Origin of the sequence: Flavobacterium salilacus subsp. salilacus, assembly GCF_004634195.1 — a bacterium.
Taxonomy (GTDB): Bacteria; Bacteroidota; Bacteroidia; order Flavobacteriales; family Flavobacteriaceae; genus Flavobacterium; species Flavobacterium salilacus.
In genome coordinates this window covers 1-57,671 of the sequence record NZ_SKBP01000013.1, presented here as the reverse complement: position 1 = coordinate 57,671, position 57,671 = coordinate 1, and the positions used below count along the sequence as shown (strand labels likewise).

Annotated in this window: 35 protein-coding genes and 1 tRNA gene (1 of these 36 running past the window's edge); 24 read left to right on the top strand and 12 right to left on the bottom strand. The window is 37.7% G+C overall.

What is annotated here, in order from left to right; all coding sequences use genetic code 11:
* From E0W68_RS13070 to E0W68_RS13050, 5 genes are all read left to right on the top strand, one after another.
* On the top strand, positions 1 to 1,522 hold the 3' portion of the coding sequence (locus E0W68_RS13070; protein ID WP_135219887.1) for an OmpA family protein. Its footprint begins 353 nt before the window's first position; the window shows 1,522 of its 1,875 coding nt (coding positions 354-1,875); its start codon lies off the left edge, out of view; the stop codon is at positions 1,520 to 1,522.
* A 260-nt stretch (positions 1,523 to 1,782) separates the two neighbouring features.
* On the top strand, positions 1,783 to 2,271 hold the full coding sequence (locus E0W68_RS13065; RefSeq protein WP_135219886.1) for a regulatory protein RecX: 489 nt from the start codon (positions 1,783 to 1,785) through the stop codon (positions 2,269 to 2,271).
* A gap of 84 nt (positions 2,272 to 2,355) precedes the next feature.
* On the top strand, positions 2,356 to 4,197 hold the full coding sequence (locus tag E0W68_RS13060; protein ID WP_135219885.1) for a tetratricopeptide repeat protein: 1,842 nt from the start codon (positions 2,356 to 2,358) through the stop codon (positions 4,195 to 4,197).
* 706 nt (positions 4,198 to 4,903) lie between these two features.
* On the top strand, positions 4,904 to 9,043 hold the full coding sequence (locus E0W68_RS13055) for an Ig-like domain-containing protein (RefSeq protein WP_135219884.1): 4,140 nt from the start codon (positions 4,904 to 4,906) through the stop codon (positions 9,041 to 9,043).
* A 330-nt stretch (positions 9,044 to 9,373) separates the two neighbouring features.
* Entirely contained in the window at positions 9,374 to 12,466 is a 3,093-nt protein-coding gene (locus tag E0W68_RS13050) for a T9SS sorting signal type C domain-containing protein (protein WP_135219883.1), read from the top strand.
* Between the two features lie 359 nt (positions 12,467 to 12,825).
* On the opposite strand, the gene E0W68_RS13045 is transcribed toward E0W68_RS13050, so the two are convergent.
* Both E0W68_RS13045 and metG read right to left on the bottom strand, forming a co-directional pair.
* Positions 12,826 to 13,458, bottom strand: coding sequence for a chloramphenicol acetyltransferase (locus tag E0W68_RS13045; protein WP_135219882.1), 633 nt, complete (start codon positions 13,456 to 13,458; stop codon positions 12,826 to 12,828).
* A gap of 122 nt (positions 13,459 to 13,580) precedes the next feature.
* Positions 13,581 to 15,641, bottom strand: a complete 2,061-nt coding sequence (metG, locus tag E0W68_RS13040) for a methionine--tRNA ligase (RefSeq protein ID WP_135219881.1) — start codon at positions 15,639 to 15,641, stop codon at positions 13,581 to 13,583.
* 240 nt (positions 15,642 to 15,881) lie between these two features.
* On the opposite strand from metG, the gene E0W68_RS13035 reads away from it, so the two are divergent.
* The 5 genes from E0W68_RS13035 (at position 15,882) to E0W68_RS13015 (ending at position 19,391) form a co-directional block, all read left to right on the top strand.
* Positions 15,882 to 16,181 (top strand): hypothetical protein, encoded by a 300-nt coding sequence (locus tag E0W68_RS13035; RefSeq protein WP_135219880.1) that lies wholly within the window; start codon positions 15,882 to 15,884, stop codon positions 16,179 to 16,181.
* A gap of 69 nt (positions 16,182 to 16,250) precedes the next feature.
* Positions 16,251 to 16,949, top strand: coding sequence for a GLPGLI family protein (locus tag E0W68_RS13030; RefSeq protein ID WP_135219879.1), 699 nt, complete (start codon positions 16,251 to 16,253; stop codon positions 16,947 to 16,949).
* Between the two features lie 234 nt (positions 16,950 to 17,183).
* Positions 17,184 to 18,083 carry a S66 peptidase family protein gene (locus tag E0W68_RS13025; protein WP_135219889.1) on the top strand — a complete coding sequence of 300 codons (900 nt, stop codon included), beginning with the start codon at positions 17,184 to 17,186 and terminating at the stop codon, positions 18,081 to 18,083.
* Positions 18,083 to 18,442 (top strand): YraN family protein, encoded by a 360-nt coding sequence (locus E0W68_RS13020; RefSeq protein ID WP_135219878.1) that lies wholly within the window; start codon positions 18,083 to 18,085, stop codon positions 18,440 to 18,442. The genes E0W68_RS13025 and E0W68_RS13020 overlap by 1 nt, the downstream gene beginning before the upstream one ends.
* 289 nt (positions 18,443 to 18,731) lie before the next feature.
* Positions 18,732 to 19,391: an aspartate kinase gene (locus E0W68_RS13015; protein WP_135219877.1), complete on the top strand. Its 660-nt coding sequence runs from the start codon at positions 18,732 to 18,734 to the stop codon at positions 19,389 to 19,391.
* 51 nt (positions 19,392 to 19,442) lie between these two features.
* Here the strand turns inward: E0W68_RS13015 and mfd are convergent, their stop codons facing one another.
* Together mfd and E0W68_RS13005 are read right to left on the bottom strand one after the other, a co-directional pair.
* A complete protein-coding gene (gene mfd / locus E0W68_RS13010) occupies positions 19,443 to 22,808 on the bottom strand; it encodes a transcription-repair coupling factor (protein WP_135219876.1) in 3,366 nt (1,121 codons plus the stop codon).
* Entirely contained in the window at positions 22,805 to 23,494 is a 690-nt protein-coding gene (locus E0W68_RS13005) for a hypothetical protein (RefSeq protein ID WP_135219875.1), read from the bottom strand. The genes mfd and E0W68_RS13005 overlap by 4 nt, the downstream gene beginning before the upstream one ends.
* A gap of 231 nt (positions 23,495 to 23,725) precedes the next feature.
* On the opposite strand from E0W68_RS13005, the gene E0W68_RS13000 reads away from it, so the two are divergent.
* The 3 genes from E0W68_RS13000 (at position 23,726) to E0W68_RS12990 (ending at position 28,176) form a co-directional block, all read left to right on the top strand.
* Complete coding sequence (locus E0W68_RS13000; protein ID WP_135219874.1) at positions 23,726 to 24,673, top strand: L-threonine 3-dehydrogenase; 948 nt, start codon at positions 23,726 to 23,728, stop codon at positions 24,671 to 24,673.
* A gap of 71 nt (positions 24,674 to 24,744) precedes the next feature.
* Positions 24,745 to 24,816, top strand: a tRNA-Arg gene (locus E0W68_RS12995).
* A 351-nt stretch (positions 24,817 to 25,167) separates the two neighbouring features.
* Positions 25,168 to 28,176: a sensor histidine kinase gene (locus E0W68_RS12990; protein WP_135219873.1), complete on the top strand. Its 3,009-nt coding sequence runs from the start codon at positions 25,168 to 25,170 to the stop codon at positions 28,174 to 28,176.
* Positions 28,177 to 28,180: 4 nt separating this feature from the next.
* Here the strand turns inward: E0W68_RS12990 and E0W68_RS12985 are convergent, their stop codons facing one another.
* From E0W68_RS12985 to E0W68_RS12970, 4 genes are all read right to left on the bottom strand, one after another.
* Positions 28,181 to 28,813 carry a response regulator gene (locus E0W68_RS12985; RefSeq protein ID WP_135219872.1) on the bottom strand — a complete coding sequence of 211 codons (633 nt, stop codon included), beginning with the start codon at positions 28,811 to 28,813 and terminating at the stop codon, positions 28,181 to 28,183.
* Between the two features lie 79 nt (positions 28,814 to 28,892).
* Positions 28,893 to 29,942, bottom strand: coding sequence for a glycosyltransferase family 9 protein (locus tag E0W68_RS12980; protein WP_225990377.1), 1,050 nt, complete (start codon positions 29,940 to 29,942; stop codon positions 28,893 to 28,895).
* Between the two features lie 253 nt (positions 29,943 to 30,195).
* Complete coding sequence (locus E0W68_RS12975; RefSeq protein ID WP_135219870.1) at positions 30,196 to 30,705, bottom strand: DinB family protein; 510 nt, start codon at positions 30,703 to 30,705, stop codon at positions 30,196 to 30,198.
* Between the two features lie 100 nt (positions 30,706 to 30,805).
* Positions 30,806 to 32,236, bottom strand: a complete 1,431-nt coding sequence (locus E0W68_RS12970; protein ID WP_135219869.1) for a dicarboxylate/amino acid:cation symporter — start codon at positions 32,234 to 32,236, stop codon at positions 30,806 to 30,808.
* 217 nt (positions 32,237 to 32,453) lie between these two features.
* Between E0W68_RS12970 and E0W68_RS12965 the strand changes: the two genes are divergently transcribed.
* From E0W68_RS12965 to E0W68_RS12940, 6 genes are all read left to right on the top strand, one after another.
* A complete protein-coding gene (locus E0W68_RS12965; protein ID WP_225990376.1) occupies positions 32,454 to 32,729 on the top strand; it encodes a helix-turn-helix domain-containing protein in 276 nt (91 codons plus the stop codon).
* Positions 32,726 to 33,979, top strand: coding sequence for a DNA cytosine methyltransferase (locus tag E0W68_RS12960; protein WP_135219868.1), 1,254 nt, complete (start codon positions 32,726 to 32,728; stop codon positions 33,977 to 33,979). Before E0W68_RS12965 ends, E0W68_RS12960 begins: the two co-directional genes overlap by 4 nt.
* On the top strand, positions 33,976 to 34,605 hold the full coding sequence (locus E0W68_RS12955) for a PDDEXK family nuclease (RefSeq protein ID WP_135219867.1): 630 nt from the start codon (positions 33,976 to 33,978) through the stop codon (positions 34,603 to 34,605). Before E0W68_RS12960 ends, E0W68_RS12955 begins: the two co-directional genes overlap by 4 nt.
* A complete protein-coding gene (locus E0W68_RS12950; RefSeq protein ID WP_135219866.1) occupies positions 34,605 to 35,015 on the top strand; it encodes a very short patch repair endonuclease in 411 nt (136 codons plus the stop codon). Before E0W68_RS12955 ends, E0W68_RS12950 begins: the two co-directional genes overlap by 1 nt.
* 66 nt (positions 35,016 to 35,081) lie before the next feature.
* Positions 35,082 to 36,428 carry an ammonium transporter gene (locus E0W68_RS12945; protein ID WP_135219865.1) on the top strand — a complete coding sequence of 449 codons (1,347 nt, stop codon included), beginning with the start codon at positions 35,082 to 35,084 and terminating at the stop codon, positions 36,426 to 36,428.
* Positions 36,429 to 36,499: 71 nt separating this feature from the next.
* The gene (locus tag E0W68_RS12940; protein WP_135219864.1) at positions 36,500 to 37,015 is read left to right on the top strand and encodes a nuclear transport factor 2 family protein; all 516 of its coding nucleotides are present in this window, start codon (positions 36,500 to 36,502) and stop codon (positions 37,013 to 37,015) included.
* Positions 37,016 to 37,183: 168 nt separating this feature from the next.
* On the opposite strand, the gene E0W68_RS12935 is transcribed toward E0W68_RS12940, so the two are convergent.
* The 4 genes from E0W68_RS12935 to E0W68_RS12920 form a co-directional block, all read right to left on the bottom strand.
* Positions 37,184 to 38,017 (bottom strand): DUF4249 domain-containing protein, encoded by an 834-nt coding sequence (locus E0W68_RS12935; protein ID WP_135219863.1) that lies wholly within the window; start codon positions 38,015 to 38,017, stop codon positions 37,184 to 37,186.
* A gap of 5 nt (positions 38,018 to 38,022) precedes the next feature.
* Entirely contained in the window at positions 38,023 to 40,638 is a 2,616-nt protein-coding gene (locus tag E0W68_RS12930) for a TonB-dependent receptor (protein WP_135219862.1), read from the bottom strand.
* A 95-nt stretch (positions 40,639 to 40,733) separates the two neighbouring features.
* Positions 40,734 to 41,570: a FecR family protein gene (locus E0W68_RS12925; RefSeq protein ID WP_135219861.1), complete on the bottom strand. Its 837-nt coding sequence runs from the start codon at positions 41,568 to 41,570 to the stop codon at positions 40,734 to 40,736.
* 275 nt (positions 41,571 to 41,845) lie between these two features.
* Positions 41,846 to 42,373 carry an RNA polymerase sigma factor gene (locus E0W68_RS12920; protein ID WP_135219860.1) on the bottom strand — a complete coding sequence of 176 codons (528 nt, stop codon included), beginning with the start codon at positions 42,371 to 42,373 and terminating at the stop codon, positions 41,846 to 41,848.
* Between the two features lie 279 nt (positions 42,374 to 42,652).
* Here E0W68_RS12920 and E0W68_RS12915 point away from each other — a divergent pair, with 279 nt between their 5' ends.
* From E0W68_RS12915 to E0W68_RS12895, 5 genes are all read left to right on the top strand, one after another.
* A complete protein-coding gene (locus E0W68_RS12915; protein WP_135219859.1) occupies positions 42,653 to 46,618 on the top strand; it encodes an ATP-binding protein in 3,966 nt (1,321 codons plus the stop codon).
* Positions 46,619 to 46,714: 96 nt separating this feature from the next.
* A complete protein-coding gene (locus E0W68_RS12910; protein ID WP_135219858.1) occupies positions 46,715 to 48,103 on the top strand; it encodes a peptide-N-glycosidase F-related protein in 1,389 nt (462 codons plus the stop codon).
* An 88-nt stretch (positions 48,104 to 48,191) separates the two neighbouring features.
* Positions 48,192 to 52,535, top strand: a complete 4,344-nt coding sequence (locus E0W68_RS12905; RefSeq protein ID WP_135219857.1) for an Ig-like domain-containing protein — start codon at positions 48,192 to 48,194, stop codon at positions 52,533 to 52,535.
* A 106-nt stretch (positions 52,536 to 52,641) separates the two neighbouring features.
* Positions 52,642 to 55,641, top strand: coding sequence for an Ig-like domain-containing protein (locus E0W68_RS12900; protein ID WP_135219856.1), 3,000 nt, complete (start codon positions 52,642 to 52,644; stop codon positions 55,639 to 55,641).
* A 128-nt stretch (positions 55,642 to 55,769) separates the two neighbouring features.
* The coding region (locus E0W68_RS12895) for an immunoglobulin domain-containing protein (RefSeq protein ID WP_205435341.1) at positions 55,770 to 57,671 on the top strand (1,902 nt) is incomplete at its 3' end.

Below are 57,671 nucleotides of genomic sequence, written 5' to 3'. Positions count from 1 at the left end.
TAAAGACCAAAGGGCTATTATTTTTAATCAAGATCCTAACTATCTTCCTAAACTGAGGAATCAAACGAAACTGTTTGATGAAAGGATATTGGATATTAATGATGATAAGAACTCTGACTTTGGTGCTGTACTTGCTAACGATAATACGGTATATTTTACCAGTGCCCGTAATACGGCAAGAAGAAAATATGGCAGAAATGAAGAGCCTTATCTGGATATATATACCGCTACCTATAATGAAAAAACAGGCAGAATAAGCGAACCTGAACCATTAACCGATATTAACACCAAGTGGCATGACGGTCCTGTGGCAGTTACTGCCGATGGTAAAACGATGTATTTTGCCAGTGAGAGTTTTGTAAAAGGAGATTTTGATAAAGAAAGTACCATGAAACAACGTACGGGGCTTATTTATCTTTTTGTGGCTACAAAACAGGATGGGAAATGGGGCAATGTAAAACCGGTATCATTTAACAGTAATAACTGGAGCACGGGTAATCCTGCTATTAGTAAAGACGGTAAAACGTTATATTTTACCTCGAACAGAGAAGGCTCTGTAGGGGATACTGATATATGGAAAGTAGCGGTAAAAGGATATAACAGCTTTGGCGAACCGGTGAACCTGGGTACAAAAGTAAATACAGAGGGTAAAGAAACATTCCCTTATATTACGGATGATGACAAGCTGTATTTTTCGTCAAACGGTCATAAAGGCTTTGGCGGTCTTGATATTTTTATGATAGACCTGGCTCATGACAGCGAGGTTATGAATATAGGCGCGCCTATAAACTCGCCACAGGATGACTTTTCGTTCAGCTTTAATAATTCTAAAAATATCGGGTTCTTTTCCAGTAACCGTAAAGAGAAAGACAATATGTATCTTGCCATACCGCTATGCGGTGTAGAGGCTGTTGTAACGGTAAAAGATATTAATACAGGCAGCCCTATACCATCGGCTAAAGTAGCCATACTGGACGACAAGCAAAATGTTATAGAAACACGTACTGCTGACGAGAACGGTCAGTTGGTTTACAGTGTAGATTGCGATAGGATATACTCATTAAAAGCATCAGCTATTGGTTATGAAACCAGCATGTTCCGCATTGAAAAAACACGTGAAAACAAAGTGGATGTTGTTGCCAACCTGAAACCTATCAGGAGTCTTATTATAGATGGCAAAGTGGTACTTAATGATATTTATTTTGAATATAATAAAAGTAACATGACTCCTGAGGCTGCTTTTGAGCTGGACAAACTTGTCGAGGCTATGAAAGCAGACCCTAAAATGGTTATTATGATAAAAGCCCATACGGATAACAGGGGGAGCGAAGAGTATAACATGAACTTATCTGACCAAAGGGCAAAGGCTACGGTACAGTATGTAATGTCTAAGGGTATAGATAAAAGCCGTATTTCCGGCAAAGGTTATGGAGAGAGTGAACTAAAAATTAATTGCGGCGAAAACTGTACTGAGGAGCAACATGCTATAAACCGCAGGACAGAGTTTATCATTGTACCATAAAATTTTGATGATAATTGTAAAAAAAGCAGCTTGTATAAGCTGCTTTTTTATGCCTCATAATACTATGCTATTATAAAAGACTTTTATAATGTTTTTTATAATGAGTTAGTTTGATAAATTTATGCCTCCTTGTAAGTACGGGCTTGTACAGATTATAAAAAGAAAAAAGCCACAATATAGAAAAGAATAAAATACTAAACTTACCTGTTTAGGCAGGATGCATAAAAAGTATTGGCAGTATTGTAACCTGAAAGAAATAAATGTTGTATAAATCATACACTGTAGCCGAAGCACAAAAAAAACTGGAACAGTACTGCGCTTACCAGGAGCGTTGCCATGAAGAAGTGATTCAAAAACTAAAGAGCCTCAACATGATACCTCAAGCTATAGACAGTATTGTGGGGCACTTGCTGGAACATAATTTTCTTAACGAAGAACGTTTTGCACGCAGTTTTGCACGAGGTAAGTTTCGCATAAAGCACTGGGGCAGGATACGAATAATAAGAGAGCTTAAAGCCAGACAGATATCACGTTATACTATTGATGCTGCTCTTAAAGAAATTGATGAGCAAGAATACATTACTGCATTTAACGAGCTTGCCTTAAAGCAATGGGATTTTGTAACGGAGAGTAATATGCTTAAAAAAAAGAAAAAAGTTTCTGACTTTTTAATGCGCAAAGGCTATGAAAATCAATTAGTATACGAAAAAATAGCTGAGCTGTGCGGGAGTAATTCAACTTATTATTAAAATGTTAAAACTTCACTAATTTTTTCTTAAATTGCACTATACTCCCGGTTACTAAAAATCATTTACGAAAAGTATCATTTTACCATGGTTAAAATACTGCTATCCTTATTGCTTTTTACAAGCACTTTAGGCTATTCTCAAAAACAACCTTATGATTTTAAAGGGGCAGAAAGTAATGCCCGTACAATTATTTACAAGTCGCCCGACAGCGCCCTTACAATAATAAAGAAAACCCTTGCACAAAAACCGCCTCATGACACCATTTGGGGTAATACCTACAACCTTTACGGTATGTATTATGGTATGACAGGTAATACCGACTCTTGTATATACTATTTCAAAAAATCATTAACATACCTTGATAAATACCCCACAAACCGTCTTAGAAGCCTGATGAACCTGTGTATAGGATATCGAAATAAGGGTGAATATAAAAAATCATTAAAATATCTTGATGAGGCACTTATTATAAGTAAAAAACTAAAAGACAATATAGCTACGGGAAAGGTATATGGCGAAATGGCATCGAATTATAACTATATGCTGGAGTATGATAAATCGGTTGATTATCTGCTAAAATCCCTGAAAATATTAACGGAGGAGAAGAGTACCGGCAATGTAGTAGCCATTAAACAAAAACTTGCCAATACTTATTTGGCAATGGAAAATTTTGAGTTTGCTGTCGATTTGTATAAAGAAACGCTGATTGGTTTTAAAGAAATAGGAGCAGAAAAAAATTATTACCTGACGCTCGTTAACCTTGCCGAAGCCTATATAAGACTGGAGCGTTATGACGAAGCTAAAAAAGCATTGCAGGATGCAGCGGGAGGGCTTGAAAAATTTGGCGATAAAGAACTCATTGGTATTGCTTACAGCAAAATAGGTAATATAGAATATAAAGAGGGACACAATGCAAAGGCTTTAATAGCCTATAAAAAGGCATTTGATAACCTTACAGAAAACAAATCGACACGTATATTAAGAATAGCGGGCGAATATGTTAATGTACTGAATGCCGAAAAAAAATACAAAGAAGCGCTTGACGTCATTGCGCGTGCAGAGCCGTATAGAGAAGTCATATATTCGAATATTCAGGATAGAATGGTATATGTAGAGGCTATTGCAGATACATACAGTTATACCGGAAATGCACAAAAAGCACTTATTGAATATAAAAACACGATTGCCATAAAGGATTCTATAGCCTCTTCTGATACAGAGGAAGCGGTTAAAGAAATACAAGCTAAATTTCAAACTGAACTGCAACGGGAGAAAAACCTTGCGCTGGAAGCAAGTAATAAAGCACTCCAGGAAAAGGTTGAAGCTGAACAAACCCTTATGTTACTCTATATTTTTGGGAGTATTATTATCATTATAATGATACTGGCCTTTTTGAGAAGCTACTGGCTAAAAACAAAATTACAGAAAGAACAACTAAAAAGTATTGAAGCCGAAAATAAACTAATAAAACAACAGCATAAGTATGAGCAAGAGCTTACGAATGCCCAAAAAGAGATAATAGAAGAGAAACAAAGAGAGTTAACTGCCACAACACTGCAAATGGCTAACTATCAGGATAGTATAAACATTATACTTAGCAAGTGCAATACTGAAGAAATGAATATGGCAGGACTTAAAAAAGAGCTGCAACAACTGCTTAAACAAAAAGATTATTGGAAACAGTTTGAAACCCGTTTTAACAGCCTGCACCCTGATTTTGAGAGAACATTGAGTAATAAATTCTCAAAACTTACTAAAAACGACATTGAATTTTGTTCGCTCTTAAAACTGAATCTTACCAATAAAGAAATTGCCTCTTTATTACAAATATCACACGAAAGTGCGATTACCAAAAAGTATCGGATTAAGAAAAAAATGGAGATTAATGACGATACTGAATTTGAAAAATTATTACTGGAAATATAATTTTTTAAATTCACAATGCACTTTCTAAGCCTAAATTAAGAGTATGTGTTACTACTTTTTTTTATAGTAACAAACCACACTAATTATCGTTGAATGGTTAACAATATCCGTTCAATAACAAACACACATTTATACTACATATAGAATTAAAATTCTTGAACAACCTAAATTTCAAAGTCATAAATCAAAAAAAGGGCGAAAAAACCCGGTTTTGTCTATGGTTTGTCTATAAGCATGTTAATGATTTACAGATAATATCTACTTTATTTTGTAAAATATTAAAATAGTTATCGACCCTATAAATCAAGATAGCTTAGGAGAAATAAAAAAAATCTATACAGCTATTTTTTAATAATATAGAAAAAGTAAAAACATCACATATCCACGATATATATTTGCAGCAGGATATAGAAATATTTGGTAACAAATAAATCAGGATTAAGAAGATTTTAGGTATCTGTAATTTTCATTATTACATTACACTATTGCCAAAAATCCGGAAGGAAAAAATAAAACAAGTAACAATTAAATTTTATCACTATAAATAGTCGTGTATCAACTTTTTTAAGTTATTATACGAATAATACAAAGACAGAAAAATAATCTTTAAAAAATTTTTTTATTTAAAAATATAATATAATTTTGCACCCGCAACCAAAAATAGTTATGCCCCCCATAACTACCTAAATTAAAATTAATTACTAGAATGAAAAAGTCACTACTTTTACTCATGCTATTGCCTTTTATTGGCTTTACGCAAACAAACCTCGTGCGTTGGAACAACACGTCAACTCCAGCACCAGATGCAACAGGCATCACAGCTACCACACTGACTACAAACGGTACCATTTCTTTACAAAATGACAATTGGTCAGGATTTAGATTTCAAAGCTCTCCTAACAACAACAACAATCTGGACTACAATGAATACACGGAATTCACTGTAACTGTTGGATCTGGTTATGCTTTAAATCCTTCTGGGTTTAGTTTAACATACAATTCTCCTAATGGTAATGAAGGACCTAAAAATTTACAGGTAAGGTATTCAACTTCACCTTCGTTTACCTCTAATGGAACATTATTACAATCTACGCAGACATTAAATCGAGGAAGTAGCAACAACCAAATAAGTCTTAGTTTTCCCACGGGCTACTCTGTGTTAGAGAACACAACATTGTATATAAGAATATATACTTATGGGCAACCAAACAAATACTACAAAGATTTCTACATCAGAAATACAACTTACAATGGTTCTACTCAAGGCCCTACATTAACCGGTACAGTTAGCCCGTACAGCACCGTGCTTAATGCTGTTGATGATGCTTATACAATAAACATTAATAACAGTGGTAATTTTAGCGTATTGGCTAATGATATTGCAGGAAGTTCAGCCATTAACTATATGACTTTAGGTACTCCTGCATCGCACGGTACGGCTGTTGTGAATGGCAATAATACAATTACTTACACTCCTTCTTCAGGATATTCTGGCACTGATTCTTTTACCTATACTATTGGTAACGGGGTTGATCCTAATGATACTGCCACAGTAAACATAATAGTGGAAGGAACAACACCTACCGGCAGCCTAAATGGCACTTATTATGTAGGTACAAACGGACACTTTACAACGATTACAGCGGCAGTAAACCACCTTAACAGCAATGGTGTTTCAGGTCCGGTAACTTTTATTCTGAAAAACGTATTATACAATAACGCTTCCGGTGAAATATTCCCTATAACTATTAACAACTTTACAGGTAGTTCTGCCGTTAACACAGTTACTTTTAAACCAAACAAGAGTGTAAATGTAAGGATAGAAGCTACTAACGTTAACCACTACACAGGAGTTCCTGCTGTATTTAAACTTAATGGTGCAGACTACATTGTTTTTGACGGAAGTAACGACGTTAATGACAGTACCAGAAACCTTATCATTAAAAATAATAGCGATATAGACTACACACACCGTTCAGTAATATGGATTGCTTCAAACGGTTCAAACGGAGCGACTAACAATACTATAAAATACTGTAAATTAAGACAGGAATATAAAAACGATGGTGGCAATTTTTGTGTAGGTGTATATTCAGGAAGTAATCAATCAGGTAACAATAATGCCTTTAGTGCTGCTACGGCAGACAACGCTAACCTAAAAGTAATAGGTAACGACTTTATGAACGTAAAGCAGGGTGTTTATATTGAAGGTAATGCAACTACACGCACAACTAATGTGGTGATACACCAAAATGATTTGGGTTCTGAAAACAATACGGAAACTATCATTCAGCCTGCGTACCTATCTAACGTCAACGGTTTTGAATATAATGATAATTATGTATATAACTTATATCGTGACACGAATTCGGGCGATCTAAGATCGGCAGGTATCCACGTTGCCAACAACACGACTGATGGTTCTATCCTTAGAAACAACATGCGCGACCTTACCAGAACCACAACAGATTCACACACATTTGCAGGTATAACATTAGCTTCTACAAACAACAGTTCAAACATACTTGTAGCAAATAACTTTATCCTTAACGTTATAGCTCAGGGTAACAGTACTGCTGATGAAAACGGACATGGTATAAATATAAATTCAGGTGGTGGTTACAAAATATATCACAATACTGTTGTGCTTAACACAAATCAACCAAGCAATGGATACTCATCAGCTTTATATGTACACTCAAGTGTAAATGGTTCTTTAGATGTAAGAAATAATATATTCATTAATAATCAAACTACAGGAACAAGAAGAACAGCAATACTTGTAAACAAATCGCTAAGCAGTATAAACAGCCTTTTCAGCCACTTGGATTATAACAACTATTATTCAAATGATAAAATAGGGTTTATTTCAAGTGCAGGTTCTGCTGACTGGCCAGCTAACCCTGATTACCAAACAACGCTTTCAGGATGGCAGTCATTCACAGGAAAAGATACCAACTCAATAAGTGAGTTGCCAGTATTTGTTTCAGCCAACGATTTACACTTAGCCGGTAACGACAACGATGCTATTAATAACTTGGGTACACCTATAGCTACCATTACTAAAGATATAGATGGCCAAATAAGAAACACAGATGCTCCTGATATGGGTGCTGATGAATTTGGCCCGATACAAATGCCGGCGCCGGGCTCAGGAGATGGCGTTTATTGCGACAACAGTGTAACATGGGATGGTGCAGCATGGATAGGTGGTGAGCCTACTGCAAATACGGATGTTATTTTCGCAGGAGATTTTACTCAAAATGGCGGTACACTATATGCTTGTTCGGTATTTGTTATTGACGGTGCTAACGTACTTTTCGAGAACGAGTCTAATGCAATAGTAACACACAGCGTAAATGTTGAAGACGGTTCTGCATTAACCTTTGAAAACAGTTGTAACCTTATACAAATTGAGGACACAGCTAACGAAGGTACTGTTACCATTAAACGAAACAGCTCCATGATAAAACGTCTTGACTATACAATATGGTCATCTCCGGTAACAGGGACACAAACGTTGCTTGACTTTTCGCCACAAACATTAACTAATCGTTTCTATGACTTTAATACTGCAGAGAATTTGTTCTTTTCGATAGCAGACCCTGCGAGTACACTTTTTGAGAAAGCACACGGATATCTTATACGCGTAGCTAATAACCATTCATCTAGTGTGCCAAGCGTATATCACGGAGAGTTTGTTGGAACTCCTAACAACGGTACTGTAAGAGTTGCAATGGAATATACTAACGGTGATGAAAGCTACAAGATGGTAGGTAATCCTTACTCATCGCCAATAAATGTTAAAAAATTTATTGATGCTAACATTGACAATATAGAAGGAACACTATGGGTATGGAGAAAAACTAACGACCCTACAAAAACCACTTACTGCACAATAAACAAAATAGGCTGGGTTGCCAATAATGCCCCGGGCGGTGGCGGTGAAAACGGAGACGGAGGAAACCAACTGATAGAAAATCCATTTAATATTATAGAAGATGGAGTATTAAACACAGGGCAAGGTTTCTTTGTAAGAGCTTTAAATGACAACGAGATAGTGTTTAGAAACAACATGCGTGAAACAGTAAATTACAACAACTTCTTCCGTAGCGAAAACAACGCAAGTGAAGCACAGCAAGATATTGATAACCAAACTAACCGTTACTGGCTAAACGTAGTTACTGAAGATGAAACGGTATTCTCTCAAACACTTATTGCTCACTCAGCATTAGCTACAGAAGGATATGATAACGGATATGACGGCAGAGCTTTCCTTGATGGAGATGTTAGCCTATATACAATATTAGATGGCGCTACTGAAGAAGAAAGTTTAAAACTGTCTATACAATCAAGAGGTACCTTTGCAGTAACTGATACTGTAAAAATAGGATTTGAAACAGAAATAGCAGGTACTTTTAGTTTTACTATAGACCATATGGACGGACTTTTTGCAGATGGACAAGCTTTATACCTTGTAGATAAGTTAACTAACACAACCTATAACCTTGCGGAAGGCGACTATACTTTTAACTCTGAAATAGGGACATTTGATAACAGGTTTCAAATTATCTACTCTATAGAAGGAACACTGGATACAAATAATCCACAGTTCAATGATAGTGAAGTAGTGGTTTACCAAAACAATAACGAGCTTTCTATAAATGCACCTCAAAATATAGAATCTGTAGTGGTTTACGATTTACTTGGAAAAGTATTATACCAAAACCAAAAAGTAGATAACAGCAAGTTTACTGCAACACTAAACATACAGCAGCAAGTAGCTATTGTAATGATAACGCTTGAAAACAATCAGGTTGTTTCTAAAAAAGTAATGATAAACTAAGGTTTATCTACCTAAAATAATAAAATAGAAATCTCCGGCTTTTTAAAGCCGGAGATTAAAAAAAATAACTTCAACAGTCGCTTATTAATGATTAAGGACTCGTACGATTATTATAATGATTCAGGTCATTATATGTTTTAGTAATTTTTTAGTTGGATGTAAGGTTCCCCACTAGTTCGCTAGTGGGGGATTTTCCATTATAAAGAAGTACGACATTTTATTATAGATTATTTTCTTACACTTTTCAAATTCCTTTATATAAAATACCCCGCTCAAAGTACATAAAATAATAAAAGAGTTCTATAAAACCCCTTAATACTCATCCCCAAAATGAAAAATTTTATACTCTCAAAGTTTACTTACAGCATCTTGCTGGCTGCTATATTTTATTCTGCTTCAAGCAGAGCACAATGCACATTTGGCGACCAATCTACTTACGGTGCAGGACAATGGATAGGCTACGTATATTCCGGATTAGACAGTGGAAATCCGCCTGCAATGCCCACTACCTATAACGGATATGTAACCCAACCGGAAATATTCGATCAAAACCTTGGCGCCGGAGCACTTAGCAGCCCCACAATGTGCGGAAGCTTTGACACGAACTTCATGGTAATTTATAAAATGCAGAAAACATTTGCGGAAGGTTTTTATACCTTTACCGTAGGTGGAGATGACGGCTACAGACTAAGTTTTGATGGCGGAAACACCTTTGCTGATAATCTTAGCGATTGGGCTGACCATGGTTACCAAACAAAAACAGCCACCTATTTTTTAAGTGGACCTGTTGATTTAGTTTATGAATACTTTGAACATGGCGGAGATTCACGGGTATCTTTTACCTATGAATCAGCTTCTTGTAACGCTACCGCACCAACAGCTATAAGCGGCACAACCGAAATACCATGTAACAGCAGCACAACACTTACTGCAAGCGGCGGTACAGCAGGCACAGGGTCAACTTATGAATGGGGAACAGGCACAATAGGCGAAAATATTATAGCCGGACAAACCTCTGCATCTATAACAGTATATCCTGCTTCAGATACTTATTATTGGGTTCGCCGCGTAAACGGATCCCCTTGTTCAGGATACACAGACGGAGTATCTGTACTTGTAACCATTACAAATCCTCCGGGGGGTGACCCTGACATTTTTGGAGATAATGTTTGGAATGTTTACAGCTACAATGGCACTGATTTAGATTTAACAGGTAGCACCTATTTAGGTTTCTATACACAATCAACACTTGGTTTTAATACACAAAACATTTGGCCTAAGGCAGAGTCTCCTTCAAGCTATTCCGGTTGGGAAGGTTGCATTGTACCTGTAAACGACTTTACATTTGTACATAAAAGACAAGGCTTTCCTTGTGGAAGATATATTGTTACTATGACAAACTGGGACGACTCCAGCAGGTTATATATAAATGGTGAAGTTGTATGGAGCGCCGTGGGTTGGAGCGGCGGCGTAGGCAGTCAGGTAATAGGCACGTATGACCTTGATGAAAACAGTACTATGGAATTAAGAACCGAAGAGAGCGGGGGCGATGCCAATGCCGAATTGACATTAACCCCAACAGAAGCAGCAACAGCTCCTTCTTCTGTTTCAGGAAATTCAGTATTTTGTACCGGAGGCACTATGACTATTACTGCCAACGGTGGGGAATTAGGTATAAACGGTGCTTACCAGTGGGGTACCGGCGATACCGCAGGAAATAATATTATAGAAGGTGAAACAGGAAGCAGCATCACGATAGCTCCTGCCGAAACAACAACTTATTGGGTGCGTATTGTAAATACAGTATGTAACACCTATACAGCCGAAGCGACTTTTCAAGTTACTGTACCAACTCCGGTAGTGTATAATGGCGTTTGGAGCGATACACCCACTATTGACACTCCTGTTATTATAGAAAATGATCTTACTATTGATGAAGATATAGAAATGTGCTCCTGCCGGGTAGTAAATAATGCTGTAATGACTGTTGCCGAAGAAGTAAACATTACAGTAAAAGGAAAGTTGACAGTAGCACCAACCGCCTCAATGACGCTTGAGAATAAAGCATCGTTATTGCAAACAGATGATATTGATAACGAAGGCAGCATAAATGTTGTAAGAAACAGTTCTAAGATTATGAGACTCGATTATACCCTGTGGTCATCTCCTGTTGAAGGGCAGCAGTTACTTGAATTTTCACCTATGACGCTGGAAAACAGGTTTTATGCTTTCAATACCCCTGAAAACCTTTATTATCATATTTCTCCCGAAGAAGATTTTGAATTGGCGGAAGGTTACCTTATTCGGGCACCAAATAACCACCCTACAACTCCCGCTGTATTTACAGGTATGTTTGCAGGAACACCTCATAACGGAACAATAACCAAACTGTTAGAATATACAGGAACCGAATCATCATACAGTGCTATAGGAAACCCCTACCCTTCACCAATAAGTGCTACAGAATTTATAAATACAAACAGTAGTGTAATAGAAGGAACATTATGGTTTTGGAGGAAAACAAATAATCCTGACGAAACAACATACTGCACACTTACCACACTTGGTTTTACAGCCAATAAAGCTCCGGGCGGTACTAATGAATATTCGTATGACCCTATTGACAAGTTAAATACTGGACAAGGATTTTTTGTAAACACCATAGCCGAAGGCAATATCACTTTTACAAACGATATGCGTTTAGGAGACAGTAGTAACCAGTTTTTCCGCATGGAAAATCAGGATAGTGATGTATCCAGATTATGGCTTAACCTTAGCGATACAGGAAACAATAGTTTTTCGCAAATAATGATAGGATATACCCCACAGGCAACTACCGGTTATGATAACACTATTGATGGCCGCAGCATAGCCGATGGCCCTTTAAAATTATATTCACTTGTAAATGATGATATAAAACTGGCAATTCAAGGGCGACCATCTTTTGAAAATACTGATAGTGTGATTCTTGGATATTCCGCGGCTACAGCAGGTGAAATGAAATTTGAGATAGACCGTAGGGATGGGATATTTGCTCAGGGACAAAAAATATATTTAATAGATAATTTTTTGAATATTACATGCAACATATCCGAAAATAGTTATATCTTTGTCACGGAAGAAGGTACGTTTAATGATCGATTTGAAATTATATATACAATTGAAGCGCTTGGCACAGATTTTGTAAGTATATCTAATAAAGAGGTTGTATTCTGCGAAGATAATAAAGTGAAAGTATATACTTCACAACAAATACAATCAGTTACCTTATATGACCTTACAGGTAGGGTTTTATATGAAAGTGACAACATTAATAACAACGAATTCTCGAGTACTTATTTAAATATAGCACAACAGGTAATTATAGCGCGTGTTACTTTACAGAACCGCCAAATAATTTCGAAGAAAATTATGGTGGATTAGTCTATCGTAATTGTTTAGTAATTTTTTAGTTGGATGGATCCCCGGCGCAAGCCGGGGTTCTTACTTTTATATCTTTCGTAAATTACAAAATGTTAACTATATTTGTTATATACTAATTTATAGTATTATAAAACTGTTCTTTAGAAAAATCAAGGTTAGTTATCGAATTAATAAAATCGAACTCTCAGGTTCTGATTCATATATACAGCACAATACGTAATTATTATAAAGCCAACGGTAAGCTTTTAATAATTTCGAAGAAAGTTATGGTGGATTAGTCTATCGTAATTGTTTAGTAATTTTTTAGTTAGATAGGTTCCCGGCTCACGCCGGGAATCTTACTTTTAAGGAGTCTGTATTTACACATTACTATTCAGTTCCTGTTGCAGTAAATCAAAAAATAACCCTACATGGTAGCCATCCATCAAACCATGATGCACATGCACAGATACCGGCATTAGTTTATGCCCATTCTCTTCAACTATTTTTCCAACTGATATCTTCGGGCAACTGTCAGGGAAAACAAAACTGCGCGCATGTGACAGCGAAGTGAAGTTAACCCAGGGTATTGCGGAAAAATGGATAATATTATCCATTTCAAACGCTCTGGTAAACAACCCCGGAGTGTTACGCACCCGTTCAATTTCTTTTTGGGCGCTTAGCTCAAATACATTGAAGTCCTCGTGAAATTCCATGAACGAAAAACCAAAGGTGTTATCCTCTCGCGTTAATGTTGCCGAAACATCAACGCTGTCATATACAAACACCTCATCGCCTGCAATTCGGTAACGAAATGCTTCAACCCCGTTAACAGCAGCAGCAACTTTATGCAGATAATACAAAAAGAACGAGGCATTACTGCTTTTTGCAACAGCATAGGCTTTGGTAACATCTACATTGGCAACAAGCCCAAAAAAGGGCTCTTCAAATTTTTTGAAAAATTCAAAATGCTCACGTCGTGACCAATCTTCTAAATTAAGTTTCTTTTTCATGGCTATTATATCAAAGCAAAAACAGCCATTCTAAGAAAGTCTTAGTTTGACTGTTTTTATAATTTATTTTCAAATCTAATAATTCAACTACAACGTTGCTCCTTATCAACAAGGTATTAGTATTAGCTAATCATTTCGCCGTTCCCTACACCATCGGTATCCGGATTTACAAAAACCAGCTTTCCTTCTGTATTTTGTGTCATCAATATCATCCCCTGGCTTTCTACACCGCGCAGTGCTCGCGGAGCAAGGTTTACTAACACGGTAACGCGCTTACCAACTATATCTTCGGGTTTAAAGCTTTCGGCTATACCGCTCACAATGGTGCGCACATCAATACCCGTATCTACTTTAAGCACTAACAGTTTGTTTGCTTTCGGCATTTTCTCTGCCTCCAGAATTGTTCCGGTACGAATGTCCATTTTAGCAAAATCCTCAAAAGTGATAAGCTCTTTTTGCGGTTCTGCCTTTTTATTCTCGGCAGCATTGGCTGTTTTTGTAGCTTCCAGTTTATCCACTTGTTTTTGTATTTCTTCGTCCTCTATTTTAGCAAACAACAGTTCGGCTTCCCCTATTTGATGATTTGCAGCAATAAGGTTTGATTTAACCGTAACATCATTCCAAGACAACTCGCTGTCCAGATTAAGGATGCGTTTCAGCTTCCCCGCTGTAAATGGTAGGAATGGCTCACTCAATACTGCTAATGCCGCGGCAATTTGCAATGCCACATACATTTGCGTTTGTACCCTTTCAGGGTTTTCTTTAATTACTTTCCAGGGCTCTTCGTCCGCCAGATATTTATTCCCTAAACGGGCAAGGTTCATTAGCTCAGTAAGGGCTTCCCTAAAGCGGTAGCGTTCTATACTGCTGGCTATAACCGCAGGATAAGCATGCATTTCGGCAAGTGTAGCCTCATCTACCTCGCTGTACTCGTTGGGTTGTGGTACTACTCCGTTATAATACTTATTGGTGAGCACCACTACCCTATTAATGAAATTACCAAATATTGCCACCAGCTCGTTATTATTACGAGCCTGAAAATCTTTCCAGGTAAAATCGTTATCTTTTGTTTCAGGGGCATTAGAGGTCAAGGCATAACGCAATACATCTTGCTTACCCGGGAAATCTTCTAAATATTCATGCAGCCACACCGCCCAGTTTTTAGACGTAGATAGTTTGTTTCCTTCCAAATTCAAAAATTCATTGGCAGGTACATTATCCGGCAATATATAACTGCCCTCTGCCTTTAGCATCGCAGGAAATATAATGCAGTGGAACACTATATTGTCTTTACCTATAAAGTGTACCAGCTTGGTATCATCACTCTTCCAGTACGGCTCCCAGTCTTTCCCTTCGCGCGCTGCCCACTCTTTAGTGGAAGATATATAACCAATAGGCGCATCAAACCATACATAAAGCACTTTACCCTCTGCTCCCTCTACCGGTACAGGAATACCCCAATCAAGGTCGCGGGTTACGGCACGGGGTTTCAGCCCGTCATCCAGCCACGATTTTACCTGACCGAATACATTGGGTTTCCAATCATTTTTATGACCTTCCAGCACCCACTCGCGTAAAAAAGCATCATATTGGTCAAGCGGTAAAAACCAGTGCTTTGTGCTTTTTGTTATTGGCGTAGTTCCGGTAATAGTCGATTTCGGATTAATCAAATCAGTCGCATTAAGTGATGAACCGCACTTTTCGCACTGGTCGCCATACGCCTCTTCATTACCGCACTTGGGGCAGGTGCCTACCACAAACCTATCGGCAAGAAATTGCCCTGCTTGTTCATCATACAGTTGCTCGGTAACTTCTTCTATAAATTTACCATCATCATATAGTTTTTTAAAAAACTCCGATGCGGTATCGTGGTGTATTTTTGAGGAGGTACGGGAATAGTTATCGAATGATATTCCGAAATCTTCAAACGACTGTTTGATGATACTATTATATTTGTCAATTACCTCCTGTGGGGTAATGCCTTCTTTCTTGGCTTTCATAGATATTGCCACACCATGTTCGTCGCTTCCGCAAATGAATGCCACATCTTTTTGCTGCAATCTCAGGAAACGGGAATATATATCGGCAGGGACATATACCCCTGCAAGGTGACCTATATGTATGGGACCGTTAGTATAAGGCAATGCTGCCGTAACGGTATATCGTTTTGGATTTTGTATCATCGGGAAAATTTGAAATTTAAACACAAATGTACAACATAGTTAGAAAGCCGTAAAGTTGAAAGTTAGAAAGTTTGTGTACAAGTGTATATGTAATGTTTTTTAAACAATAAGCAATGTAGAAAGATGAAAATTTAGTGACTAGTAACGAAAAAACATCTGTTTAACATTAAAAAAATGCTTTGATTCGATATTTTATATATATTTACAATTATTATTAATCCAGTTAAATAATTCTAAATTATGAAAAATTTTATTTGTTCTTTCGTATTGTTTTTAGGTTTCGTTACCTTATCATCCGCTCAATCCAGTTTCCCTCCTGAAGAGGAAGCTAGGATTGAAACAGCTTTATTAGAGGAGTACTCACCAAGTTTCCCTATTGATTCGCCAGATTATGAAACCCATAAAGCTGATTGCAAAAAAATTGCCACATATGTTTACTTAGTATTGAGAAATAACGGATATAGTGTTCACGATTCTGGATTTTTCGCTAGATTTGTTTATGATGCCTGTGTTGAAATATTTAATGGAGGATCAAAATAAACGATTTAAAAAATAAAAAAAAGAGAGGGGTTAGGGTTACACCCCCCTTTCTTAATTAAATTGAAGTATATGAGATCCATCTATATTATAGCATTTTTAATATTATTCGGTAACCTTTTTTATGGGCAGACCGGTACAATTACATATTCAGCAACTCTTGATAAAAACTCAGGGCTTGCTACTAATGAAATAACCAAAAAATATTATCAGGCTGCTACCGAAAATATAAAGGATTTAAAATTTGAGTTACTGTTTAATAAGGATAAATCCATCTTCATAATGGATGAAACAGCCAAACTGGACACAAGAAGTTATGACGCTATAAAATCATTTATAGGCTATTATGGCTCATACTATCAGGAGAAAATGAATCTTTATAAATTAATAAAGAAAATGCTCCCCGAAGACTATCTTGTTAAAACCGACATTATAACAAACTGGGATATCACAAAAACATCAAAAGTTATAAAGGGTTATAAGTGTTTTAAAGCAACAACACCTCATATCGTAGATGGTAAACAAACAGGACCGCCCATTGTTGCATGGTATTGCCCTGAATTGCCCTATAATTTTGGACCTAATGGCATATCAGGGTTACCGGGGCTTATTCTGGAAGTACAAAAAAGTAACCAATATCTATTAACTGTATCTGATATTAAAATAGGTACTGTCGAAACTCAAAAAGTCAAAAAACCAATCGCTTTTAAAGAAGTCAGCGAAACTGAATTTAATAAACAGTTTGATGAACACTATATGAGGTTTGATTAAATGCTATTTAATCAAGTATCATCATAAAAAGGTTGCTTTATCGAGCAGCCTTTTTATATGCACCCAGTACCAAAACCAATAAAACAAAGTATCATTAAGGATAACCGTAAACAATATTTATACTTTTTCGTTAAGTTTGTTATACCAAAACAGGAACGAATGCTACGGACTGAACGATTATTGATATTACTGTTTATTATATTTTTTTCAAACCTGCTACACGCACAAAACACCATGAGAACACCACCCTACCTGCAAAAAGGAGATACTGTGGCAATACTTGCCACTGCCCGAAAAATAGACCTTGCGCCCCTGCAACCCGCCATAAAACTGTTGGAAAGCTGGGGTCTTCATGTAGTTACAGGTAAAACTATAGGGCTGGATAACAACAACCAACTGGCGGGAGCGGACTGGCAGCGTGCTACTGACTTACAGAACATGATAGACGACCCAAGTGTAAAAGCAATATGGTGCGCCAAAGGCGGCTACGGTACGGTACGGATGATAGACAGGATAGATTTTACAAACTTTAAGAAAAACCCGAAGTGGTTTATAGGCTTTAGCGATGCTACCGTGCTGCACAGCCATATTAATAACATGAATATTGCCACGCTGCACGCTATTATGTGCGTAAGTGTGTCGCATGCGACACCCGAAGCTATTGAGAGTTTCCGCAAAGCGCTGTTTGGCGAAAAAATAAGCTACAGCATAGAGTCACATCCTTTTAACAAAATGGGTAAAACACATGGCGAGCTCATTGGCGGTAATCTTTCTGTACTGTATAGTATTATTGGGTCGCGCTCGGAAGTAGATTATAAAGGCAAAATACTTTTTATAGAAGACCTTGACGAATACCTGTACCATATAGACCGTATGATGATGAACCTGAAACGCAATGGTTATTTTGAAAACGTAAAAGGGATTATAATAGGCGGTATGACCAGTATGAACGATAACGACATCCCCTGGGGGCATGATGCACTGGAAATTATTCAGGATATTACTAAAGACTACAATATACCCATTTGCTTTAATTTTCCTGCCGGACATCTAAAAGATAACCGCGCCTTAGTGCTGGGGCAGGAAATTACGCTGGAGGTAAATGCCAACGGCACAAAAGTAACCTTTGACTAATGGCTGAACATAATGAGCTGGGAAAACTGGGCGAGGAAATGGCAGCCGAATATCTGCAAAAAAACGGCTATGATATATTGGAAACCAACTGGGTTTTCCAAAAAGCAGAAATTGATATTCTTGCACGTAAAAACGACATCCTTGCGGTTATAGAAGTAAAAACACGATCAACGCTCGATTTTGGATTACCGCAAGATTTTGTAAAGCCCAAAAAGATACAACTGCTGGTAAAGGCGGTGAATGAATATGTAACCCAAAACGACCTTGATGTCGAGGTGCGTTTTGATATTATTGCCATACATAAAAATAAAGATACGTTTGAAACGGAACATCTTGAAAATGCTTTTTTTCATTTTTAGTAAAAGAAAAAAGTTTACTATGCACTATATGACTAAATAGTGAACTTCAACATTAATATTGTTTTTAAGGGCTATATTAAAATTATTGTTTAACACCCAAAACACTATTAATAACAAAAAAAGCTCCATATTTGAGTTTAAAAAGTAAGCATTCTTAATATTTCGATTACAACATTAAATTAAAAACAAAATTATTTTTATCATTTTTAGTTTGTTAAATATTTAACAGAATGTTTTAGTTTGTATATTTGTTTTGCCGAACAACAACTACAACAACAACCTTTAGTCTATGAAAACAATATCTTCTGTGGTAGAACACTACATAAAAACCAAGCCCTTTTTGCTAAGTGCGTTGTCGCAGGGCATTATTAACCTTACATCGCTTGCGCGAAACATGATGCCCGAGCTGGAACTGGAGCTGGGTAAAGATGTAAAACAAGGTGCGGTAGTTATGTCGCTTAAAAGGTTATCAGAAGATCTTGACTTCCGTCTTAATCATAAAATAGTTAAAGTATTAAAATCTATCGGCGAAATTACGGTACGCTCTTCGCTAACGGATTACACTTTTGCAGTATCCGACACTATGCTGAATAAGCATGTTGAACTGATAAATCAAATTACCTCCAATCCGGAAGTGTTTTATACCTCATCACGCGGTGTAAATGAAACCAGTATTGTAGTAAGCTCCTCTGTTAATGATATTGTAGATAAGTTATTTGCTGATGAAAAAATGGTAGAACGCACGGATAATCTGGCGTCTATTACCGTAAAACTGCCTAAAGACAATATATCTACTCCCGGAGTATATTATTACATATTTCAAAGGCTGGCATGGGAAGGCATCATCATCAGCGAGGTAATATCCACATCCTATGAGTTTACCATACTGGTAAGCGAAGAAGAAGTAGATGTTGCCTTTAAAGTTATAAAAGACCTTAAAAACTTATAATATAAAGTTTATACATACTAAAAACGCACTGATTTTTCAGTGCGCTTTTATTTATTCTTCAAAAACCATTTCCAATAAATGTAATGCTTTAGGTAGTGTTTTTACATTATCAAAAGTAAGTAACAGCCTAAGTCCATTTTTAGTTTGCTTTTCCTTCATACGGGTAAGCGTAGGGTTCTTTTGTACAAACTGTAATACCTTGTGAAAAGCACCGCTCTGGTAATACTCGCTCTGCTGGTCGCTTACAAAATAGCCTATCATTTTACCCTGTTTCAGCAACAGTTTTTCAATACCCATTTTGGTGGCAAGCCACTTAATGCGCATACTGGTAAGTAATGCCAGTGCGGGCTTTGGCAAAGCCCCAAAACGGTCAATCAGTTTTTGTTCAAACTTTAGTAAGTCTTCCTCTGTTTTTATCGTGCTAAGCTCGTTATACAGGTTAAGCCTTTCGGTAATGTTGTTTATATATTCATCCGGGAACAACAACTCAAAATCCGTATCTATTTGTATCTCTTTTACATATTCCTTTTGTACAGCTTTTTCAGTATCTTCTTCATATAAGTCTTTAAACTCATTTTCTTTCAGCTCTTCAATAGCTTCATTCATTATCTTTTGATAGGTTTCAAAACCTATCTCGTTAATAAAACCGCTTTGCTCACCACCCAATAAATCGCCTGCTCCGCGTATCTCAAGGTCTTTCATAGCAATATTAAAACCACTGCCCAATTCGCTAAACTGCTCCAGTGCCTGTATGCGTTTGCGGGCATCTTCAGTCATGGCACTATAGGGCGGTGCTATAAAATAACAAAAGGCTTTTTTGTTGCTCCTGCCCACACGACCGCGCATTTGGTGCAGGTCACTTAGCCCGAAGTTATTGGCATTATTTATAAAAATAGTATTGGCATTGGGCACATCCAGCCCGCTCTCTATAATGGTGGTGGCTACCAGTACATCAAACTCGCCATCCATAAAGGCAAGCATCAGTTCTTCCAGCTTCTTGCCATCCATTTGCCCGTGCCCTACTCCCACCTTTGCACCGGGCACCAAGCGTTGTATCATCCCGGCAACTTCCTTGATGTTTTCAATTCGGTTATTTACAAAAAACACCTGCCCGCCACGCTGTATCTCATACGATATGGCATCGCGAATAATTTCTTCGTTAAAGCCCACTACGTGGCTCTCTATCGGGTAACGGTTGGGCGGTGGCGTGGTTATTACCGATAGGTCGCGTGCTGCCATAAGCGAAAACTGTAATGTTCTGGGTATGGGCGTGGCGGTAAGCGTAAGCGTATCTACATTTGCTGCTATAGTTTTCAGTTTGTCTTTTACGTTTACGCCAAATTTTTGTTCTTCATCAACTATCAGCAGTCCTAAATTTTTAAATACTACATTTTTACTGGTAAGTTGGTGTGTACCAATAATAATGTCAAGTTTACCTTCGGCAAGGTCTTTCAGGGTTTCTGCTTTTTGCTTTGCCGTACGGAAACGGTTAAGGTAATTAATCGTTACCGGCATATCTTTAAGCCGTTCGCTAAACGTTTTATAATGCTGAAATGCCAGTATGGTAGTTGGCACAAGTATGGCTACCTGCTTGCCGTTATCTACCGCCTTAAAGGCTGCACGAATGGCAACTTCGGTTTTACCAAAGCCCACATCGCCACATACCAGCCTGTCCATAGGGCGTTCGCTTTCCATATCGGCTTTTACATCGCGGGTTGCCGTAACCTGGTCGGGCGTATCTTCATATATAAAAGATGATTCCAGCTCTGCCTGCATGTAGCTGTCCGGCGCATATTTATATCCTTTTTCGAGCCTGCGCTTAGCATAAAGCTGAATGAGGTTAAAGGCTATGTTTTTAACCCTTGCCTTTGTTTTTTGCTTTAAGGTTTTCCATGCACTGCTGCCCAGTTTGTATATCTTGGGTGGCGTACCGTCTTTACCGTTATATTTTGATATTTTGTGCAGCGAATGTATGCTTACATATACAATATCATTATCGGCATATACCAGTTTTATGGCTTCCTGTTTTTTACCTTCTACTTCTATTTTTTGTAATCCGCCGAATTTACCAATACCATGATCAATATGCGTAACATAATCGCCTACTGATAATGAGTTGAGCTCCTTTAGTGTAATGGTCTGCTTTTTAGAGTAACCGTTCTTGATGTTAAAGCGGTGGTAGCGTTCAAAAATTTGGTGGTCGGTATAACAGGCTATTTGATTTTCCTCATCTATAAAACCTTCATAAATAGGGAAAACAATAGTTTTATACTGCTTACGGATGTCTTCATGATTTTCTTCGTCAATGCTTTCAAAAATATCATGAAAACGGGCTGCCTGTGCTTCGTTCGAGCAAAATATATAGTTCTTATAACCGTTAGCATGGTTATCGTTCAGGTTGTTGAGCAGCAAATCGAATTGCTTGTTGAATGAAGGCTGTGGCTGTATATGAAACTCGAAAGTAGTATCGGTTTTAAAAAGCGGCTTTGTGGCAAGCTCTACTATGGTAAAGTCTGATGCTTTTTTCAGGAACGATGCCTGATTAAGAAATAACTCTTCCGGAGCTGCGTGTTTTATATCTTCAGAGAGCTTTCCAAAAGCCTCTACAGCCTTGCCATACAAAAGGTCGAGCTGCTCCAGCATAACTTCGGTATTTTGAATAAAAAGAACGGTTCTTTCATTAATGTACTCTAAAAAACTCTGCCTGTTTTCCTGCAAAAATTTGTTCTCTACATTCGGGATAACGGTTATTTTTTTATTCTTTTCCAGCGACAACTGGGTTTCTACATCAAACGTACGGATACTATCTACCTCGTTACCAAAAAACTCGATACGATAAGGGTTATCGTTACTAAAGGAGAATACATCCACAATACCGCCTCGCACGGAAAACTCTCCGGGTTCGGTAACAAAATCGACACGGCGAAATTCGTATTCAAACAACACTTCGTTAATAAAATCGATACTCACCCGGTCGCCTACCGCTACTTTCAGGGTGTTCTTGTCAAGTTCCTTTCGGGTTACTACTTTTTCAAAAAGCGCTTCGGTGTACGATACTATAATGGCGGGCTTTTTGCGCGAGTTGATACGGTTAAGTACTTCGGCACGCAATAACACGTTGGCATTATCGGTTTCTTCTATTTGATAGGGACGGCGATAGGAACCGGGATAAAACAGTACATCCTGCTCACCTATCAGTTTTTCGAGGTCGTTAAGGTAGTAAGCAGCTTCTTCTTTATCTTTAAAAACAAGCAGGAACGGAAGTTCCGCTTCCTGAAAAAGAGGGTTGATAATAAATGATAATGACGAGCCTATAAGCCCCTTAATATGCAACTTGTTTTCGCGCTTTTGAAGCGCAGCAGCAATTTGTTTTACTTTAGCCGACTCTTGGTATATCGTTGTTACTTCGGGTTTCAATTTGCAGGTTTCAGTTTGTTGGTTTTAATTGGTTGCCTCTGCCTGTTAGGCACATCGGTACTGGCGGGCGGGGCATCTTTTACCGGGGGTGTTATTGATGGTTGCGGAATATTTTCCGGATTTGCCATTCGTGCAGTATCACGGGCACGAAGCATTTCCTCTTCACCCATTTCTTTTGGTATTTCGCTAATGCGTACTATTTCGTCAAACTGCTTTTGCAGTGCAATGGTTTCTTCGGTTATCTCATCAATTAATGGTAATACTTTATCGCATTGCACTATATCGAGGGTTATATAGGTATATAATGATTTGACCTTAGTGTCGAGTACCGCAAGACGACCGCGCACCTGAGGTTTATTAAAAAGCGGCGGAATGGTTGTTTGTACCTCTGTAACCTTATTAATAAGATTTTCCGCCTTTTGTCTGTAAGCCGTTAAAGTTCCTGTTGGTTTTTGCGAAAGCTCGTGCATAAAACGCTCCCATTCGTTCCAGTCTTTAATGCGCTCCTTTACTTTTTGTGTGGGTGGTGGTACATCAAACTTCCAGTTACTGCTTACTACTTTTAGTATAGAGTCATTCCGTTGTTCGGCTTTACGTGTTTCGGCAATTCTTTGTTTTTCATCATCCTCACATGATATGATGGTAAAACTCAAAAGAGCAGTTATAATAAAAAAGGTATATTTCATATTACTGTATTGAGCCACAAATTTACAAATGTTAGACCAATGTGCTGTTTATTAAAAATTAAAATATACTGAGTGTCTGCTTATCAGATATCCTAAACGCTGTTATTTTAAGAATACGCTACCAACCCGAACCTAAAAATCACAATATGATAAATTTTTGTTACAATGAAGGTGTTAAACAATATATTTCATAATCTTAAAATAGTATCTTTGCATCATAAACAACAAACAATGAGTACCATTTTAATTATCGGGGCTTGTGGTCAGATAGGCACTGAACTAACCAAAAAGTTAAGAAACCTTTATGGTAAAGATAATGTTATTGCATCGGACATAGCGGAATGTGATACTGAGTTTATACAGTCAGGACCCTTTGAAGTGGTAAATGCTCTTGATTTTGACCAAATAGCCAACGTGGTTGAAAAGTATAATGTTGAAGAAATTTACCTGATGGCAGCGTTGTTATCGGCAACTGCCGAGAAAAACCCCGCCTTTGCTTGGGATTTGAATATGAATTCGCTTTTTCATGTGCTTAATCTTGCTAAAGAAGGAAAGATTAAAAAAATATTCTGGCCTTCGAGTATTGCAGTTTTCGGATCTACCACGCCTAAGCAAAACACACCGCAATATACGGTTATGGAACCTTCTACGGTATATGGTATCTCTAAACAATCGGGCGAAAGATGGTGTGAATATTACCACAATAAATATGGTGTAGATGTTCGCAGCATTCGCTATCCGGGTCTTATAAGCTGGTCAACCCTGCCGGGAGGTGGTACTACCGATTATGCTGTGGATATTTATCACAAGGCGCTTCAGGACGGTACTTATACCTGTTTCCTGTCGGAAGATACCCGCCTGCCCATGATGTATATGGATGATGCTATACGCGCTACTATCGAAATTATGCAAGCTCCATCAGAGCAGATAAAAATACGTTCGTCCTACAACCTTTCGGCTATGGATTTTACTCCTAAGGAAATTGCCGAAACCATACAACAACATATCCCTGATTTTACCATAAACTATGAGCCTGATTTCAGACAGAAAATAGCGGATAGCTGGCCGCAAAGTATAGACGACAGCTATGCACGAAAAGATTGGAACTGGAAACATTATTTTGACCTGAAAAGCATGACTTCGGATATGCTGGAACATCTTGAAAGTATGGCGCAATAGATACCAAACGAGTGCTTGTTATTAATTTGCGAAGAACTAAAAAAGCAGTATCTTTGCATCTCTAAAATTACAGCCTCGTAGTTCAACGGATAGAATGGGAGTTTCCTAAACTTTTGATCCAAGTTCGATTCTTGGCGAGGCTACAAAACCCGCTATACATTTAGTATAGCGGGTTTTTATTTGAATGTTATAGGGGTAACAAATTTAAGAGTAGGTCTAAAAAAGGAAAGATGTGTAACGATTACGTACACATCTTTTCCGGTTTCTAAACCTCTAAATAACAATAAGGCTAATTGGGGGGCAAAAAATTATTGTTTTTTTGGTATAAAAAGATCTAAAACGTTTTACCTCTCTTTATACAATGCAAATATAATTACTGAATTTATATTTAAGGCATGAAAAGCAATCCTGTTTTTGTAGAATTAATTCTACAAAAACAGGATTGTTGGCTTTATTTTATATATTTTAGGTAAATGTTTTATAGCCTATAACAAATGCAGATTGTAAAAAAAATAGTGTTGATAGTATATCTTCTCGGCATAAGTAAATGCTACACTCAAGATACTTCTTATTTTGTTACATGGTATTCTGCCGATAACAATCATTTACCGCAAAATACAGTAAAGAGTATCGTTAAGGATATGTATGGCTTTATATGGCTTTCTACCGAAAGCGGGCTGGTACGTTTTGACGGAGAGAATTTTAAAATTTATGACTCCTCTACCATACCGGGTATAAAATCTGACAGGATGTACATGTTTGGCGGTAATGTAAAAAAGGACAGTCTGGTAATCAGAAACGAGCTGCATCAATACTTTTTGATTCGGAAACGAATGGTGGTGAAAGACAACTCGACCTATAATTTTTTAAGAAAGACAAAAAAAGATTATATCAAAGACAACCTGCAAATTATACCGTCGTTACACCACGCTATGCCAAGAGAAATTTTCACAGTATCTTCAGGAGGCAACAGGTATGTTATAGACAACGACAGTATAAGGCTGTTTACCGATAATAATAAACTTAAGAAACAGTTTGCCTATACTGTAAAAGACTCATCGCAATTTTTTACCCTTTCGGGAAAGTTATACCTTATCGAAAACGACAATGGTTATATTGAGTTTACGGGAAGTAAAACAGTGCATAAAAAATTTGATTCTCATATTACCGGAAAATACAGCATTTATACAAATGAGCCGGTAGAACAGGTTTTCTTGGTATCGGGTAAAAACGTGTATCTGATAGAAGTTAAAAATGATAAACTAACCACTACCCTTTTATATGATAATTTTGATGCTAAAAACAATATCAAAGCTATTTACTTCGATGCGAAAAACAATGCACTGTATTTAGGCAGCCATAACAAGGGCTTAATGGTGGTAAAAAAGCAGGATTTTAAACAAATGACATCACCCCTGAAACATAAAAGAGGCCTGGATGGTGTGTATTATGGAATTACCGACTATCATAAAAACAAAATACTGTCGAGTAGTGGAGATATTTTTGAAAACGGCAAGCACACAGGCAATGTGGATATTGGTAACGGAAGTGATAAATATGCAATAGTTACGGATAATAATGGCGATATATGGGTAAAAATGTATATTTACTTATACCGGTATAAAAAAGAATCGGGTTATAAAAACTATGATACCTGGACACTGGGAAACAGGATAGCAACGCTTACCAAAGCAAAAGACGGGAAAATATGGATAGGCACTGCCTACCCTTATGAAGGGGAAGAACCCGGAGCGCTGTATGTTGCCGATCCTGATGCTCCAAACTGTAGTCCAAAGCTATACATGGAGTTTAGCAATGGTCCTAAATGTATATATAGCATGACTGAGGATGAGCTTTGGGTAGGCTCTCGCGGTACCCTGCTGAAAATAAACATTAAGAAAAAAGAGGTTACCGAAATTCCCGAATTTAAAAACGCATATATCAGAAACATGTATAGTACATCCATACATGAGCTATGGATTGCTACCTACAAAAAAGGGCTTTTTCTTTACAAAAACGGAAAGATTGTTAATTTTCCTACCGATAAAAATAACTATATACTTACTGCACACTGTATTATTGAAGACAAAAAAGGCTTTTTTTGGGTTACAACCAACAGGGGCTTGTTCTGTATAAATAAACAGGATTTGTATGATTATGCTTCGGGTAAAAAAGATGGTATTTATTACTATCACTATAATAAAGATAACGGCTTTACTACCAACGAATTTAATGGTGGGTGCGAGCCTTGCGGTGTGTACCTTAACAATCAAACCGTCTATTTTCCTTCGATGGAAGGAATAGTATATTTTGACCCTGACAACATTATACTAAACCACCCTGATAATACTATTTTTATTGATGAAGCACAGGTTGACGGTACAACCTATAGTACCGATAACCTGATGCTGAACAGAAATTTTGAGCGTATAAATTTTTTTATATCAAGCCCCTATTACGGTAATAAAGACAACCAGTATATTGAGGTGAAACTAATCGGACCCGTAACGCAGGACTGGACAGGAATAACAGAAAACTATGTTTCTTTCTCTACATTACCTCCCGGGAAATACCAACTTAAAGCACGAAAGTTATCGGGGTTTCAATCAGAATATTTATACAAAAACATCTCTTTTTCAATACAGCCTGCCTTTTGGCAAACTACGTGGTTTACTGTTATAGTTGTCATAGCTTCAGTATTGGCTGTAATCTTGTTTTTTAAAATCCGTTTGGGTTATATACGATATAAAAACCGACTGTTGGAGCAACAAATAGCCGTGCGCACAACACAACTGAGCACCACCATAAAAACCCTGAGAGAAACTAAGGAAACGTTGAGTCGGCAAAATGAAAATCACAAAAAGCTGATAAAAAACATTACGCACGATATTAAAAGCCCTTTAAAGTATATGGCTATAACAGGGCGTTATGTATATAACAACTTAAGTGATAGCGACAGCGCGATTAAAGAAGATGTTGAATCGATATATACATCATCTTCACAATTGTATCATTTTGTCGATAATTTTTTAGAATATACTAAAACTGCTGATAACAATACTAATGCAGAACCTTACCACTTGCATAAACTTGTGAGGGAAAAAATAACCTTCTTTAAAAACATTGCCAAATCGCATAATACGGTAGTAATAAATACTATTGATGAAACAATAACGGTTACACCAAACAGGCATCTGCTTGCTATAGTGCTGCACAACCTGTTGGACAATGCTCTTAAAAACACTACCGGAGGTACAATAACATTTGCAGTAACCAAAACAGAAAACACTGTTGCACTATCTATTAAAGATACCGGAAAAGGAATGTCGGCAGTACAGCTTGACCACTATAACAAACTCATAAGCGGAAATGGTGATGATAAGGAAAAAAGCGGTATGGGCTTACTTATCATTGCGGAACTAATTGTTATAATGGGCATAACAATGAAAATAAAATCTGTTAAAGGAAAAGGAACAGAGGTTATCCTTACAATTACATCCTAACCGTTTAACTGTAAATTTTATACTGCTCTACCAGCGAAACAATATTATTTACGCCCAGCTTATCAAAAATACGGTTTTTATATGTGCTTACTGTGGACGTTTGTATATTGAGTTTATTGGCAATCTCAAGGTTGCCTTCGCCCTGAGCATAAAGGGTTACTATTTCTAACTCCCTGTTAGATAGTTTTTCCAAAGGATTTTCAGGAGTCCTTCCATAAATGTTTTCGAGCATCTTCTCCTTAATTTTTTCACTTATATAACGCTCGCCCTGCAATATGGATGTAGCGGCAGTCATGATCTTATCTTCAGATGTTAACTTGTTCAGGTAACCGTCTGCACCGGAATTCAGGTAGCGCAATGCATACTGCTCCTCGTCGAAAGCCGAAAAAATAAGTATTCCGAGTGACGGCTGTATCATTTTTGCCTTTTTTACCATAGCAGGAGTATTGCCCCCCGGAAGGTTAATATCCAGTATGAGCAAATCGATTTGCTGATTTGTTAATACCGACAGGACGGCATCGAAGCTATCGGCATGGATAATCTCAGTATGTATAAAAATTTCTTTTAATATAAGCCCGGTACCCCGACGAACAACGCTGTGATCATCAGCAAGTAGTATTTTTTTATCGCTAAACATTTTCAAGGTATGATTACCTTTTAAATTTAACGAAAAAAAATAACCTTTCCCATAAAAAAGACCTGTTTTTTAAAAACAATTAATTACTTCTCACAATTTTATCCAATACAATCATACAGCGGTTTGTACATAATTTATTGGTATTAATCGATGTACTGCTTTCATTATAAGGAGTATATACATTTGCTTTGGTAATTGAAAACAACCCTACCGTAGGAGTTTGCGATGCACTTGCCAAATGCATCATGCCACTATCTGCGCCTATAAAAAAAGCCGTATTGGCTATAACCGCCGCAATTTCCCGAATATCTTTACTGTAAAACGAAGGTGCTTTAAAATCTATCTGAGAAACATTCTCTACAGGTAAAATCTCGACAATATTATACTCATCTGCATAGCGTTCTTGCAGTGTTGTATAAAAATCTTCCCACCACTCTTTAGAGTAACATTTATTTCCCGTAGCATAAGTAAAAATACTGATGGTTTTCCGGTCATCTTTTACCAGTTCGGCTAATGTCCGTTTCCCTTCAAACAGTTCCGTTTCACTCAGTTTAAGATTAAGTATGGGGATTTCGGCATTTTCACGCTCTGTTATACCCAGTATTGACAGGTAGTACCTAAAATTATACACCGGGTACTTAGCGATATGGCAATAATCAGAGTATTTGGCAGTATAACTTTCCTCAACATCTCCAAAAAACTTATAATATCCTCGGGCTGCTTTGGTAGAAAGCCTTCCTGATGAGGAATTTTTGTTCACATTAATTACAATATCATACCTCGTTTTTTTAATGGCTATCCATTCGCCAATATATCGAAACAATTCCTTAAAATGTTTTTTAGGCAGTTTTATAATGCGATCTATGCTGGTATAGTTGCTGAATATAATGGGTGCTAAATTTCCCTTTACAAACAAATCGATTTTACAATCAGGAAAAGTACGCTCTACCTCCTGTACAAGCGGTGTTATCAGTAGCATGTTGCCCAATCGGTGGTTAGGTCGGCATATTAAAACACGCTTTACCTCATCCTTATTAAGCATCTTTTTGCCTTCAAAGCCACTGTTACCCACATTTTTGGTAAGTCCGCACATAACGATCTTCCTAAACTTGTTTATTGTTTTTAGCATAGTAATAGAAAATGTTGTCTGTGTCGGCTTGTTTACAATAAAACAGCCAACAAAGACAAAAAGTAAATAGTTTCTTCAATTATGTTTCTTGTTTACAAATATAAAGAAGCTATCACCATACATTTCTTAAGATATACTAAAATTTTTCCTGTCTTTATAACAATTCAATAATTATATGTTAAAAAAATATCGTTATTTTTAAAAAATATGAGAAAATAATCAAAATTTTAAATTCAAATATGTAATATGTTTCTTATCGCTCCCAGAAAAACGGAGGCTCTATATCCAGAGCGCGTAAATATACATAGCCCTGCCCTCGGTGGTGTATTTCATTATCTATAAAGTAGAGTAAGGTACTGTAAACAGGGCTTTCATACTGCCCGAAAGCCACTACCGTTTCAGCAAAACGTTGGGGCGTGAGCTCAGCCCACAAGCTGTCTATCACGCGGGTAATTTCGTCCCAAAGTGCCAATAAGTCGGCTTTCGTTTCAGGCATACCCTCGCCCGTGTGGTGGGGCAACTCTTCAATTTTTTCCCATTCGTTCGTTACAAAACCCTGCATGCCCGGTCCTGCCAAATCAATCATTTCCATAGCAAGCTGTGCAAAAGGACGCATCCCCCCTACAGAGTAATTAAACAATTCTTTTTCGGGAAAAGCATCTATCACCCTGCGGGTAAGCGCACGATGCCCCTGCCAGTGTTTTAATAAAATTTCGGGAGTAATTACCGTAACTGTACTTGATGTTGCTACATTGTTTTCCATGATATAAATAATTTTAGTGGTTTATATTTCTACACCAAAATTATTTACGGGCAATGACAACAGTATGTCAGCAGGATTTATAAATTTTAAAAAATATGATTTACGATTTCTGAGGTTCAGCTTCAAACACCTCTTCGCCACCCTCTTTATTAGGGTCAAACTCGCCTTCCCACTTAGCAATAAATGCCGAAGCAAGACAGTTACCAATAACGTTTATAGAGGTACGTGCCATATCCATAAGCTCATCTATACCCAATATTGCCATAATAGGCCACACAGGCAGGTTAAACGATGCCGCCGTACCCATAAGTATTACCAGCGATGCACGCGGAATACCCGCCACACCTTTACTGGTTACCATAAGCGTAAATACCATAATAAGCTGTTCGCCAAGGCTGAGATCTATCCCCGCTGCCTGCGCCACAAAAATACTGGCAAGCGAAAGGTATAACGTAGTACCGTCGAGGTTAAAGCTGTAGCCCATAGGCATTACAAACGATACTACTTTACGCGGAACTCCTATGCTTTCCATAGCCTCCATAGCACGTGGCAGTGCCGCCTCCGAGCTTGTTGTAGCAAAAGCAATAGATACCGGTTGTTTTATAGCTCTTATAAACGGCATAAGCGGAATACGCGCAATAAGCGCAATAGGCAACAGCACCAAAAGTGTAAATGCTATTAATGCCCCATAAAGTAAAAATAATAATCCGAAAAGATTCTGCAGTATGCCCAGCCCCATATGCCCCACGGTATATGCCATAGCAGCCCCCACACCAATAGGTGCAAAGTACATTACAATATTGGTAAACTTAAACATAACCTCCGATAAACTCTGGGTAAAATCAACCATTGGTTTACGTTTCTTTTCGGGAACCATAATAAGACCTATGCCAAATATTACACTAAATACCACTATTTGCAGTACTTCGCCCTCAGCCATCGACTTGGCTATGTTTTCAGGAAATATATGCAGTATAATGTCCTGCCATGTTTGTGGTTTGGCAGCCGTAATTTGCTCGTGCATTGCTGCCGGAGCCTCTATGCCCATACCTACAGGAAACAGGTTAATAGCTGCAACACCTATAAATAAAGCTATTGTGGTTACTACCTCAAAGTACAGTAACGATTTCCAGCCCATACGCCCCACCTGCTTAATATCCGAGTGTCCTGCAATACCATATACCAGTGTAGCAAAAATAAGCGGACCTACTATGGTTTTAATCATTTTAAGGAATATCTTGCTCAGTACACGCAGGTTAACCGCCACATCAGGAAAATCATACCCTACGGTAGCACCTATAACAAGGCAGACTAATATCCAGGTGGTAAGACTCCTCTTTTTAATACCATACAGTATCAACCCAAAAACCGATGCCCAACGGAAAAAAGTTAATACTCCCTCAGGTATTGTGTGGTTTTCTACTATACCGCTTTCTGATTTTACATCAAAAACAAAATTTATTAAATATAAAACTGCCGTAACGGAAATGATGATAAATGCAAAAAAGTTGATGTAGCGGGATTTAAACATAGGGCTTCTCTTTTTTTTGGTATTGTGTTTTTTTAACGTGTTTTTACAGAAAATGTATTTCTGCGCGGTAAAAATAAAGGAAAAATAGTTTTTAGACTAAAAAAGTATCAAAATCATTAACCATTGTCTTTATATACAATAGAAGTAAATTTTTTTGAAGATTTCAAAACAAAGAACTGCCCTAACGTAAAAAATAAATGTTGAAAAATAAATTTTTATGCTGTCAATTGTAGGCGGGTCAATTGTAGGCACAACGATAATTTTAAAAAATATGGATATCAAAGAAAAATTTGGATTAAAAGTTAAAGCGCTTCGCGAAGAAAAAGGCTATTCCATTGAACATCTGGCTAATATATCTAATGTAGACAGAAACTATATCTCAGATATAGAAAAGGGAAAAAGAAATGTATCAATCAAGATAATAGAAAAAATCATTATAAATCTTGATATAGATTTTCCAACTTTTTTTAACGACAAGATTTTTAAACGATGAAAGAGGAACTATCAATAACTGAGCTTGACGGAAAAAAGTTTAAGATAAGATTTGTTGAATCCGAAGATAACAGCAAAGCTGTAACGACACATTACCTGCACAATATAAAAAATGGTGCAGCCAAGCATTATAAAAAAGATGCGGAAAAACATATAAATAGACTTGTTACTTATAAAAATGAAGAAGAAGGACTAAATCTGGTTCGTGAGGCTGCAATACAAAAACTTTTGTTTGAGGTGGAAAATGTGCCTTTCCCCACACCGGAAAACTATACTTTTAAATTCATTGATTTATTTGCAGGGATAGGAGGATTTAGGCTTGCTCTTCAAAATTTGGGTGGTAAATGTGTATTTACATCCGAATGGGATATTAATGCGCAAAAGACATACAGAGCAAATTTTGGCGAAGTGCCCTTTGGAGATATAACTAAAGAAGAAACAAAAAGTTATATTCCTGATGATTTTGATGTATTATGTGCAGGGTTTCCATGTCAGGCTTTTTCTATTGCAGGAAAGCGTGGAGGATTTGAAGACACCAGAGGAACTTTGTTTTTTGACGTTGCTGAAATTATAAAGAGAAAAAAACCAAAAGCTGTTTTCCTTGAAAATGTAAAAGGATTAAGAAATCATAATGGAGGCAAAACATTAGCAACCATTCTTAACGTGCTGAGAAATGATTTAGGATATTATGTTCCTGAACCTAAAATTTTGAATGCTAAAGATTTTGGTGTACCACAAAATCGTGAGAGAATTTTTATTGTCGGTTTCAGAAACGATTTAGACATAAATGAATTTAAATACCCTGAACCAACAGGCGAAAAGGTTTCTTTTTCCAAAATAAAAGAGGAAAAAGCTGTTCCTACTAAATATTACCTTTCAACACAATACCTTCAAACATTATATAACCATAAAGCAAGGCATGAGAGTAAAGGCAATGGTTTTGGTTATACTATTATTCCTGATAATGGTATCGCAAATGCTATTGTTGTAGGAGGAATGGGCAGAGAAAGAAATTTAGTTCTTGACCATCGAATTACAGACTTTACACCAACAACCCACATAAAAGGTGAAGTAAACAGAGAAGGGATAAGAAAAATGACACCCCGTGAGTGGGCGAGACTTCAAGGTTTCCCTGACAGCTTTATTATTCCCGTTGCAGATGCATCGGCTTACAAACAGTTTGGAAACTCAGTTGCAGTTCCGGCAATACAAGCGACTGCAAAAGAAATAATAAAAAAACTTGAAATATGAGTGTGTTAAATCAATTAGGAATAACCGTAGGTCTGGGAAATAAAACCGGACAAATATTTGAAAGTTTATTTCCAGACTTTTTAAGCATAAAATATAATACTCCTTCAGAATATATATCTCATTGTTGGAATATATATAAAGAGTCCGGTAACTTATCTAATAACCAAAATGGAAAAATATTTGAATATATATTAGCAACCCTGTTTATACGTGAAAAAATGTTGCCTGTTTACATTAGTGCAAAAGTAGCATTTGTACCAAATGTAATATATGACTTAATGTTTTATACAGACGAAAGAGGACCAATATGTATTTCTGCAAAAACAAGTTTAAGAGAAAGATATAAACAAGCAGATTTAGAAGCTATCGCATTAAAATATGTCCACAGAAAAGCTCTAAGCTATTTAATAACTTTAGAACCCTCAGAAGCCCTAAGTGTAAAAGCAAAAATAAAATCGGGAGACGTAATAGGACTTGACAATGTTATTGTAGCAACAAGTGATGAATTTAATGATTTAATCAAGAGTTTAAAAGAATATAAATTTTCAGAACCTCCCACAGTAAAAGTCATAAAAAGTAATCAAGTGATTACATTAGATAAAGCAAAAAAAGTATTAAATTTTTAATGGATCGCCACACTCCCGAACAACGCTCTAAAAATATGGCTGCCGTAAAAAGCACAGGTAGTAAAGAGGAGATTGCTCTGGGCAAAGCCATGTGGAAGGTGGGATTACGGTATAGAAAAAATGACAAAACAGTTTTTGGTAAACCTGATTTTACTTTTAAAAAATATAAAGTTGCGGTATTTGTAGATAGCGAATTTTTTCATGGCAAAGATTGGGAAACACGAAAAAAACCTGTTACAAATGCTGAGTTTTGGGAAAAGAAAATAACTCGTAATATACAGAGAGATAAAGAGGTAAATGAGCACCTTTTAGTTAACGGCTGGAAGGTGCTTCGTTTTTGGAGCAATGACATAAAGAAAAACTTAAGCGAATGCGTTGAAGAAGTTATCAAAAACACAATCAACCCCTAAATTTTAAACACAAACAATCACATATAAATATAATTTTATATTTTTACCCCTATAAAAATAGGGGTTATGAGTAAAAAAATAGAAAAACGCTGGATAATAGCCTTTATTATTACAGCTGCCGTTTGCTTAACAGGGTTATTTTGGGAGCATACCTCCGTAACTGCTTCTAACGAGTTTAACAGTACCGACACTATTGTACCCGCCGATGTAGCGTGGTTACTTACTGCTTCGTGCCTTGTACTGCTCATGACCCCTGGTCTTTCGTTTTTTTACGGCGGTATGGTAGGTAAAAAAAATGTTATTTCTACCATGCTAAAGAGTTTTATCTGCCTTGGGGTAATCAGTATGCTGTGGGTAACCGTTGGTTTCAGTTTGTCATTTGGCAGTCCCATAGGCATTACTATCGACGGTACATATTACGGCATTATAGGCAACCCTCTCGATTTTGCTTTTTTCGATTCTGTAGATGAGCACCCGCATGCACAAATGGCAAGCACCATTCCGTTTATACTCTTCGCCCTTTTCCAAATGAAGTTTGCCGTAATTACACCCGCCATTATTACGGGTGCACTTGCCGAGCGTATCAGGTTTATATCATTCCTGTTATTTATATGTCTTTTCTCTATAGTAATATATGCCCCGTTATGCCACATGGTGTGGCATCCCAACGGACTGCTGGGCAGTTACTTTGGTGTTAAAGATTTTGCAGGCGGTACTGTAGTACACATGAGTGCCGGTTTTGCTGCTATTGCAGGTGTACTGGTATTGGGTAAACGCAAAAATGTAGAGCATATTCCTACCAATATACCTTTTGTACTGCTGGGTACAGGCATGCTTTGGTTCGGGTGGTTTGGTTTTAATGCAGGTTCGGCACTGGCTGCCAATCATACCAGTGCTATGGCTTTTGCCACTACTACTATTGCTTCGGCTGCGGCGATGCTTACATGGGTATTTTTCGACAGGCTCAACGGTCGTAAAGTATCGGCTATGGGGGCGTGCATAGGTGCTGTGGTAGGGCTTGTGGCAATTACCCCCGCTGCGGGTTTTGTATCTGTCCCAAAAAGTATGTTTTTCGGGTTTGCCGCCGCTATAGTATCTAACGTTATGATGCACTGGAAAAGCCTTAAACGTATTGACGATACACTTGATGTTTTTGCCTGCCACGGTGTGGGCGGTATTATGGGGATGATACTAACCGCTGTTTTTGCCGAAGGCGAAAATGCCAGCCTGCTGCATGGCGGTTGGGGTGTTTTCGGGCATCACATGCTGGCACTTATATTGGTGGCTGTATTCTCTTTCTTCGGGGCAATGCTGTTGTATAAATTTACCAACTTGTTTATTCCGCTTCGTGTTTCGGAAGAGGCGGAAGAGCAGGGGCTGGATATTTCGCAACACGGCGAAATGCTTTCTTAGTTTATCGGCTATATTATGACAGGTTAAAAATAGACAGCTTATTTGTATATTGGTCTCAAAACTCTATCCAAATGAAAAAGCTGTTTCTTTTTTTATCTCTTGCAATTGTTGCTTGCAATGCTTTTATAAATACAAAACCTGCCGTTACTGCCGAAAATGAGAAAGAGATTATTAATGCGCTGTTAAACGACTGGCACGTTGCTGCTGCAAATGCCGACTATACTGGTTATTTTAGCAAAATAGCCGATGATGGTTATTTTATTGGTACGGATGCCAAAGAGAATTGGGATAAAAAGGCTTTTGCCATTTTTGCCAAACCGCATTTTGATAAAGGCAAAGCATGGGATTTTAAAACTCTTGAGCGTAATATTTATTTTAGTAAAGACGGTAAAACGGCTTGGTTTGACGAACTTTTGGATACCTGGATGAAGGTATGTCGAGGTTCGGGCGTTTTGGAAAAGGAGGGCAACGAATGGAAAATAAAGCATTATGTACTCTCTATGACAGTGCCAAACGAGGTTACCAAAGAGATTTTGCCGCTTAAGGCTAAATATGAAGATACTGTAATAGCGAAACTGAAAAAGTAATCTGAAAAATACAACCTGCCGGGTGAAATAACTCGGCAGGTTGTATGGGTTTATAATGATTATCTCTTTGAAAGGCAAACGAGCGCATGGGCGATTTATTTGCCGTTGCCAACCTCAATGAAAATCAGTTCAATATAAATACTTTCCGAACAATGAAATAGTATGGGTCTATTGAACAACATAGTACCTGGTGTCTGATTCGCATAGCCTAAAATATCCAAGCGCTTCACTTCCGGTATTATTTTGGTTCAAAATATTGCCTTTTATGTTGGCAGGCGGTGTAGAAAACGGACTGCTGTCGGTAGCCTCAAGTATTAGGTTCATATAATTATGAAACTGCTGTGAAATACCGCGTAGTGTAATTTCAAGTGAAGTGCCCTGTTTAAGCTTATCCTCAGAAAAATCATTCTTTATCTCATTACCGTCATACAGTTCGTCTTCTGTTAATTCGTAATCAGGATAAGGCAAAATATCAGTAGTAAAACTGGTAAGATAATAGTTAGGTTCGCCAACAGGATCATTAAAAAAGACAGCTACTTCCATTTCATCTCCTGTAAAACCTCCGTTTTGCTCTTGTTCTATCCTGTTAATTTCCGATACAGGAATCATTGTTTCCGTAGCGGTATATACCTGCCCGTCTGTTTCTACATATAAAGTATATGTTTTGTGAAGCTCAGGAATAAAATTGGTACATACATAGGTACCCTGCTCATCCGTTTCATTAAAAGTGAATACTATACCATCTGTATTTTCTATATATACCTGCGCGCCCGATACTTTAGGCGGGTTGGGGTTGTAATATGCCGCCATACGGCTAATATTTATGGTTTGCAGTGCGCCATCAGTACCTTTTTGCCACAATATCTCCGCGTCAATAACCACTTTGTCCTCGCCGGTGTCCAAATCTACCTCTATAACATCTTCACATGAAATAAGGCTCAGGCAAAACAGGATAGCAAAACAGTTAAATATCTTTTTTGTAAAAACTATATTATTTTTCATAATGACTAAAATTTAAAGTTATAGGACACACTGGGTATAATTCCAAAAATTGACAGCCGTACTGCCTCATTAACACCGGTATCTTCATTGCTTCCGAATAATATTGATGCTGCGTTTTTCCTGCCGTAAACATTGTATATGCTGAATACCCACTGGCTTTGCCAACCTTTTTTCCTTTCAGGTTTAGGGGTATAGGTAGCCGCCAAATCGAGGTGATGGTATGCCAGCAGCCTGTTTTCATTTCTTGCGGCATAGTTAGGAATTTGAAGTCCTCCAAAATCAAAATAACCATTCGGGTAAGTTACGGGTCTGCCCGATTGCAACGTAAAATTAGCACTGAAAGACCACTTTGGGCTATATTCATAATTTCCGGTTATATTCAGGTTATGCAGTTTATCGTAAACTGATAAATACCATTCGCCATTGGCAACACCCGGCTCTTCGGGGGTTCTTCCTGCTGTTTTTTGTTCTGCTCTGGACAAAGTATAGGAAACCCATCCTGTAAGTGCGCCTGTATTTTTACGCAACAGCATTTCCAGCCCGTACGACCGCCCTTTACCATTTAATAGCGCTCGCTCTATATTATTGTTTGCAAAAATATCTGCCCCATCTACATAATCAATCCTGTTTTGCAGCTTCTTATAAAACACTTCTGTTTCCAGCGAGTATTCTTTATTTTTAAAGTTCCTGAAATAGCCCACTGCAAACTGGTCCAGCAACTGCGGTTTTGTATAGGGCCCACTGGGTGTCCAAACATTCATGGGCAGGGGTGACTGGCTATTGGACAAAATGTGTATGTATTGTGCCATACGATTATAGCTCGCTTTAAATGAGTTATCATCATTTAAAGCATACGACAAGGCAGCTCTTGGCTCTAAGTTGTTAAAGTCGGCAATCTTTTCGCCCCTGCCATAGGATATACTTCCTGTGGGTACAGCCTCTTCATATATACCGTAAACAGGATTATAGGTTATCGGGCTGTTATCGGCATAGGTGCTTATTTCTTCAGCTCCAAAGCGGTAAAACATACTGTAGCGCACACCGTAGCGCAAATTAAGTTTATCGGTAATTTCATGTTCAATATCTAAGTACGCCGATGGTTCCAGAGCATATTTTTTGGCAAATTGCTGGTAATTGAATTGGGAACTGCTGCCATGGGGTTTTAGGGTACCCGGATTGAAATCATAATACGTAGTCTCCAGTCCGTAATTAAAATTTAGCTTTTCCGCTACCTGATATTTCCAGTCATATTTTAGCCCGTAGCTTTTTATGGCACTGTCCCAGTCCAAGCTCTCCGCATCTACACCAAGCCCAAACTTGTAATCGCTGTAAAACAGCGACAGGTTGGTATGCATTTTCTCAGTGAAGGTGTGTTTCCAGTTCAGGTTAGCCATAGTATTACCAAAGTTGCTGGAGAAATTGTTTCCAATATCAAAAACATCACTACCTATATAACCTGAAAAATGCAGGCTGTTATTATCGTTAATCTTATAATTGAACCTTCCGTTTATATCATAAAACATTGCGGAGTTATCATTATTAGCCAGCTTTAAAAACAAGTGTGCGTAAGAGGTGCGCCCTGCCACCATAAACGAACTTACATCTTTTTTTACGGGACCTTCTACCATCAGCTTGCTTGATATAAGACCTATACCGCCATTAACCCGAATACTGTCATACCGCCCGGTTTGTTGGTGTACATCGAGTATGGAAGAGACGCGACCGCCATATTTTGAGGGGATGCCTCCTTTATATAAATCCATACTTTTAACTACATCGGCATTGAAAACTGAAAAGAAACCCATCATGTGCGAATCGCCATATATTGGTGCGCCATCCAGCAGCACCAGGTTTTGGTCGGCAGCACCGCCCCGAACATTAAACCCCGACGAGAGCTCTCCGGCATTGGTAACGCCCGGCAAAGTCATGAGAGATTTGAGCAGGTCCGGCTCTCCCATGGCAACGGGAATTTGCTTAATTTCGCTCATTGTCAAACTGTTAACACTCATTTGTGTTTTTCGTATATCTGTAGCTTTTTTATTCTGGTTAATTACCACTTCTTTAAGGGTCTGTATGTTTTCCTTCATACTGATTTTGATGGTTGTGTTTTTTGAAAGGTTGATTTTCTCTTCTCTTTCTTGAAACCCTATGTAGTTTATAGTCAGCGTGTAGCCTCCTGACGGAAGGTTAAGGGAAAACTTGCCATTTTCATCTGTACTTGCCCACGACTTTGTTTCCCGGATATATATACCAACTCCCGGAAGAGGTAATTGCTGATCATCCAAAATAGTGCCTGATAAAATATAAGTCTTTTGTTTTTGTGTTTCAACTACTTGTTTTACAGTTATATTATCACCTACTATGGCAAACTGTAGTGGCAAGTTTTTACTTAGCACCTGCAATATGGGTTGTATTCCGGTATCATTTAAAGTAATGTTCTCCTTGAGGTACTTTTGGTTGAGGTCAATCCGGTCAATAAAGGCAAACTTATATTCGGTCTGCTGTTCTATTTGGCTGAATATCTCTTTTAAAGTGGTGTTTTGGTTTACTGAAAGAGAAATTTGCTGTGAAAACAAACTCAGACTAAATACTAAAAAGCATGCTGAAAATATATGCTTCATAAATTTTTGTACTTTTGATTAAGTTAAATGGGGTTTGTGACTCTGTTTGATTCAAAAAGGATGTACAGTTTAGCGGCTAGGCATCCTTTTGCATTTTATTGAAAGGTTATTTTCTTTAGCTCTTCATTAATTGATGGGTTTAGATTGCACATTTGGGCGATTATACTTACCACGTTTAATAAGGATTCTTTTTTATTAATTCGTAGTGTTATTTTTTTCTTCAAGTATTCTGCGGGCATCTCAACTTTGTAGCCGTATGATGCCTCGATATATTTAAGAACAGAGATTATTTCTGCGTCATCAAAATCCTTAAATCTGTTAAATGCAACTACCGCGACAGAATCATTGGCATAGATAAATTGTTCTCCGGGTGATAAAATCCAGTTACTGTTATTGTCTTTTACATTCATTTGTACCCGTCCTTCATAGAGGTTAACCTGTACCTTGTTTTTATCGCCCGCAACGGTGAAAGATGTTCCTAATACAGTTGTGACAGTGTGATTGCAGGTTACCATGAAAGGATGCATTTTATCTTTTTGAACCTTAAAGAAGGCTTTACCCTTAAGACTAACCTCTCTATTGGTTTTAAAATCATTCCTGTAACGTATTCCTGAACCGGGCTCCAGTTCTACTACCGAACTGTCGGGCAGAAAGACAACTTTTAAGTCCAGGGTTGGGTTTTCAATCCTATTATAGGCTACACTGCTGTCTTCTTTGTATATGTTAGTAAATGTCATGATACTACCAACTGTTAAAGCTATAACCAAAACGGCAGCAGCAGGGTAAAGCCATTTCCTGAAATGTTTTTTTCGTGCAGGGAATGTTTGCGTGGCAAATTCATCCCATAAAGCTTCTTTACGCTCTTCCGGCTGGTGGGCTGGCTGTGCTTCCCACGCATCGCGAAGCTTTTTTTCAATATCTTTTTCTTCCATGATATTTGTGTTGTTGTATTACAGTTTTTGACAATTAAAACCTTCCTTCGCAAAAAGCGAGCACGCGAGATCAGAAATTTCCCTGTTGGTTTGAATTCTGAAAACATACCCGAACTTTTCATTATAGAAATAGATTAAGGCATCAGAGATACAGCGCCGCAGGAGATGCAGTAAATAATCTGCTTCCTGTTCGGTTACAATATTTGTTTTGAATATCTCAAGCCCCATTTTTTAACTGTTATTTTTAAGTATAACAAACGGGGATAAAAAACTTCCTAATGGCAGGCTGTTTTTTTTGTAATAAATTTATTAGCGAGGTATATGTGGTTGGCTATAGTCTTTTCGGAAAGCTTCGTTATTTCGGCTATTTCCCGATAGGAATAGTTATCCAGCTTATGCAGTGTAAATATTTTTCTTTGTTGCTCGGGCAGTTGATTCAACAGCGCTAAAAGTTGTTTTTTTTGCACCTCTATTTGTAAATGATCTTCTTCCTCATCTTCCTGGTACAGGACAACTTTAAGGGGATCTAAAGAGATAACTTTATTTTCCCTGTTAACATGGTTGATGATTATATTTTTGCAAATTACAAATAGCTGCTTATCAAAAAGTACATCCTCTTTTAGCAAATGTTTTTGTTTATAAAGGTGCAGAAAGGTTTCCTGTACAAAATCTTCGGGGGTAAGGAATTTAAACTCAAATTTTCGAGCCACATGTACCAGCCTGTCAAAATACGCTAGGTAAACTTCTTTAAAAGTTTTTTGGTCTCCTTTTTTTAGGTTTTTGATAAGGCGGGTGTTTTCCATTCTTATTTTTCAGTTATGTATATAACTGCAATAGGTGTTTTATAGTATAGTGGCGGATATAAATTATAAATCTCTAAACGATTTTAAATTTGACAAATAATGAATGTGATTTTTATACAATGTATTAAATGAGGTTTTGTTACTAAATAAAGGCATAAAATTCAGTTTTGTTAAAAAGGCGTTTTAATAAGGTAATAATAATTAAATTAACATTCTTATTGATTATATTGCGCTATGGTTTCTAAAAAAATAGCTATTTAAAATGATTCATGTTCTAAAATGATTTTAAAAAAATCAGTATTTCTATCCTTTTTCTTTTTATTATCTCATTTTCTTTTTTCTCAAAATGTCCGGCACTTATCTGTAGGCGATGGTTTACCTCAGTCGTTTGTATCGGGAATAGTTGAAGATAAGGAAGGGTTTATTTGGATTAGTACACATAATGGTTTAGCCCGCTATGATGGTAATAATTTTAAAATTTTTCAAAATAAACCGAGCGATTCTACTTCTATTTCTTCAAATTTTATATCCCATACGGTTAAAGGAGCCAATGACGATTTGTGGTTAAGGTTTGATAGTGGAGCCATTGATATGTTTGACATGAAAACTCACAAAGTAGAACATGTAGTTACCAATGAGTTTTTAGATAAAAATAAATTAGTAGTTGCAAGAAGGGGCTGGCTCGTTTCTTACTCCGGTTTTTTTTGGTATATAGCACAGAGCGGAAAGGTTTTTAGCTTCAGGCTGCCTAATTTAAATAGTAAACATGAGCATGCAGTAGTTAATAAATATGATTTTGGCAATGAAGCAATCCTTTCTGTCATGGAAGATACAAAGCACAATATATGGGTGCTTAGTGAAAACTCCATATCTAAGTTAGATGCCAATAAAAATGAATTTATTAATTATACCATACCCTATACTACTGATTTTGATTTTAAGTTTGACTTTGGGGAAGAGATACCTGTTATAGTTGAAAGAGATACCGGAGAGTTAATGTGGATGGATAAAAAACATCTGTATTTTTTTACCCCTTTAAAAAAAGGGTTTAAAAGAATTAAATTGCCTGAAGAGGCTGTTTTTAACGGAAAGCTTTTAACTAAAGGACCTGAAGGGAAAGAGTATTTTCAGGTAAATAACACAATTTATAGTTATAATGATACCTCAGTTTTTACAAAAGAGGCAGGGTTAACCCTAAGCAACAACAGAGACACACAGGCATTGTTAGTAGATGATTCAGGGCTTATATGGCTCGGGGCTAATACAGACGGACTTTATCAAATTGATTTGAATACAAATTTTAAATCATTCAGGTATAATAAAGATTTTGCTGTCGATCTTTTGAAAAAAGAATTAGGAGTATCCGTTTATGATTTTTTCAATATCAGTTCGATAGATAGGGGGCTTTTATCTCCTGCTTATTATTTAAGGTCGGCTCATGACAGGCAAAGAGATATAACCTGGGTAGCCATTAACCGCACCGTAGGCTATTTTAATACTTTTGACAAAAAGCTAAAAAAACTTCCTGCCCTGCCGGGAACCCGGTCTCAATCAGAAAACTTTAACCCGATAAAAGGGATAACATTATTGCAAAACAAAAGCCTTGTAGTAATAGATCAGTCAAATAATATTTTTATTTATAAAGAGGAATTATCTTCTTGGCAAAAACTTTTTTCACAAGAGGAAATAAAAAAATCAATTGGATTTACAGTTAACCCAAGCGGGCTATTGGCAGATGAAAATAACTTATGGATAACTACAGAATATAATGGTGTATTGTATATCGATTTAAATAAAAAGAAAGTTTCGCAACTATCTAAAAATACGGTCAAAAATAAAATACCTGCCCGTAAGCTTTATGGTATTGTACCCGATAAAACAAATCAGCATATATTATGGATAGCAAGTAACCTCGGTTTATTATGTCTTGACAAAAACACCTTAAAAAGCACACTGTTCTCGGTAGAAGAAGGGCTTCCTGATAACATGATTTATTCGATATTAATGGATGAAGTGGGTTATTTATGGTTGGGAACCAACAAAGGTTTGTGCAGATTTGATACAAAAACATACCAAACCAGAACTTTTACAGAGCGTCACGGGCTGCCTTGTTTTGAATTTAACAGATACCATCAGTTTTACTTTCCTGACGGAAGAATTGCTTTTGGGGGTGTTGACAGTGGTGTAATATTCAATCCGCTACTCATAAAAGATGATCTGTTTAACCCTAATACGGCAGTAACCGGTATTAAAATAAACAACACTCCTTTTAAAGAAGAAATACCCTCTAATACAATAACTCACATTGAGTTGCCTTACAATCAAAACACACTATCAATACAATATGCTGCTTTAGAGTTCAGCCAGCCACAGGATATAGTATATCGGTACAGGTTAACAGGATATGACAATAACTGGGTAGTTTCGGGAAATAAAAGAGAAGCTACCTATACAAAAGTACCTCCGGGCAGCTACCTGTTTGAAGTAAATGCGACTAATATTACAGGAAAATGGAGTACCAAAGTAAAAACAGTTACTATAAAAATACTGCCGCCATGGTGGGCAACCTGGTGGGCTTTCAGTAGTTACATATTAGTAGCGGTACTAATTACAATAATGTTTATAAACTACAGTATAAAACAAGGGCTAATAAAAAACGAAATTTTATTAAAACAAAAAGAAGCAGAGCAGCTTAGAGAAATGGATGAAGTAAAAAGCCGCTTCTTTTCTAATATAACACATGAACTCAGGACACCGTTAACTTTAATTATGGGACCTGCCGAACAGTTAAAAAAAGTAAATGAAAAGGAACAGCAAAACCACCTTTTATCAATAATAACTAAAAATGCCAATAGCCTTTTAAACCTAACCAATCAATTACTCGATATTGCCAAGTTAGAAGCAGGAGCTTTAAAACCCTATATTTTATTAGGAGATATTGTTTCCGAAATTAAACAGGTTATAGAAGTCTTCAGCGAAGAAGCCGCTACAAAAAACAATACGATAAAATTTGAAGGCCCTGAGAAGGCAGAGTATTTTTTTGCCCCTGATATATTGGAAAGAATTATGTACAACCTTCTTTCCAACGCACTTAAATATAGCAATCCCGGAGATGAAGTTACAATAAAACTTACCGAAGAGCATACAGGAATTACGCTTGAAATTAAAGATACAGGGAGAGGAATACCTAAAAATGAACTCGAGAATATTTTTAAACGATTTTATCATATAGACTACGATAAAAAAGAAGTGGGGGCAGGAATAGGCTTATCCCTCGTAAAAGAACTTATAGAATTGCAAGAAGGAGCTATAGATGTAAACAGTACCTACGGAGAAGAAAATCATGGTACTGCCTTCACGATTTTTCTTCCGTATAAAAAGCCTGATAAGCAAGCAGTAGTTACTGCTGCAACTAAGGCAGAAACAGCAGAAGATACAACGAATGTAAATTTATCAATAAAATCAAATAATAAACCCACTGTTTTATTGGTAGAAGATAATAAAGAGTTAGCCTCTTTTATAGAAACAAGCCTTAAACCGTATTACAACATTTTTTATGCCGAAAATGGTAAAGCAGGCATTGATATGGCTCTGGAAATTATTCCGGACTTGATATTAAGTGATGTACTTATGGACGAAATGGATGGTTTTGAAATGTGCCGATTTTTAAAAGAAGACATTAATACCGACCATATTCCGATTATTCTTTTAACAGCAAAATCTGATACCGGTAGTAAACTCGAAGGATTGTCGTATAAAGCAGACGATTATATCACCAAACCGTTTAACGTTTCGGAATTGTTATTGCGAATAGAAAACAGACTTGAACTACAAAAAAAGCAAAGAAATTATATTTACAGAAAATTCAAACTACTTCCTGAAGAAACTAAAGCAGACGGTAAAATGCAAGATGCCGTTGTTGAAGACAGCTTTTTGCAAAAAGTATATGAAGTTATAGAAAACAGACTGGATGACGAAACATTGAGTGTTGAAGAATTGGCAGCAACTTTAAATATGAGCAGAACCAGCCTGCACCGAAAAATAAAAACACTTACCAATATGACTACGGGCGAAATTATTAAGGTATATCGCTTAAAAAAAGCTGTTTTACTCTTACAGGAAAACTATAATATCTCGGAAGTAGCCTATAAAACAGGTTTTGGGAGCCCTTCCTACTTTGCCAAGTGCTTTAAAGAGGTGTATTCTTTGACCCCAACGCAATACACCCAAAAAAATACACTTTGAAACGATAGTTACAGCATTTGAAACAAATTTTACATAGTTACTGTTAAAAAAATCAGAGGTTTACACTTTAACAATTTTTTAAACTTTATTTTAACTATGAGTAAAATTACGTTTCCCGGTAACCTTAATTTAAGCGTTACAGGCTTTAAAAGCATTGTGAAATTTTTGCTGCTGATTTTTATTGTAGGAAATACTGCAAAAAGTACTGCTCAAGATACTTTTACCGTTTTTGATGAAGTCCTTTTCTATGACGGATATGCAGAAACAGTAGATGAACCTGTCCCCGAAGGTACATTACGCCTTAGCAATTCATGCTATACCCGAAAGCTTGGTGCAGATGAATTAGCTGCCTTTGGCAATATACTAACAATGGATATTACTATTAAAGCAGCATGTGACAATTATGACCGAATTGGCAGTGTCAATCTTGCTTTAGTGCCCACAGGTCAGGAATCATATACTTATAATGAGGTACAAAGAATCGAGTTGGGAAGGTATATTACCCCTTTTATGGATAAAAATGACCAACCGGATGAAGTACCATACAGTTTTACAATAGATAATGTTGCCCAGATTTTTAAAAACGAAACAATTTTGGCAGATTATGATATATGGATTGAACTGGAGCTATTTGGCGTTCCGTATGCTGCTAACAATGAAATTGCGGGATGCAACGGCAGAAATGACGTGTTTTATGGTACTCTTGAATTTGTTACCGATGTAGATACTACAGTCGAGTATGCCGATAACTTTCTTCTTCCGCTTTCTTTCAAATATCTACTGAGAGATTATACGCTTGACGGTACGGATATTCTTGGCGAAACAATGAGAACCATAACATTTACTCTTGAAGAAGATGTACCAAATGCAAAACTACACCTGATAACATCAAACCATGGGGCTAACTCAGGCGGAGAAGAGTACATAAGGAGATGGCACTACGTGTATTTTGATAATGAAGAGGTATTAAGCTACAAACCGGGCGGAATTTCCTGTGAGCCCTTTAGGATTTATAATACCCAAGGGAATGGTATTTACGGACCAAGCCCAAGAACAGATGCAGAGTGGGCTTCTTTCAGTAATTGGTGCCCCGGCGATAAAATTCCTATTCGCGTTATAGAGCTGGGCAACCTTGCTGCCGGCGAGCATTCCTTTAAAATAGATGTACCGGATGCCGTTTTTAACGGAGATCAGGGCGAGTTCCCAATGTCTGTATATCTGCAAGGGTTTAGCGAAACTTTAGCAACACAATCGTCTGTTAAAACCAACTTTAGTTTAACCCCTAATCCTGTAACCGACATATTGAATATTGATGTTCAGGAAACCGAAGTGGTGAATGTTACTATTACCGCCATAACAGGACAAACCGTTTTCGAATCGCAATCATCAGTACTCAATTTATCGCAACTTCAAAGCGGTATATACATCATTAAAATACAGTTTAACAATAACCAAACAACTGTAAAAAAGATAGTTAAAAAATAATCAGGTTATAAGTTTATTATTTTTATTTAGACTGCATAAAAATTAATATTTTTACAAACACATTCTTTAAACAAAAAATCTATTAATTATGAATAAAATTTACCTAAATCAACACGGTAGAGGAAGGTTTCTCCTTACCCTGTTAACAATCTTATTTTATGCGGGCTTAAATGCCCAAAATTGGGAGTATATAGGCTCTTCATCAGGTATCTCAGCAAGCGGAGCAGGTTCTGTAAGTACAGGTTTAGACCAGGACGGAAACGTCTATGTGTCTTATTATGACACTTCTGTATCAAAAGGAACCGTTCAGCAATATTCAGGCGGAGCCTGGAGCTATGTAGGTGGCACAGCAGGTATTACAGAGGGGTTTGCAAACTATAATTCGTTTAGTGTTCATAGCTCCGGAAATTTATACTTTACAAACCAAAATAATGGCATGCAAGTAAGGCAATTTGATGGCTCATCATGGAACTTGCTAACGCCTGCAACAACCAATGCAATTAATTACCAAACCAGTGCAGTAACTGAGGGGAACATGCTATTGGTAGCAAACGGTGAAAATAACGGAACGGTGAAACGCTATTCAGGAGGCACTTGGGAACAGGTAGGCGCAACCGGTTTCACAGCAGGTGTTCCTTTCTTCATGGATGCAGTTATTGATTCGAATGATAAGATGTACATAAGCTTTAGCAATAATGGCTATGTACATGTATATGAAAATGATGTCACAGCAGGTTCTTCAACAAGTTGGATACCTACAGGCGGAGAAGCAAATATTGCACCGGCTTCTTCTTCAGAAAACTACAAATCAGCTATAGCTATAGATAGTAATGACAACCTCTATTTAGCTTATGTTTCTAATTCAGGCGGAGGGCAAAAACTTAATGTAAAAAAATATGACGGTACTTCGTGGACGCAATTAGGCGCAGAAAATTTTACAACAGGAAGGGTACAGCATGTGAGTATAGCAGTTAGTGCTGACGGTACACCATATGTAGCCGTTAGTAACTGGGAGGATGCAGACTTTCTTAAAAATTATGTAGTAGGCTATAACGAAGCAGAAGATACTTGGGAACAAATAGGCGATGGATATATCTCTGCAGGACAGGCTACATATAACTCTTTACAAGTTGATTCAGATAATAATTTATTATTAGCCTTCGCAGATAGTAATGTAGGTAAACTTGTAATGCTTACTTATGATCTTGACACTTCAGAAGAAACACCGCAAACAACTATTAACCCTGTAACAATTACTTCAGGATTTAATCATGATATTATTGCCAATGGTATAGGTAATGCTTCGGCAAGTTCTGATATAGGATTTGATGAAGTAAACAGCAGAGCATTAGTATCATTAGATTTTCAGCCAACTTCAGGGTCCGGTTTCCCAACATACGGATTACCCACTAATGGTTTAATTACAAGTGCCGTTACACCTGATGTTACTTTTCAGCTTGCAGATTATTCGGGAGATAACGCCTTATTCCTTACTCCAAATTATGTGGGTACGGGTACAAGCACAGGAACATTAGAACTTTCAGTAGAAAACGCTACTAACTTATATTTACTTACCGCCACCGCAGGCGGAGGGGTACAATATTTACCTCTAAATGTTACCATAAATTTTGACGACAATACCACGCAAGATGCAACAATATCAGTATCAGACTGGTACAGCGGTACAAGCGCAGCAATACAAGGAATAGGCAGGGTTAACAGAGCTAATAACAACCTTGAAGGAAATGCTACCGATCCGCGACTTTATGAATATACAATAGCCGTTGATGCAGCAAATCAAAACAAAAACATAACCAGTATAGATTTTAGTTTTGATGGCCAGCAAACTGCCGAATATGGCAATGAGATTCGTTTATCGCTATTAGCGGTAAGCGCTCAAAATACAAGTTCTAACCAGTCATTGGAATGTGTGTTTACACCGCTCTCGCTTACAGGATTTAACCACGATGTTGTAGCAGAAGGCACAGGTGGCAATGCTAATGAAAAAGCCTCTCATCCGATAGATGGAGCCAATGCATTTTTTGCACAGGACTTTGTACCCACCAACCCACACGCTTCGGGAGCAAGTGCGGCAGCATACGGTGGCGGACTTCCAAATGATGGTTATATAGACAGTAGTGCTACAGAAGGATTAATGTACCAAATAGCAGATTACACAACCAATAATGCTTTAGTTTTAAGAAACTCTACCACCAATACCGGAACATTAGAGCTAACCGAACAGAAAAAAGCCGAGAAACTTTATATAGCGTGGGTAAGTGCCGAAGGCAGTAATAGTGTTGATGTAGCAGTTAACTTTGCCGACGGCTCTTCCCAAACTTTTACTTCGCAAAACGCTTCAGATTGGTGGTCAACCAACCCTAATGCCGCTACAGTAGCTATGGGAAGCATTGGTAGAGTATCGGTAATAACAACTGCTGCTTGGGCTCCTGTAAACAGCTTTAGTGGATTGACACAAACCCAGCTTTTCCAAACAGAATTTATATTAGATGAGGAAAACCATAACAAACTGATAGAATCTGTTACTTTCAACAAAGAAACATCTTCTAATAACGCTACCACTACTGCTGTAATAGCTTTAAGTATTTGCGAAACGCAGGGGGAAACACAAATAAACCCTGAAACATTAGCTATAAACACGCTAAACGATGTTCCTGCTGAAATAACAACAAATGGCGGTACACTGCAACTTGAGGCAGTTGTATCACCTGAAGGAGCTTCCCAATCAGTTGATTGGTCAATAACAGAAGGCTCTGATTTTGCTACAGTTGATGAAAATGGTTTAATTACCGCTACGGGCAATGGCGCTGTTACCGTAACAGCTACATCTACTATTGATGATACTATTAGTAATACCATTACTATTACCATTTCAGGGCAGGAAATTAGTTATTGCACACCTGTATTTACATCAAACCTTGGATGTGGAAATTACAGACTAAGAAATGTATCTATTGGTGATATAGAAAATGATGCTACCGCAGCAAGCTGCCTTACATCAGATTATTTATCATTAAACACTACACATGAACCGGGAGAAACAGTAAATTTCTCTATAACATTAGGGAACTGGATGTCTTTTGCAATATATGCTGATTTTAATGCTGATGGAGATTTTGATGACGAAGGAGAAATGTTGTTTGCAGGCAATCCGGCATGGGTAACTGCCATAGAAACCGTTACAAACTCATTTGTTTTACCTTCGGATATTACTCCCGGAAATTACAGAATGAGAGTAGTTGCTGTTTGGGGAGATAATTCTGCTAATCCCCCTGTTACAGAAGGTCAGGCTTGCTATACATTTAACAGAGAAGGAAGCGGTAACTTCCATGACTATACCTTAACAATTATTGAACAACAAAATAATGTAGCAGTTAATACACAAGGCAGTGTTCCTGCCGAAATAACTGTTGATAATGGTACTTTACAACTGGTAGCAACTGTAACACCTGTTGCGCAAGATGTAACTTGGACTATAGTTTCAGGCAATGAATATGCTACAGTAGATGCGAACGGCGTTGTAACTGCCACAGATAATGGTACAGTAACCGTAAGAGCAGCCTTAGCAGGTGATGCTACAGTATATGATGAAATAGAAATAACAATTTCTAACCAAACAGTAGCCGTAACAGGTATAACAGTAACAGTACAAGACAATGCACCGGCAGAAATTATAACAAATGGCGGAACATTGCAGCTTATAGCAACCATAGCACCGGAAGATGCTACTAATACAGATGTAACATGGAGTATAACATCAGGTAGTGAATATGCTACGGTAGATGAAAATGGTGTAGTTACAGCAATAGCCAATGGTACCGTAACCGTAAGAGCAACATCGGATGCTGATGGTACTATTTATGACGAAATAGATGTCGTAATTTCTAACCAAACAGTAGCCGTAACAAGTATAACAGTAACGGTACAAGACAATGCACCGGCAGAAATTACAACAGAAAACGGAACGCTACAACTTATAGCTACAATTACTCCCGAAGATGCTACTAATACAGATGTAACATGGAGCATAACATCAGGTGGTGAATATGCTACAGTAGATGAAAATGGAGTTGTAACCGCTATAGCAAACGGTACAGTAACCGTAAGAGCCACTTCGGATGCAGATGGCACTATATATGCAGAAATAGAGGTAGTTATAAACATTCCGCTATCAACAGCAGACTTTGAGAAGTCGAACTTTACAATTTATCCTAACCCTGTATTCGATGTAGTAAACATACAAACTTCGAAAGAAATTCAGGAAGTTAAACTATACAACATAGTTGGGCAGGAAGTATATACAGGAACATCAAGCGTAATTAACCTTCATAATTTTCAGGCAGGTTATTATGTAGTTCAGGTAAGTTTTAAAAATGGTAATGTAAGTTCTGTAAAAATTATTAAGCAATAATTTATCCTTTAAAGCTTGTACAGACCTAAGCCAGCGCGATAGTCTGTACAAGCTTTTACCAATACCGTAAAGCTATATACCAAAGCTTTAAAAACAATCAAAAATTATGAAAAAGCTTTTTTTTACTACCCTTTGCTTTTTTGCATTCTATATAATGCAGGGGCAAACAACCTATAGCATGATTAACAATACAAGTGTAACCACTTGTTCCGGTGTTTTTACCGATTCAGGGGGACAGTTTGTTAATTATGGTGCTCAGGAAAACCTTATCATGACCTTCTGTTCTGACAGTACAGAAGATATGCTGAGCTTTGAATTTACTCAATTTGTGTTGAACGGAGGTGTTGATTTTTTATACGCTTATGATGGAACAGATACATCGGCACCCCTTATCGGAACATACTCCGCAACTAATCCCGGTACAATTGTTTCGCCAACTCCGGGAGGGTGTATAACCTTCAGGTTTACATCCGGTCTTAGCCCAAATACAGGTTGGATGGCAACTGTTTCATGTATAACTCCTATAGAAAATAATGAGTGTACAGGAGCAACAGTTCTTACAGTAAATCCTACTTCTGATTGCGTAGATTTTTCAGAAGTTTCCTTTACCGGGGCAACCCCGTCTGCCGAAGCGGTATGCACAGGCACTAACGGAGGAGATGTGTGGTATGAGTTTACAGCTACAAACCCTTCACACATCATTACACTAAGCAATTTTGCGGTAGGCAATTCTTCTGCCCAGCCTTATGTGGTATCATTATACAACAATAACTGTGAAGGCAATTTGGGCACACCGCTTTATTGTAGCTCAAGCAACGGTATAAGTGCCGTTGGGCTTACCGTAGGAGAAACCTATAAAGTAAGAGTATCTCTTAATTCAAATGCACCAATTTTATTATCTGATGTTTGTGATATCTGTATTACTACACCTGATGTAACTCAAGGAAATAATGAATGTTTAGTAACAACAATAAATTTCGATTTTGAACAACCGGAAATTGATTTAGGTGGTTGGGGAATGTTCAATCACAATGCAGTACCAGGCTGGCGAACTACAGCTTCTGACCAAATGATTGAATATTGGTCAACAGGTTTTAACGGAATACCCTCTTACAGTGGCAACCAGTTTATAGAGCTAAATGCCAACCTTGTATCAGGAGTATATCAGGATTATGTAGCGCCCGAAGGGACCGTATTTAACTATGGTTTTGCCCATAGAGGACGACTGGGTACAGATACTTGCCAGTTACTGGCAGGACCTCCGGGAGGACCATATACGGCAGTAACTTCTGTTTCTACAGGTACATCTGGCTGGAGCTATAACACAGGGACTTATACCGTACCGATTGGACAGCCGGTAACCCGATTCATTTTTGAGTCCGTAAGCAGCGTAGGAGGTTCAACAGTAGGTAACTTTTTAGATGCTATTTCTTTTACAGCAAGTACAGGTATAGTAACCCCCAGCCCTGTTGCTGCAAATTGTGGCGACCCTGTAGTAGCTATTGAAGCCATAGGAGCAGGAACATGGATTCCTTATGATACTAACCCTTCGTCAACAGTAATAGCAAATCCTAACAGTAATACCACAACTATATCAGGTTTTACCCTTTCGGGAGAGTATTATTATGAATGGTCAACACCATTTTGTAACAGCACAATAATAATAAACTATGCAGGAGGCAATGTCCCTGCGCCCATAGTAACCGATGTAAATTACTGTGTCGGAGATGTAGCAGCAGTATTATCTGCTGATATCTTGACGGATCATACTGCTGTTTGGTATGCCAATGAAACAGGAGGTACACCATTGGCAGAAGCCCCAACACCAAATACTTCGGTAGCAGGCACTACCATATACTATGTAAGCCAGTTAAGCAATAGCGGTTGCGAGAGTCCGCGAGCTGCTGTAACAGTTACCGTTACCGCAATGCCCGTAGCAGATATTCTACCCGATGTAACAGAGTGTGGTTCTTATACATTACCTGCTTTAAATACTAATAATAATTATTATACCAGTACAGCAGGCACCGGTGATATGCTCGCTGTGGGCACTGAAATAACAGCAGACCAAACTGTTTACATATATGCCCAAGTTACGGGTACAAACTGTAATGATGAAAGCAGTTTTAGTATTACCATTATCAATACACCTGTTCCTGCAGTAAATGATGTAACATATTGTGAAGGGGCTGTAGCTGAATCATTAACTGCCGAAACACTCCCTGATTATACAGCAATTTGGTATGCCGATGAAACAGGAGATACGCCATTGGCAGAAGCTCCGACACCGGATACATCTGTGATAGGTATTACTACCTATTACGTAAGTCAATCTGAAACCAATGGATGCGAAAGCGCCAGAGTTCCGCTTACAGTAACAGTTATAGCACTGCCTGTGGCAGATGTAATAGGCAATCAAACAGCGTGCGACTCCTATATATTACCAACCCTAAGCACTAATAATAATTACTATACAGGCTCAGGAGGCACAGGAGATATACTAAGCGCAGGTACTGAAATAACAGCAAATCAAACGGTTTATGTATATGCCCAAACACCGGGAAGTAACTGTACCGACGAAAGCAGTTTTGAAGTTACGATAGTTCCTACGCCTGTACCGGGGATTGTAGGAGGCTGTATAGGTGCAAAATATACTCTGGAAGTTTCCCTTGATGAAAACTACACCCTTGATGAGGTAACTATTGAATGGATAAATCCTTCGGGAGCCACAGTAAGTACTGAAAACGTAGTTGATGCTGAACAGGAGGGAGACTACACCGTTATCATCACTCCTATTTCAGGAAATGGCTGTACAGCAACATTAGTGCAAAATGTAAATAGTATAGCATGCCTTATACCAAGAGGTATTTCTCCTAACGGTGATGAGATGAACGACACTTTCGACCTTAGCGGTTTTAATGTAAACAGTATAAGTATTTTCAACCGTTACGGTAAAGAAGTTTTTAATTATGGAACTTATACCAACCAATGGTATGGTCAGACTAATGATGGTGATGAACTCCCTACAGGTACTTATTTCTACTCGTTAGAACTTGACAGAGGAGAAAGTAAAACCGGATGGGTATATATAAATAGAGAACAATAATCCAGAACCTAATAGCAGGCTACCTGTTTTCATAAAAATGTAGTAGTGTTTATAGCAAGGGTAGCCTGTTTTTTCTGGAAGAAAGAAAGATTACATACACACATGAAGAAGAAAAATTGCCCCATTTTATGAAATCAAAAGAAAAATATTACTTAACAAAAATTATAGTTTATACAGTACTGTTATTAGCATGTAATCATAGCTATAGCTTTTCTGAAAACACAATACTTTTGCCCCCCGTTAATGATGATTGTTCGGGAGCAATTACTTTAACAGTCAACCCTACAGAGGTTTGTACCAATAGCACCACTATAACATATACACAAGCTACAGCCTCAACTCAGGGTGCTGTATGCACTTCCCAAAACGGTGCCGATGTATGGTATGAATTTACAGCAAATGCTACATCGCAAACCATCACACTATCTGATTTTACAGGCATGGCGCAACCAATGGTCATCGTTCTGTATGAAGGAGACTGTACAACACTTACCCAACTATCCTGTAGCCAGAATAATGTACTAAATGCCTCAGGGTTAACAATAGGAGAAGTCTATAAAGTAAAGGTTTATTTCAGCATACCCTCTCCCAACCTTAACAATACGCTTGACATCTGTATAACAACTCCGCCGCCGCCATCTAACAACAATCAAACAGATTGTTTAATAACCACTATAAATTATGATTTTGAGCTCCCTGAAATTCCCGGAGGAGTCGTGTTTATTAATCATAATGAAGTACAAGGTTGGAGAACAACAGCCTCAGACCAAGCAATGGAATTTTGGGGACCGTCAAACCCGGGCAATGTTCCCGCCTATAGCGGAACACAATTTATAGAGCTTAATGCCAATGTAGTATCAGGTATTTACCAGGATTACCAAACACCACAGCCCACAGTATTTACTTATGGTTTTGCCCACAGAGGGCGTTTGGGAACAGATACCTGTCAGCTATTGGCAGGCCCCCCTACAGGACCGTTTTTACCTGTAGGAGCTCCAACATCTACAGGTAGCAGTAGTTGGAGTTATAATACCGGAACATATGAAGTGCCGGAAGGGCAAACGATAACCCGATTTATTTTCCAATCAATATCAAGTGTTGGAGGAGCAAGCCTCGGTAACTTTTTAGATGCTATTAGTTTTACGGCTAATAATGGCATAATTTCTCCTAATCCTTTTAATATGGATTGTGGAGATTTGACGGCCAACCTTGTGGCTGCGGGTGTAGGTACTTGGTCAGCACACCCTGATAATCCGTCGCCAGTTACCATTTCAGACCCTTCAGCCAATAATGTCCAAATTTCAGGATTTACACTTCAAGGAAATTATTATTTTAACTGGACTACGCAATACTGTACCAGTACAATAGAAGTAACTTATACAGGAGCAACTCCGCAAAATCCCGTAGTTAATGATATTACCTATTGCCAAAATCAAACAGCCGTACCTATTAATATTCCTGCAAATCAACCAAATAATACCATAATTTATTATTCAGGTGGTTCACAGCTATCGGAAGCTCCAACTCCTGATACCTCTGCGTTAGGAAGTACAACCTATTATGTTATTCAGGAATCAGATGCCGGTTGCCAAAGTGTAGCCGTTCCCCTTATAGTTACAATAGTTCCGGGAGAAACCCCTGCAACAGGTTTTACACTTCCTGAAGAAGTATGTGATAGTGATATTTCTATAACACCCACACTAGACCCAGACATAACACCGGAAGGTATTTTTACAGCTACCCCCGGCGTTGTAATAGACGCCTCAACAGGAACAATAGATTTACTTTCCAGTACTTTAGGCACTCACGATATTACCTATACAATAGCAGAAAATGCAAATAATTGTATTACCGAAAGTAGCAGTACCGTAACAATAACAATAAATTCAGCACCCACATTAATATCAGCCACCCCTTTAGAGTTATGCGACGACAACTTCGATGGTTTCGCCATATTCGATTTAACCCCTGCGGGAGCCGAAGTAATCGACGGACAAACCGGACTAACCGTAACCTACCACGAAACCCTG

Coding starts and splice junctions, on each gene's coding strand:
- E0W68_RS13060 (WP_135219885.1), top strand. CDS start 2,356: ATGGTTAAAATACTGCTATCCTTATTGCTTTTTACAAGCACTTTAGGC.
- E0W68_RS13000 (WP_135219874.1), top strand. CDS start 23,726: ATGAGTACCATTTTAATTATCGGGGCTTGTGGTCAGATAGGCACTGAA.
- E0W68_RS12990 (WP_135219873.1), top strand. CDS start 25,168: ATGCAGATTGTAAAAAAAATAGTGTTGATAGTATATCTTCTCGGCATA.
- metG (WP_135219881.1), bottom strand. CDS start 15,641: ATGATACAAAATCCAAAACGATATACCGTTACGGCAGCATTGCCTTAT.
- E0W68_RS12935 (WP_135219863.1), bottom strand. CDS start 38,017: ATGAAAAATAATATAGTTTTTACAAAAAAGATATTTAACTGTTTTGCT.
- E0W68_RS12925 (WP_135219861.1), bottom strand. CDS start 41,570: ATGGAAGAAAAAGATATTGAAAAAAAGCTTCGCGATGCGTGGGAAGCA.
- E0W68_RS13065 (WP_135219886.1), top strand. CDS start 1,783: ATGTTGTATAAATCATACACTGTAGCCGAAGCACAAAAAAAACTGGAA.
- E0W68_RS12940 (WP_135219864.1), top strand. CDS start 36,500: ATGAAAAAGCTGTTTCTTTTTTTATCTCTTGCAATTGTTGCTTGCAAT.
- E0W68_RS13055 (WP_135219884.1), top strand. CDS start 4,904: ATGAAAAAGTCACTACTTTTACTCATGCTATTGCCTTTTATTGGCTTT.
- E0W68_RS13050 (WP_135219883.1), top strand. CDS start 9,374: ATGAAAAATTTTATACTCTCAAAGTTTACTTACAGCATCTTGCTGGCT.
- E0W68_RS12905 (WP_135219857.1), top strand. CDS start 48,192: ATGAATAAAATTTACCTAAATCAACACGGTAGAGGAAGGTTTCTCCTT.
- E0W68_RS12980 (WP_225990377.1), bottom strand. CDS start 29,942: ATGCTAAAAACAATAAACAAGTTTAGGAAGATCGTTATGTGCGGACTT.
- E0W68_RS12945 (WP_135219865.1), top strand. CDS start 35,082: ATGAGTAAAAAAATAGAAAAACGCTGGATAATAGCCTTTATTATTACA.
- E0W68_RS12915 (WP_135219859.1), top strand. CDS start 42,653: ATGATTTTAAAAAAATCAGTATTTCTATCCTTTTTCTTTTTATTATCT.
- E0W68_RS12970 (WP_135219869.1), bottom strand. CDS start 32,236: ATGTTTAAATCCCGCTACATCAACTTTTTTGCATTTATCATCATTTCC.
- E0W68_RS13020 (WP_135219878.1), top strand. CDS start 18,083: ATGGCTGAACATAATGAGCTGGGAAAACTGGGCGAGGAAATGGCAGCC.
- E0W68_RS12955 (WP_135219867.1), top strand. CDS start 33,976: ATGAGTGTGTTAAATCAATTAGGAATAACCGTAGGTCTGGGAAATAAA.
- E0W68_RS13025 (WP_135219889.1), top strand. CDS start 17,184: ATGAGAACACCACCCTACCTGCAAAAAGGAGATACTGTGGCAATACTT.
- E0W68_RS12985 (WP_135219872.1), bottom strand. CDS start 28,813: ATGTTTAGCGATAAAAAAATACTACTTGCTGATGATCACAGCGTTGTT.
- E0W68_RS13030 (WP_135219879.1), top strand. CDS start 16,251: ATGAGATCCATCTATATTATAGCATTTTTAATATTATTCGGTAACCTT.
- E0W68_RS13045 (WP_135219882.1), bottom strand. CDS start 13,458: ATGAAAAAGAAACTTAATTTAGAAGATTGGTCACGACGTGAGCATTTT.
- E0W68_RS12965 (WP_225990376.1), top strand. CDS start 32,454: ATGCTGTCAATTGTAGGCGGGTCAATTGTAGGCACAACGATAATTTTA.
- E0W68_RS13035 (WP_135219880.1), top strand. CDS start 15,882: ATGAAAAATTTTATTTGTTCTTTCGTATTGTTTTTAGGTTTCGTTACC.
- E0W68_RS12920 (WP_135219860.1), bottom strand. CDS start 42,373: ATGGAAAACACCCGCCTTATCAAAAACCTAAAAAAAGGAGACCAAAAA.
- E0W68_RS13015 (WP_135219877.1), top strand. CDS start 18,732: ATGAAAACAATATCTTCTGTGGTAGAACACTACATAAAAACCAAGCCC.
- E0W68_RS13005 (WP_135219875.1), bottom strand. CDS start 23,494: ATGAAATATACCTTTTTTATTATAACTGCTCTTTTGAGTTTTACCATC.
- E0W68_RS12950 (WP_135219866.1), top strand. CDS start 34,605: ATGGATCGCCACACTCCCGAACAACGCTCTAAAAATATGGCTGCCGTA.
- E0W68_RS12930 (WP_135219862.1), bottom strand. CDS start 40,638: ATGAAGCATATATTTTCAGCATGCTTTTTAGTATTTAGTCTGAGTTTG.
- E0W68_RS12910 (WP_135219858.1), top strand. CDS start 46,715: ATGAGTAAAATTACGTTTCCCGGTAACCTTAATTTAAGCGTTACAGGC.
- E0W68_RS12900 (WP_135219856.1), top strand. CDS start 52,642: ATGAAAAAGCTTTTTTTTACTACCCTTTGCTTTTTTGCATTCTATATA.
- E0W68_RS12960 (WP_135219868.1), top strand. CDS start 32,726: ATGAAAGAGGAACTATCAATAACTGAGCTTGACGGAAAAAAGTTTAAG.
- E0W68_RS12975 (WP_135219870.1), bottom strand. CDS start 30,705: ATGGAAAACAATGTAGCAACATCAAGTACAGTTACGGTAATTACTCCC.